General features: G+C 59.4%; 46 protein-coding genes and 1 tRNA gene (1 of these 47 running past the window's edge). 20 read left to right on the forward strand and 27 right to left on the reverse strand.

Features of this window, described 5'->3' with window-relative positions:
* The 8 genes from H0921_RS06095 to H0921_RS06130 all read right to left on the reverse strand — a co-directional run.
* On the reverse strand, nucleotides 1-1521 hold a 1521-nt coding region (locus H0921_RS06095), incomplete at its 3' end, for a S8 family peptidase (RefSeq protein ID WP_228499107.1).
* A 360-nt stretch (nucleotides 1522-1881) separates the two neighbouring features.
* Nucleotides 1882-3525 (reverse strand): prenyltransferase/squalene oxidase repeat-containing protein, encoded by a 1644-nt coding sequence (locus H0921_RS06100; protein WP_194537176.1) that lies wholly within the window; start codon nucleotides 3523-3525, stop codon nucleotides 1882-1884.
* Nucleotides 3526-3826: 301 nt separating this feature from the next.
* The gene (locus H0921_RS06105) at nucleotides 3827-5287 is read right to left on the reverse strand and encodes a hypothetical protein (protein ID WP_194537177.1); all 1461 of its coding nucleotides are present in this window, start codon (nucleotides 5285-5287) and stop codon (nucleotides 3827-3829) included.
* Between the two features lie 214 nt (nucleotides 5288-5501).
* Nucleotides 5502-5990, reverse strand: coding sequence for an ExbD/TolR family protein (locus H0921_RS06110; RefSeq protein ID WP_194537178.1), 489 nt, complete (start codon nucleotides 5988-5990; stop codon nucleotides 5502-5504).
* 53 nt (nucleotides 5991-6043) lie between these two features.
* The gene (locus tag H0921_RS06115) at nucleotides 6044-6517 is read right to left on the reverse strand and encodes an ExbD/TolR family protein (protein ID WP_194537179.1); all 474 of its coding nucleotides are present in this window, start codon (nucleotides 6515-6517) and stop codon (nucleotides 6044-6046) included.
* 50 nt (nucleotides 6518-6567) lie between these two features.
* On the reverse strand, nucleotides 6568-7404 hold the full coding sequence (locus tag H0921_RS06120; protein WP_194537180.1) for a MotA/TolQ/ExbB proton channel family protein: 837 nt from the start codon (nucleotides 7402-7404) through the stop codon (nucleotides 6568-6570).
* A gap of 386 nt (nucleotides 7405-7790) precedes the next feature.
* Entirely contained in the window at nucleotides 7791-8708 is a 918-nt protein-coding gene (locus H0921_RS06125; protein ID WP_228499109.1) for a DUF1559 domain-containing protein, read from the reverse strand.
* A 267-nt stretch (nucleotides 8709-8975) separates the two neighbouring features.
* Nucleotides 8976-9983, reverse strand: coding sequence for a UDP-glucuronic acid decarboxylase family protein (locus tag H0921_RS06130; protein WP_194537182.1), 1008 nt, complete (start codon nucleotides 9981-9983; stop codon nucleotides 8976-8978).
* A gap of 208 nt (nucleotides 9984-10191) precedes the next feature.
* Between H0921_RS06130 and H0921_RS06135 the strand changes: the two genes are divergently transcribed.
* Nucleotides 10192-10404 (forward strand): hypothetical protein, encoded by a 213-nt coding sequence (locus H0921_RS06135; RefSeq protein WP_194537435.1) that lies wholly within the window; start codon nucleotides 10192-10194, stop codon nucleotides 10402-10404.
* Between the two features lie 78 nt (nucleotides 10405-10482).
* On the opposite strand, the gene H0921_RS06140 is transcribed toward H0921_RS06135, so the two are convergent.
* Entirely contained in the window at nucleotides 10483-10908 is a 426-nt protein-coding gene (locus tag H0921_RS06140) for a holo-ACP synthase (protein WP_194537183.1), read from the reverse strand.
* A gap of 747 nt (nucleotides 10909-11655) precedes the next feature.
* Here H0921_RS06140 and H0921_RS06145 point away from each other — a divergent pair.
* Nucleotides 11656-13260 carry an alkaline phosphatase D family protein gene (locus H0921_RS06145; RefSeq protein WP_194537184.1) on the forward strand — a complete coding sequence of 535 codons (1605 nt, stop codon included), beginning with the start codon at nucleotides 11656-11658 and terminating at the stop codon, nucleotides 13258-13260.
* Between the two features lie 111 nt (nucleotides 13261-13371).
* Here H0921_RS06145 and H0921_RS06150 read toward each other — a convergent pair whose 3' ends face one another.
* Together H0921_RS06150 and H0921_RS06155 are read right to left on the reverse strand one after the other, a co-directional pair.
* On the reverse strand, nucleotides 13372-14115 hold the full coding sequence (locus tag H0921_RS06150; protein ID WP_194537185.1) for a YebC/PmpR family DNA-binding transcriptional regulator: 744 nt from the start codon (nucleotides 14113-14115) through the stop codon (nucleotides 13372-13374).
* Between the two features lie 230 nt (nucleotides 14116-14345).
* Nucleotides 14346-15134: an SDR family NAD(P)-dependent oxidoreductase gene (locus tag H0921_RS06155; protein ID WP_194537186.1), complete on the reverse strand. Its 789-nt coding sequence runs from the start codon at nucleotides 15132-15134 to the stop codon at nucleotides 14346-14348.
* Nucleotides 15135-15449: 315 nt separating this feature from the next.
* On the opposite strand from H0921_RS06155, the gene H0921_RS06160 reads away from it, so the two are divergent.
* Nucleotides 15450-16502 carry a C40 family peptidase gene (locus H0921_RS06160; protein ID WP_194537187.1) on the forward strand — a complete coding sequence of 351 codons (1053 nt, stop codon included), beginning with the start codon at nucleotides 15450-15452 and terminating at the stop codon, nucleotides 16500-16502.
* Between the two features lie 785 nt (nucleotides 16503-17287).
* Here H0921_RS06160 and H0921_RS06165 read toward each other — a convergent pair.
* The gene (locus H0921_RS06165) at nucleotides 17288-18172 is read right to left on the reverse strand and encodes a DUF58 domain-containing protein (RefSeq protein WP_194537188.1); all 885 of its coding nucleotides are present in this window, start codon (nucleotides 18170-18172) and stop codon (nucleotides 17288-17290) included.
* 300 nt (nucleotides 18173-18472) lie between these two features.
* Nucleotides 18473-19993 (reverse strand): glycerol kinase GlpK, encoded by a 1521-nt coding sequence (glpK, locus tag H0921_RS06170; RefSeq protein ID WP_194537189.1) that lies wholly within the window; start codon nucleotides 19991-19993, stop codon nucleotides 18473-18475.
* A gap of 210 nt (nucleotides 19994-20203) precedes the next feature.
* Between glpK and H0921_RS06175 the strand changes: the two genes are divergently transcribed.
* Nucleotides 20204-20569: a hypothetical protein gene (locus H0921_RS06175; RefSeq protein WP_194537190.1), complete on the forward strand. Its 366-nt coding sequence runs from the start codon at nucleotides 20204-20206 to the stop codon at nucleotides 20567-20569.
* Nucleotides 20570-20617: 48 nt separating this feature from the next.
* Here H0921_RS06175 and H0921_RS06180 read toward each other — a convergent pair whose 3' ends face one another.
* On the reverse strand, nucleotides 20618-21544 hold the full coding sequence (locus tag H0921_RS06180; protein WP_194537191.1) for a ribonuclease H family protein: 927 nt from the start codon (nucleotides 21542-21544) through the stop codon (nucleotides 20618-20620).
* A gap of 352 nt (nucleotides 21545-21896) precedes the next feature.
* Between H0921_RS06180 and H0921_RS06185 the strand changes: the two genes are divergently transcribed.
* The gene (locus tag H0921_RS06185; RefSeq protein WP_228499111.1) at nucleotides 21897-22241 is read left to right on the forward strand and encodes a histidine triad nucleotide-binding protein; all 345 of its coding nucleotides are present in this window, start codon (nucleotides 21897-21899) and stop codon (nucleotides 22239-22241) included.
* Between the two features lie 55 nt (nucleotides 22242-22296).
* On the forward strand, nucleotides 22297-23007 hold the full coding sequence (locus H0921_RS06190; protein WP_194537192.1) for a YggS family pyridoxal phosphate-dependent enzyme: 711 nt from the start codon (nucleotides 22297-22299) through the stop codon (nucleotides 23005-23007).
* On the opposite strand, the gene rpe is transcribed toward H0921_RS06190, so the two are convergent.
* Nucleotides 22988-23692, reverse strand: coding sequence for a ribulose-phosphate 3-epimerase (gene rpe / locus H0921_RS06195; RefSeq protein ID WP_194537193.1), 705 nt, complete (start codon nucleotides 23690-23692; stop codon nucleotides 22988-22990). The two genes, H0921_RS06190 and rpe, sit on opposite strands and share 20 nt — an antisense overlap.
* 168 nt (nucleotides 23693-23860) lie before the next feature.
* On the opposite strand from rpe, the gene H0921_RS06200 reads away from it, so the two are divergent.
* Nucleotides 23861-24229 (forward strand): Mpo1-like protein, encoded by a 369-nt coding sequence (locus tag H0921_RS06200; RefSeq protein WP_194537194.1) that lies wholly within the window; start codon nucleotides 23861-23863, stop codon nucleotides 24227-24229.
* A 160-nt stretch (nucleotides 24230-24389) separates the two neighbouring features.
* Here H0921_RS06200 and H0921_RS06205 read toward each other — a convergent pair whose 3' ends face one another.
* The 6 genes from H0921_RS06205 to H0921_RS06230 all read right to left on the reverse strand — a co-directional run bounded on the left by H0921_RS06205 (nucleotide 24390) and on the right by H0921_RS06230 (nucleotide 33154).
* The gene (locus H0921_RS06205) at nucleotides 24390-25580 is read right to left on the reverse strand and encodes a C1 family peptidase (RefSeq protein ID WP_194537195.1); all 1191 of its coding nucleotides are present in this window, start codon (nucleotides 25578-25580) and stop codon (nucleotides 24390-24392) included.
* A 415-nt stretch (nucleotides 25581-25995) separates the two neighbouring features.
* On the reverse strand, nucleotides 25996-26985 hold the full coding sequence (locus tag H0921_RS06210; protein WP_194537196.1) for a hypothetical protein: 990 nt from the start codon (nucleotides 26983-26985) through the stop codon (nucleotides 25996-25998).
* Between the two features lie 232 nt (nucleotides 26986-27217).
* Nucleotides 27218-28993, reverse strand: a complete 1776-nt coding sequence (gene ilvB, locus H0921_RS06215; RefSeq protein ID WP_194537197.1) for a biosynthetic-type acetolactate synthase large subunit — start codon at nucleotides 28991-28993, stop codon at nucleotides 27218-27220.
* Nucleotides 28994-29233: 240 nt separating this feature from the next.
* Nucleotides 29234-30274: a DUF4349 domain-containing protein gene (locus tag H0921_RS06220; protein WP_194537198.1), complete on the reverse strand. Its 1041-nt coding sequence runs from the start codon at nucleotides 30272-30274 to the stop codon at nucleotides 29234-29236.
* Between the two features lie 28 nt (nucleotides 30275-30302).
* Nucleotides 30303-31805 carry a 4-alpha-glucanotransferase gene (gene malQ, locus H0921_RS06225; RefSeq protein ID WP_194537199.1) on the reverse strand — a complete coding sequence of 501 codons (1503 nt, stop codon included), beginning with the start codon at nucleotides 31803-31805 and terminating at the stop codon, nucleotides 30303-30305.
* Nucleotides 31806-31984: 179 nt separating this feature from the next.
* On the reverse strand, nucleotides 31985-33154 hold the full coding sequence (locus tag H0921_RS06230; protein WP_194537415.1) for a class I SAM-dependent rRNA methyltransferase: 1170 nt from the start codon (nucleotides 33152-33154) through the stop codon (nucleotides 31985-31987).
* A gap of 430 nt (nucleotides 33155-33584) precedes the next feature.
* Between H0921_RS06230 and H0921_RS06235 the strand changes: the two genes are divergently transcribed.
* The gene (locus tag H0921_RS06235) at nucleotides 33585-34346 is read left to right on the forward strand and encodes a DsrE family protein (protein ID WP_194537200.1); all 762 of its coding nucleotides are present in this window, start codon (nucleotides 33585-33587) and stop codon (nucleotides 34344-34346) included.
* Between the two features lie 99 nt (nucleotides 34347-34445).
* Here the strand turns inward: H0921_RS06235 and H0921_RS06240 are convergent, their stop codons facing one another.
* The 4 genes from H0921_RS06240 to H0921_RS06255 form a co-directional block, all read right to left on the reverse strand.
* The gene (locus H0921_RS06240) at nucleotides 34446-35384 is read right to left on the reverse strand and encodes an FKBP-type peptidyl-prolyl cis-trans isomerase (protein ID WP_228499115.1); all 939 of its coding nucleotides are present in this window, start codon (nucleotides 35382-35384) and stop codon (nucleotides 34446-34448) included.
* Nucleotides 35385-35726: 342 nt separating this feature from the next.
* On the reverse strand, nucleotides 35727-37037 hold the full coding sequence (locus H0921_RS06245) for an MFS transporter (RefSeq protein WP_194537201.1): 1311 nt from the start codon (nucleotides 37035-37037) through the stop codon (nucleotides 35727-35729).
* A gap of 183 nt (nucleotides 37038-37220) precedes the next feature.
* Entirely contained in the window at nucleotides 37221-37979 is a 759-nt protein-coding gene (locus tag H0921_RS06250; RefSeq protein WP_194537202.1) for a creatininase family protein, read from the reverse strand.
* 325 nt (nucleotides 37980-38304) lie between these two features.
* On the reverse strand, nucleotides 38305-38976 hold the full coding sequence (locus H0921_RS06255) for a zinc ribbon domain-containing protein (protein WP_194537203.1): 672 nt from the start codon (nucleotides 38974-38976) through the stop codon (nucleotides 38305-38307).
* Nucleotides 38977-39275: 299 nt separating this feature from the next.
* Here H0921_RS06255 and H0921_RS06260 point away from each other — a divergent pair, with 299 nt between their 5' ends.
* Both H0921_RS06260 and H0921_RS06265 read left to right on the forward strand, forming a co-directional pair.
* Nucleotides 39276-40910, forward strand: a complete 1635-nt coding sequence (locus H0921_RS06260; protein WP_194537204.1) for a M6 family metalloprotease domain-containing protein — start codon at nucleotides 39276-39278, stop codon at nucleotides 40908-40910.
* 4 nt (nucleotides 40911-40914) lie between these two features.
* Nucleotides 40915-41355: a c-type cytochrome gene (locus H0921_RS06265; RefSeq protein ID WP_194537205.1), complete on the forward strand. Its 441-nt coding sequence runs from the start codon at nucleotides 40915-40917 to the stop codon at nucleotides 41353-41355.
* Here H0921_RS06265 and H0921_RS06270 read toward each other — a convergent pair.
* Nucleotides 41352-42335, reverse strand: coding sequence for a DUF3782 domain-containing protein (locus tag H0921_RS06270; RefSeq protein WP_194537206.1), 984 nt, complete (start codon nucleotides 42333-42335; stop codon nucleotides 41352-41354). The genes H0921_RS06265 and H0921_RS06270 overlap by 4 nt on opposite strands.
* A 622-nt stretch (nucleotides 42336-42957) precedes the next feature.
* Here H0921_RS06270 and H0921_RS06275 point away from each other — a divergent pair.
* A complete protein-coding gene (locus H0921_RS06275; protein ID WP_194537417.1) occupies nucleotides 42958-43587 on the forward strand; it encodes a dioxygenase family protein in 630 nt (209 codons plus the stop codon).
* Between the two features lie 171 nt (nucleotides 43588-43758).
* Here H0921_RS06275 and H0921_RS06280 read toward each other — a convergent pair whose 3' ends face one another.
* Nucleotides 43759-45465: an apiosidase-like domain-containing protein gene (locus H0921_RS06280; protein WP_194537207.1), complete on the reverse strand. Its 1707-nt coding sequence runs from the start codon at nucleotides 45463-45465 to the stop codon at nucleotides 43759-43761.
* Between the two features lie 467 nt (nucleotides 45466-45932).
* Between H0921_RS06280 and H0921_RS06285 the strand changes: the two genes are divergently transcribed.
* From H0921_RS06285 to H0921_RS06325, 9 genes are all read left to right on the forward strand, one after another.
* Nucleotides 45933-46601, forward strand: coding sequence for a DUF1326 domain-containing protein (locus H0921_RS06285; RefSeq protein WP_194537208.1), 669 nt, complete (start codon nucleotides 45933-45935; stop codon nucleotides 46599-46601).
* 184 nt (nucleotides 46602-46785) lie between these two features.
* Nucleotides 46786-47472, forward strand: a complete 687-nt coding sequence (locus H0921_RS06290; RefSeq protein ID WP_194537209.1) for a hypothetical protein — start codon at nucleotides 46786-46788, stop codon at nucleotides 47470-47472.
* Nucleotides 47473-47617: 145 nt separating this feature from the next.
* Nucleotides 47618-48814 carry an XdhC family protein gene (locus H0921_RS06295; RefSeq protein ID WP_194537210.1) on the forward strand — a complete coding sequence of 399 codons (1197 nt, stop codon included), beginning with the start codon at nucleotides 47618-47620 and terminating at the stop codon, nucleotides 48812-48814.
* 114 nt (nucleotides 48815-48928) lie between these two features.
* Nucleotides 48929-49633 carry a nucleotidyltransferase family protein gene (locus tag H0921_RS06300; protein WP_194537211.1) on the forward strand — a complete coding sequence of 235 codons (705 nt, stop codon included), beginning with the start codon at nucleotides 48929-48931 and terminating at the stop codon, nucleotides 49631-49633.
* 213 nt (nucleotides 49634-49846) lie between these two features.
* Nucleotides 49847-50932, forward strand: a complete 1086-nt coding sequence (locus H0921_RS06305; protein WP_194537212.1) for a sugar kinase — start codon at nucleotides 49847-49849, stop codon at nucleotides 50930-50932.
* A 331-nt stretch (nucleotides 50933-51263) separates the two neighbouring features.
* Entirely contained in the window at nucleotides 51264-52550 is a 1287-nt protein-coding gene (locus tag H0921_RS06310) for an outer membrane protein assembly factor BamB family protein (protein ID WP_194537213.1), read from the forward strand.
* A gap of 784 nt (nucleotides 52551-53334) precedes the next feature.
* Entirely contained in the window at nucleotides 53335-57072 is a 3738-nt protein-coding gene (locus H0921_RS06315) for a serine/threonine-protein kinase (RefSeq protein ID WP_194537214.1), read from the forward strand.
* Nucleotides 57073-57231: 159 nt separating this feature from the next.
* A tRNA-Gly gene (locus H0921_RS06320) sits at nucleotides 57232-57302 on the forward strand.
* A 350-nt stretch (nucleotides 57303-57652) separates the two neighbouring features.
* Nucleotides 57653-57671, forward strand: partial view of a formylmethanofuran dehydrogenase subunit A gene (locus H0921_RS06325; RefSeq protein WP_194537215.1) — the 5' portion only. 1634 nt of this gene lie beyond the right edge of the window; the window shows 19 of its 1653 coding nt (coding positions 1-19); it begins with the start codon at nucleotides 57653-57655; its stop codon lies beyond the right edge, outside the window.

A 57671-nucleotide genomic window follows, 5' to 3' on the forward strand; every position in this document is an offset into this window, starting at 1 on the left:
GTCCACTACCTTCGGACCGGAAGGAGTCGTGGAATCGAACATTTTCCCTACATTGAGGCGGCCGCCTGTCAAGACTTTGCCCGATAGTCCTGAAATGGGGTCCACAGAGGCCTTGAGTTTATCAATCACTTGCGTGTAGCTAAGTGTGGGATTGCTGGCCCAATAGAGGGCAATGGCACCTGTGACGTGCGGCGCAGCCATCGATGTACCGCTGAAATATGAGTAGCCATTATTGCGTACAGTACTGAGAATGGAGACTCCGGGGGCAGCTAATGTGACGGTATTGGCTCCATAGTTTGATGAGCTAGCTAATTGGTCTGAGCTATTCACAGAGGCCACAGTGATAACGTTGTTATAACTTGTTGAGTAGCTCGCCGGATATTGCGGTGAGGAATCCAGGTTTTGTCCGCTATTCCCCGCGGCGGCGACGATGATATGTCCGGCATCCCGCGCCCGGCTGATAGCCGCGGCTAAAGAGGCGCTATAGTTGGCTCCTCCCCAACTGTGATTGGTCAGCTTGACGCCTTTAGTGGTGGCGTAATCGATGGCCATGACGGCGCGGCTCACCAGGCCATTCCCACTCGAATCGAGGAATTTGAGAGCCATCAGGCTGAGCGACCAGTTGATTCCAGTGACACCTACGCCATTGTTCCCCACGGCGCCGATGGTCCCCGCCACGTGGGTTCCGTGATTGTTATCATCCATCGGGTCATTATCGTTGTTGGCGAAGTCCCAGCCGAAGAGGTCATCCACGTAGCCGTTGCTGTCCTGATCCACACCATCCAACCAGCCGCCTTGCGAAGTGGAGCGGAAAATATCCGCCGGATCGATCACGCCATTGCCGTTGTTGTCCGTCACTTTGCCAGAGTTACTGGAATGATTCAGGTCGCGGAAGGTGATGACGCCATCACCATCGGCATCAGTCAAAGTGTTGCGAATGGAGGTCGGTATCTCAGCATTGTTGATCCAGATGTTCATGAATAAATCTTGATGATTGTAGTCAATACCTGTATCAACGACACCCACTACGAATTTTGGCATGCCTGTGGTGACATCCCAAGCTATAGGGGCGCCGATTTTCGTCATATCCCATTGTGAGGAATATTGGGGATCATTGGGATCGCGTTGAATGGAGACGTAGTTGTCCACCGAGGCTGTCACAGCATAAGGACGCGTGGAATAGTAAGCGACGGCAGTAAGAGGAGAAACTCCGGCTTTGAGATGGACGGAATAGATGCCTAAGCCAAGATACTCTACCGTTTGAGCGTAGGGAGAAGACGCCAGCACCTGAGCGGCGGCCGTGGAACCCACAGGAGATCGCATCACCACATTGATGCGGTCGGAAGCGTAAGCGGGGAGCAAGTCCAGGACCGGCGGTTGGGAAAAGGGAAAGACGCTGCTCGGCGTCAGGCGATCTTCCAGTTGTTCCAGTTTGAGAGCGCTCAACCGAGGTTGGCGCGACAGAAGCCGTGAGGAAGTCCGGACAGCTTTTTTCAAGGCACGACGCAAGTAGTTCCGCATGGCGAGTCCCTCTCTGCGGACGGGAAGGTTCAGTTCGAAGGAATGCGGGCGAGTCGAAGCCAGTCGGACGGGCTGAAGGCGGACGGGAACAACCTCACCACCGCCGCTTCTGTGATACCTTTTAGTGGCCGGGAAATTGGGATGCAAATCTCGAATGGGTCGGTTTGGCCGAATTGGCCAAGAATGCCAGGAAAATTGAGTGTGCGAGAGAAAGTTCCAGGGCTTGCCGAAATCCTGTCACCGTGTTGCCAGCGGAAAAACTTGTCGGGAAAGGAAAGATATCCAAAAAAAATCCCTTCCCGGAACGAGGGGAAGGGATCGGATCAGAAGAACGATTGGATTCGCGGAAGTGGGATGCGGTTATTTGACCGCTTCGAGGAAGCGAGCATCACCGGCGGCAGCACGCTTGTACAGGGGCATGTGGCGATAGTAAACTTCGAGAGTCATAACGCACATGGCGGTGGTGCCCAAACGGCCTGTTCTTCCCATCGCACCGCTATCCGGGTCCCAACTGCCATAATTAGGCCCATCTTTGGTGACTTGCAGATCGATCAGCCAATCCCGCATGCCGCCGGTTCGCTTGCCAGTCTGCGGGTCTTTGGGACCTTCGTTCCAGGTCCGCCAGGCCTCGCCTTCGAAGAAGTGAACCACCTGAGTGGCGTAATAGTAGTAGTACATATTCCCCAGTACTTTGCTGCCGAACCGAGGCGGAGTACGTTGCAGCAACCCCTGGACGCCTTCAGCCATCGCGGCATTGTCCGGTCCCCACCCATCGACGTAGTATCGGCAGAGCAGGCCGACGGCAGTCAAGGCAGTTCCAGGTGCAGCTCCTGCGGCATCTCGGTAGCCATACATGGTTTTGCGCGAACCCGCTCCCACTTTGTCAAGGAACTTGATCGCTTTCTTGATACAATTGGGGTCAACTACAATATCTTTGCTCAAGCGGGCAGCTTGTAGGGCCTGAATCTGCCAACCGACGATGGAGGTATCCCCCGGACTTCCCGCCTGGTAGCCCCAGCTCCCATCGGCAGCTTGTGCACGGATGATGAAGTTGATCGCGGCTTGAGCATGAGGTTTGAGAGCCGGATCCTTGGTCATACCGTAGGCTTCGCAGAGGGCCAAGGCGCCGATGGCTTGGGCATACATGGTGCGTGCCCCGATGAATTTGCCGGCATTCGGGCCGCTGACCGGACAATTCCGCATGAGGTATTGCAGCCCCCGCTCCACGTTCGCCCGGTATTTTTTGGCATGTTTGTGGGTCTCGCCAGCTCCCAGAAAAGCAGCCAATGCCAGTCCGGTGGCGGCAACGATTTCCTCCTTGTGATCGCCGTCAAAGACCCAAGAGCCATCGGTCCGCTGCTGTTTCGCCAGCCAAGCCAAGCCGCGAGCCACGGCTGCTTCGCTCCGCTCATTCCCGCCGCCTTCCCGCAGCATTTGGCTCTTCGTGGCACCACTGCGCCCGGCGAAGGAACTCATCATATTGCCATAGTTTCCGCCACCGCTGATAGCATTGCCTTCCAGACCGGCTAAACCGGGAGTGTTCGCCTCCAGCGAGGGAATACCCACGAGGTCGAAGGCATTACGGTCCAGGTCCGGGTCCGGCACATCCGGCTTGCCCAAGGGATCCGTCGTGACCACTTCATCGACGGTTCGCTCATCAACCCGCTCTTTATCCGGCAGGGCAGACTCCAAATTGGCATCGAGGCCGATGTCTTCATTCGTGAGGTTGTCCTGCGGCTCCGTTTCCTCTTTTTCCACGGAGGTCGCAATCACCTTTTCCGAAGCGTTGGTTTGGGTCGGCTGCCCCGCAAAGAGCAATAGGAGGGCCACCAGGGCGACATGGACCGCCCCACTGATGACCCAAGCGGGCAGATGCTTGCGCAACAGCCGCTCTTGGGCCGTTTCCTGCGCTGCTTCCACCCGGCGGATGACAGCTCCCCCTTTCGCGGCTGGAACTGGCGGAGATGGGAGATTCGCCGGCACCGGCTGGGGAGACTTGCTCATCGCTGTCCTCCTTTCGACATGACAAACTCCACGATGTCAGAAGGTCTCAGGTCCCCTACGGACCACTATAACTCACGACTCACGTTCTATCCATCGCACAACGGTTGGGAAAAGAGTGAGTCGATGCCCTTCTACATCACACTCTTCCCCCACCGTATCTTCCCTGCAATAGCTTTACTCTGCATCGCATCGGCTCGGATTCCCTAACTTGAATTCCCCTAAATCGCCTCTCTGCGGCGGCCGAAGTCATTGATGCCGATAACTCTCTGTCGGGTTTTCTCCGTCGGAGCGTAATCCACCCTCAAAATCGTCCCGGTGTATCGAACGGATTGCGCTGCTGTTGGGCGATTTCGTCCCGGATGCGGCGGTCATCCCGGCGATACCACCAGGTCAGCCCCAAGGCGATGAGGACCATGCCGATGACGGCTGCGGTGGCTGCCGTGGAAAACGCGGTCCAGGACACTGGCGAAGCGGCTTCAGGGTCCGGCCGCAAAATCACGCTGCGCCCCAGAAGGAGGGGAGCACGTTTGACCACAAAGCGGCTCGGATCGTCGGCATCCCGCTCCGCCGATTCGTAACGCATGAGTTTGAAGTAATAACCGGCGAAGGAAACCCAATAGTTGACCCGTCCCCCCGCTTCGACGCCCTCTGGTAAGTCCGTGAAAACGACACAGACGGGGTTCCCACGGGGTTCGTTTTGCGGGATCAGCCAGCCCTCGTAGAGAGTGTCCACACCGGCATCCTGAAGTTTGCGGGTGGCGGCAAAGGAACGTAACATGACGAGGCGGCCTTCCAGGCGCACCAATTCCAGCAGGTAGGAGCGCGGTCCGCGGAAGTCACGGCGGCCATCGCTCAATTCCCGATGGCCATCGAAGTAAAGGTCCGCGAAGCGAAGGTCGCGGCGGGCGAACTCTTCCAGTTCCTGAGCGCTCCAGCGGCGGGCATGGAGGAGCACGCGGTTGTAAGCTGCGGCCTCTTCCCACCGATCGGCTCCCCGCGCCACCCACGTATCGTTTTCGATGCGGCGGAAAATGCGAAGCTGCCGGTCCAGAGCGGGGGGAACTTGAGGGTCTGGGCCAGGCGGCGGAACAGTTCCTACCTGCAAGCCCTTGCCGATCAAAATCGGCAGGGTCGGGTCCGGCTTGACTTTGAAGAAGTAACCCGCTGCACTGGCCCAAAGGTTATCGAACTCTAGCCACGTGTTCACGGGAGCGGAAGTCAATTTCTGCAAGGCTTCCGGACATTCCGTAAAAACCACGGACACCCGATCGGGAGGCGGCTCATCCAGCGGTTCCAGGATCGCTTCATAAACCGCGGCGATGCCCACCTGCTGTAAGGTCGGGGTCGGTTCTACCCGGCGGGCCTGCACCAGGCGTCCATCCATGCGGATCAGCTCCAGGCGCAGAGTCTCACGGCTGTTTTCCACCAGTTCATCCCGCACGATATCTCGGCGTGCATGGGTCAAAAGCTCTTCTGGGGTGAATTGCCGGGCGTGCAGGAGCAATTCGTGCCAGGCGTGATATTCGTCGCTGTTGTCCTTCTCGGAGGCCACGGGAGTAAAATCCACGATACCTCCGGTGCGTTTCAAAGTTTTCGGATCCTGGAATCCCCGGAAAATGGCCCGATCGGGATTGGGCACCCGGTAATCTTTGCCTTGGGACGGAAGCGTTGGTGGCAGGGGGGGGCGGGGATCAGGTGGATCATCCGCCGCACCAAGTTGACCCAACACCCCAGCGGTCAGGGCCAGGCAAAACACAGGCAACCCCGTGCTCAGACGACGGGGAAAAGCCCCTATCCCATGCCTACAGCCCCTTTCTACTCCCATACGTGAAATGACCTCATGGCACTGCAATAGTTAGACGAGGATTTCTTTTCGGAGTTCCGGTTTTTTCCTCGGTCCTTCCCATTCCCCTCTTCCGTAGCTCCGCGAGTGGGAACTGAGCAAGAGTGATCGGGAAACTGGAAAACAAGACAGATCAGGTGCCGCCCGAGGCCAGAATGGGGGAGATGTCCGTAAATCCGGCCCGCAAGGCATGGTCCATCAGAGAGACGACGTATTCATGCAACAGACGCCCATCCAATTCCAGGGTGAGCTTGGCGCCGCGCTCTTGGTGACGTTGCATCGCGTCTTTGAGGGCGTTCATATAACGGCTGAGGTCCGCACCCAGGTCGGTAGGAGGACTTGCCGAACCTTCTTCCTTGAGACTCATACGGGCAATTTGGCCGCTGGCGTTTGCAGTGACCCGCACGATATACTTGGCAGGCTTATCCCCGAAGGGATCGGGCATCGCCGCCCCACCCCCCTGCTCCGGCGGCGGAAGCTGCATCGCCAACTGTCCCTCGGTCGGCGACGGCTTAAACGTCATGATGAAAAACGCCAAAAGCTGGAAAGACATGTCCAGCATCGGCGTGATGGGCAGGTCCGGCTCGATGTGCTCCGTATGACCTTTTCGCCGACGACCCATGGGCGCCCCTCAACAAACGGAACTCGCTGCCGCCCATATCCTTCCACACTCACTCAGTCCAAGGTACCGTGGAGGATTGCCCGCAGTTGGACTCGTTCGTATCCAACCCGGCGGCAAGCGTTCATGATCTCAAATGTCTTGCGGAACTCCGTCTCCCGATCTACCCGCAGGATCAATACTGTCTCCAGTGGCGTGCTCGGGTCTTTTTTGGTCCGGCGTCGTTCCTCATTCGCGCGGCGGCGCAGATAATTCTCCACTTGAATAGCATTGTCCAGGGTATGGATGTCCCCTTCCCACTGATCCGGCGTGAGAATCACCCGGCCTTCCTTGTTGATGTTGAGGAAGAAGATCGACTGGGCGGTCTTTTCCACCGCTTTGGCCGCAATCGACTCCGGCAGGCGGATTTCCACCGCCGTCTGCTCCATGACAAAGTTAGCCGAGAGCATGAAAAACATGATCAACTGTAGAACCAGGTCCAGGAGCGGCGTGAAATTCGGCTCCCCGCGATCAATGTTGCCGTGACTCATGGCTGCTCCCCCTCGCTCTGGTCAATACACCCCTCCGTTTCGGGGAAGCATCAGCGCGGGGGCGCCGGTGGAGGAGCAGCAGTACCCACACCCTGGGCGGAGGGCGGCACGTTGGCGGCTGCCGCGGCGGCCACCGCCGGTTTCTTCGAGTTGTGATACATTTGGGTCAAAAGATCATCAGCGATATGCCCCACATCCATGCATAGCCGCGTGATGCGGTTGCGGAAGTAGGCGTTGAAGAAAATGGCGGGCACCGAGATCGCAATGCCGAAGAGCGTCACCACGAGGGCGTGCGCGATACCATCGGCCAGCTTGGCGGGATTGATCTGCGTCGCCGTTGCTAGAACCGAGAAGGACTTGATCATGCCGTACACCGTACCCACCAGTCCAAACATCGGCCCTAATGTCCCGATCACCGCGGTGTAGTTGTTTTTCTGGTCCTTATCCGCCTTGATGCTTTCCAGGGCGTTCATCGCCGCTTCTCGCGCATCTTCCAGGCCGTACTGCAAGCGACCCATCCCTGCGGTCAGCACTTGGCCCAAAAAGGAAGGATCGCTTCGCGCCAAGTCAAAGGCTTCCTTGAACTTCCGCTGATTGACAATTCCCGTGAACTCCTCCACGAATCCTGGAGGAATCGCTCCGCTCATGCGCAAATCCAGCGCCAGTAGAACGCAAAGGGCCACCAACGCCACCGACACTGCCAGCAGGAGAGGGCCGAATACCGGTCCCACCGCCTTGATCATGAACAGGGCCAAGGACTCTTGCGGCCCTTCGGCTGCTGCACTTTCCTGAGCTTGGGCCACGCCTGCAAACACAGCCAGGACCCAAAGCACTAGACAAAACCGAAACAATCCCCGCGCCCAACTCTGGTAAGCCGATCGGTTCATACGTTGCTTTCCCACACCAGGCGAAACGATGATGCAATGCGAGCCGATACCGAGTTCCAACATCCAGAGTGCACCTCGAGATGAGGTTTTCGTTTGGACGTTGAATCTTCTCCGTTTGTTCCCAAAAATCGGGCGCCGTAGTCGGACGGGTTACAACGACGCTTCCCGGAACATTCGCTTGATTTTTATTACGATAGCTTATGTTCCCCATCGTCAAGAGGAAATGCCGAAAAAATGATCGCTCCTCTTCTCCGCGCTCTGTTCTGTGCGCAAATGCGGCCCACGGATTACCCCTTCCGCCACCAATGCCCCGCCAGGTCTCAGAGGCAATGCCCAGAGAAGGACGATCCATCCCCAGCGCAAGGATGCCGGCAGGAAAGGAAACTTTATTCCGGCACCTGCACCGCTTCACCTCCCGCCCGGCTCGCCAACGCTGGCATAACCTCATTGGCCCCGTAGGAGACGAACTGCACCCGCCCATCGGCGAAAGCAAAGTTGGCACCCCCCGTATGCGGCGACCAGAAGTGAAACATCCCGCAGGGATCGTCGAATCCCCGCGCGGGTCGATAGGGATAGCGGCCCGGACCGCACGGCGAACCAGCCGTAATGATCTGCAAGTTCGGTTCCCGCACCCCTAGAATCATATCCGCCGATCCCGTCAGTTGCTGCCCAGCACCGGCGTACCACCACCCGTATTGGAAATCATGGCTCGGCGGCCGCTCCCCTAGCATCAGGGTGTTACTGCTCCCATCGGTGATGTCCCCCAAACGCACCTTTGACCCCTGATACAACACCCCGGTGCGCTGGCTGATCGAGTCGTACCCCGACACTCCCATGTAGGACAGCAAGGCCGCATTGGTCTGAGTCCGCAAAGAGATTTGCGGTCCCGGCGTCCGGCCATCTGACGGGCACGCAAATATGACCAACGGCGTCGATAAGCCCTGATGAGGAATCGGGCGGAAGGGCAACGGTTGCAACTGATATTCCCACTGGGCCTGAGTGTAGAGCGACTGCTGCTCCAGGTACGGTAGAATCGACAGCGGCCAACCGGAATACGGCAGGCGGTCCGGATGCGTCGCCGAGCGATGCCCCGGCGGCAAGCTATGATTCGTGTCATGGTAATTGTGCAGCGCCAGGGCCAACTGCCGCAGGCGATTTTGGCAATCCAAGCGCGCCGCCGCCCCACGCACCCTCTGAACCGCCGATAACAATAGCCCCATCAGGATGGAGATGATGGCGATAACCACCAACAACTCCAACAAGGTCATCCCCCTACACCGTCGACGACATGCCAGCGCAGACATGACTTGCTCCTTGTGCGAGAGAGAAATGGGTGACCGAGATATAAGATACCCGCAGTTGTATTCACTTGTCAACAAACGAGACAAACTCCCCAGTCCACATACTGGCAATTCCCCATCTCATCTCATCCGACTGGGATGACCGGGTACTCTTCGGACTTCGATTTGACAGGACACGCTATGCTGAACATCATCGCACAATCGCAATTCCGACGGTCTCGAGGGTCCTCCCCGTCAGAAGGGTAGGCAGAGTGAAAGTAAGGATTAGCCCTACGACATCGCAGAGAGAGAGGAGACGTTGGAAGGAGAAGTGGAGGAGAGGGAGGACTGCTGGGATTGGTCCATAAGGGCCAGTTTTCGCTTGAAGTACTCCAGGGTACGTTTGAGGCCTTCCTGTCGGGGAACGCAGGGTTGCCAGCCGAGGAGTTGCCGGGCACGGGTGATGTCCGGTCGGCGAACACGCGGGTCGTCCTGCGGCAGCGGCTGGAACACAATGGGGCTGGAGGAACCAGCGAGCTGACGGATTTCCTCCGCGAACTGGAGGATGGAGATTTCTTCCGGGTTTCCGAGATTGACCGGTTCATGGAAGTCGGTGAAGAGAAGGCGGACAATCCCCTCGACCAGGTCCGAGATATAGCAGAAGGAGCGGGTTTGGGAGCCGTCGCCGTAAACCGTGATCGGCTGATTACGCAGCGCCTGGCACATGAAGTTGGGTAACGCCCGGCCATCGTTGAGGCGCATCCGCTCCCCATAGGTATTGAAAATGCGGACGATGTGAGTGTTGAGATTGTGCACGCGGTGATAGGCCATTGTCATGGATTCGGCGAAGCGTTTGGCTTCGTCATAGACCCCGCGGACGCCAATCGGATTGACATTGCCCCAATAGGTCTCCTTCTGCGGGTGCTCCAGCGGATCGCCATACACTTCACTGGTACTGGCGAGGAGATAGCGAGCGTTGTGGGCTTTAGCGATCCCGAGGGTGTTGTGCGTGCCCAGAGAGCCGACCTTGAGAGTCTGAATGGGCAGCTCCAGATAGTCCGACGGGCTGGCCGGACTGGCAAAATGCAGGACGTTGTCGATCTTGACTGGGATTTTCAGCGGGTAGGAGATGTCGTGACCGATGATTTTGAAGCGGGGATGGCCAAGCAGGTGGGCGATGTTCTCCGGTGTGCCGGTGAGAAAATTGTCCACCGCGATGACTTCGTGGCCCATCTCCAGGAACCGCTCGCAGAGATGGGAACCGATAAAGCCCGCTCCACCCGTGATGAGAGTCCGCACAGCGTCCCTCCTCAGATAGGATAAAGTCACATTATACTCCGCGAGGAATGGTTTAGCAGAGTCAGAGATGGAGGCCGAAGGTGGGCCACTTTGCCCCCTCCGGCTTTACGAGTCCAGAGAGCGGAGTTAGGCTGATTATGGGAGAAACCGTCGTGGAAGGTGCTGCGTCCCCCGAATCCGTCCGAAGCCAATCAAAGGAGGGTGCGCCGTGGAGAATCAACCGACCGCCGACATCCGCCAGACGCGAATTACCGAGTTCATGAAGCTGTTGCCGCTGACTGCCGAACTCGCGGGCTTGCCCAAGGGGGACCCCCAGCGGCCGTTTACGGTAGACCAACTGGAAGGCCGAGCGATGACGCTGCGCGCAGCTTACAAAGTCGCCCGGAACTTGCTGCGTGAGATCGCCGAACAGGGAGCTTAGGCAGTACTCCCTGGCTAATTCGGAATCAAAGGGTGGACCCAGGCGGTTTGCGAGTTGGTGTCGGCGAATCAGCCAGCGCTACAAATCCACGGTGGTATCGTGCAGGGCAGCGGGAGGGGAACTTCCGCGCAGGGCCAACACCGTGGCCGTGGCAAAGGCCCGGCAGTAGGCTGCGGTCACGAGTAAATGGGCGATGCCCTGGTGTTCCATGTATTCGCGCGTCGCTCCTTGGGCCACTAGCCGCAAAGCCGCGATGGTGGACCCTTGAACCGCCAATTCCTTCCAGCGGCAAGTCCGCCGGCTCACCAAACCGATGGCCCGAAAGGCAGCTTCCTTGATAGCCCACAGAGCCGTGAAATACTCCGTGGTATGCTTCTGACCGTTACACCACGCGATCTCCGCATCGGTGAACACTTGCTGGAGAAACAATTCCCCATGTTGATCGATCAACTCCCGGACCCGCACACACTCCAGCACTTGGGTACCGATCCCCGCAATGTCCATGAGAAATTCCCCCCATTGATGCCTCCCCGACAACCGTGCTCATTCTCTGCCCGGTAATTCTCTGTCCTCTTTCAGTCCAATGTCGGATCATGGTCAGTCCCCCCTGTCTCCTTACCCCTCTTAGATTAGCTTCACGCGATCAAGGAAGTAAACAATACCCATAGGGAAGTAACCCGTGGGGTCCGTCGAGGAGAAGCTTCATCTCTGTTGGCCACCGTGCGTAGACGTAAGGCAAGGGTAGCGGAGTGCTGCGGTCAACGCAGGCATGGGTATGGGGCGATTCTCTCTGAGAGGCCCGACTGTTCCTCCGCAGGCGGAGCTACAAACATAGTCATAGCAACAGGTTGTGTACGGATTGTGCAACTAGTCACAAGGGGGCGTGGCTTTGGCACGCCTGCTGCAACTTCCTGGCTTAGGGTGAGGAACCTCCCAAGAGCATCAAACAGAAAGGGGAGAGGCTGTTTGATGTCTTCTCAATCGGGTTTCTCACCACGGATCACCCGGGTTGTCCGACTGGTGGGGAGAGGCAGTTTGGACGCCCGGGTGATATCTTTTCCGCTTGGGGGAATCTGAAACGGTTTCCTCCTGTTGCCTGTCCGGTGACTGCTCGACGTACTCGCCGGGATCGGACGCTCCGTTCTTCGCCGGGATTTGACTCTTTTTTCTTTTGCTCTTCCACAGCGCCGAATAGACTAGGTTTGCCCGTAAAGTTTCAGGCATGGCGCAGTTTCCACGGAGGTTTCCCGTATGCTGAGCAAGGCTGAACTGGCCGCTGCCATCCGGCAAGAGGGTGGAATGAGCCGGCGGTTATTCCTGCGCTGGAGTGCGGCACTGGCTGCACTACCCGTGGTGGCCCGGCAGGTCGAGGGCAGGCAGCAAAGCCGTCCGCGGTTTGTGGATGCCCCCTTCAGCTTGGGCGTGGCCAGTGGCGATCCCGATGAGAGCAGTTTCGTCATTTGGACCCGGCTGGCACCGCGACCTCTGGAACCGCAGGGCGGAATGCCCGCGGAAAAAATCGAGGTCCGTTGGGAAGTTGCCGAAGACGAGGGGATGAAGAAGATCGTCCGACAAGGTACGGCGTTGGCCACACCCCAACTAGCCCATGCGGTGCATGTGGTCGTCCCCGGTTTGTCCCCGGATCGTTGGTATTATTACCGCTTCCACAGCGGGGATGCAACCAGCCCGGTGGGCCGGGCACGCACCACTCCTCCGCGTTCCAGTTTACCCCAACGCCTCCGCTTTGCCTTCGCTTCCTGCCAGCATTACGAACAAGGCCTATACACCGCCTACGAACACATGGCCCAGGATGATCTCGACCTGGTCTTTCACCTCGGCGACTACATCTATGAGGGACCGGCCAGTGTCAAAGGGGTGCGCAAGCACGCGGGACCTGCGAAAACCCGCTTGCAGACCCTGGAAGACTATCGGATTCGGCACGCTCAATACCGCAGCGATCCTTTACTGCATGGGATGCATGCCCGATGTCCGTGGGTGGTCACGTGGGACGATCATGAATTCGACAACAACTACGCAAACGACATTTCCGAAGTCCCCAATACAGACCCTGTGGAGTTCCTCTGGCGCCGGACCAACGCCTACCAGGCTTATTACGAGCACATGCCCCTGCGTCCGACGTCGATCCCTCGCGGCCCAGATATGCAACTGTACCGCACGATCCACTTCGGGCGGTTGGCTGCCTTCCAGGTCCTGGACACCCGGCAATACCGCACAGATCAACCCAACGGCGACCGCCTGTCTCCCCTGGATGTGGATGCTCTCAATCCCCGCAATACCCTCTTGGGGCGCCAGCAGCGTGGGTGGCTGCTGTCCCAATTGTTACAATCCCAGGCGACCTGGAACGTCTTGGCCCAACAAGTCATGATGGCGATGGTCGATGTGGACATTACAGAAGGTAAGGGATATTCGATGGATCAATGGCCAGGATATGCCTACGAACGGATGCAACTCCTGCGTTGGATCGCCGACCGTCGGATTTCTAACCCGATCGTGCTGACGGGGGACATTCATCTTCACTGGTGCAACGAACTGCGCGTCGATGACCGCAAGCCGGAACAGCCGGTGGTGGCTGTCGAATTTGTCGGCTCGTCCATTTCGTCCGGCGGGAACTCCCGGCCGGCTAAGGAGCAGGAGTACACCGAATCCCTCAAGGCTCAGAATCCCTGCGTGAAGTTCTTCAACTCCCAGCGGGGTTACGTGCGCTGCGAGGTCACTCCCCAAACCTGGCAGAGCGATTATGTGGTGATCGAGGATGTCCTCAAGCCCGGCTCTCCGGCGGTTGTGAAAGGGAAATTCGTCGTCGAATCCGGCCAGCCCGGCGTGAAAGCGGGGTAAAGATTCGGCGGCTCACCAGGACCTGTGATGTCCTTGTACACTGCCGCAGTCTTTGGGCGTGACACGTGAGAATCGCCGGTGCCACTCCAGTAGGAGGAATGAGATCGCCTCTCATTCCTCCGTCATTTCCGGAGTGATCGAGGCATCGGTGTAAACATTTTGCACGTCATCGTGATCTTCGAGAGCCTGAAGGAACTTAACGAGGCGTTTGCCGGTCTCCAGGTCTAGCTCTTTTTGCATCTTGGGCAGGTATTTGACTTCTGCCTCCATCGTTTCGACCTGAGCAGCTCGGAGAGCTTCCAGGACGGCGGAAAACCGCGAGGGATCGCAGGTGATCTCGAAGGTGTCTCCTTCGCGATGCAAATCGTCCGCGCCGGCCTCCAAGGCAATGGCCAGGAGCTGGTCTTCATCCGGGTATTTGTGGGCGTCGATAGCAAAGAAGCCTTTACGGTCGAACATATAGGCGACGCAGCCGGGGTTGCCGAGGCTGCCCCCAGCCCGTTCAAAGAGTTTGCGGATTTCGCTGCTCGTGCGATTGCGGTTGTCCGTCGTGGCCTCGATGAGGATCGCCGCACCGCCCGGTCCGTACCCCTCATAGAGGACTTCATCGTAGGTAACGTCTTCCAACTCTCCCGTGCCGCGCTTGATGGCCCGCTCGATGTTTTCCTTGGGCATGGAAACGGCGCGGGCTTTTTCGATGGCATAACGCAGCTTGAGATTGGTTTCCGGATCGCCTCCCCCGGCACGAGCAGCAATGATGATATAGCGGCTGAGCTTGCTGAAGAGCTTGCCACGCTTAGCGTCCACCACGCTCTTCTTGCGAGCAATGTTGGCCCAATGACTATGACCGGCCATATTCCTGTCCTCTCACCTCATCCTCTCGGCTGTTCTCTGCATAGGGCAGTATAGCAGGCGGACGAACGACCGGCGTAGGGGAAGCAGGCTGCCCACCTCGAAAAGGGGCTGTAAAGTAGGACGAAACGACGTCAATAAGCCGAGATGAGTCGGTGTCCTCACACAAGCCGAAGGGGGTGATTATTCCCGGAACGTCAGGGGAAATGTGGATCATCCGCCTGCGATGGGGGTTACCAATGCATCACGAAGCCGCCGTCCACATTGAGAGTCTGTCCGGTGATATTGGCGGCTCGGTCGCTGGCGAGGAAGACGGCCAGAGCGGCGACATCTTCCGGCGTCTGCCACCGATTCAAGGGAATGAGCCGGGCGATTTTCGCCGCCGCCCAGGTTTCGTAATCTTGCCAGGTTTCGGGCGATTGTTGAGCGGCCCAGGCTTGCCAGACCGAGCGGTTCAACGGGGTACGGACCATCCCCGGACAGATGGTATTCACCCGCACGTTGTACGGTGCCAGGTCCTTGGCCGCACATTGGGCAAAGTTGATCAATGCCGCTTTGGAGGCACTGTAAGGCGGATCGGTTTGCGAACCAATCTGTCCCGCGACGGAAGCAAGGAACAACATGGTTCCACGCCGTTGCTGGGACAAAAGCGGGCCGAAGGCATGGGCCACGTGAACCGCACCGAGGAGATTCACGCGCCAGACACGCTCCCAATCCGCCGGTTCCAGATTCCAGTAAGGGAAGCCGTACTTGCCCGACCCCACGGCCGCCGCGTAAATCACGTGATCCACACGTCCCAACCGTGGCGGAAGCTCCCTTGCGGCGGCCTGAATGGCGGCGTAGTCCGTCACGTCCGCTCGGACAGCGACCGGACCCTCAAACCCGGAGAGGGCAGGCACGGGGGCAATGTCGATCACCGCCACACGGGCCTGTTCCTGGGCAAAAGCCTCCACCATTGCCCAACCGATCCCGCTAGCACCCCCTACAATCACCACACCCTGATCTTGCAAGCCGAGTTCCACAGAATCCTGCCTTTCCCCCTCGGATTGTTAACGCGGACACAACCGGTTTGCCATACGGATGCTACCGCATTGTTGGGACAGCGATCTCATCCGCTCCGTCCGCCCCCGCATGTCGCGGCAGAGTGAATCGCTGGAAAGCGCCGGTGCCCGTCTCCACTCAATGGTTTCGTTCGTAGCGATTGCACCAAATAACACGATTGCGCAAGAACTACAAATCGACCCCAATCTTATGGGAGGTCGCACGGGATTGCAATCGCCGCAGCAAGGCCCATACTAAACTCTGGGGAAGTTCTAAAGGCAATACCGAGTGCAAAAATGCTAACGAATGTATGGTGGGCTACCGTGATAACGGTAGGACATGTCATTGCGCCTGCGAATGGCAATTCTCATGGCACGATGGCGGACGCCCCTTACGGCTTCCTGTATGCTCCGGCGTTCAGCCTGCATGCAGAATTACGCTATCCCGCGAGCCGCTACACACCGCAAGCGGGAGATGTTCTCCTGATGAGCGACACGGATTGTTTCTGGACTTTGATGTATCGCTTGGCTTTCACCGGAGCGCCGGGCCACGCGGGGTTGGTCGTACCCTTACCCGATGGCCGTCTGGGTGTACTGGAGGCCGGTTACAATGAGACACTTTGGACGCGCATCACCCCTCTGGCGGAGCGATTGCGGGAATATCCTGGGATGATCTGGGTCCGGCGCCGATGCATTCCGCTCACCCCCCAGCAACAATACCGCTTGATGGAATTCGCCCTCGCCGCTGCCGACAAGCCGTATGCTTCGGTGCGTGTCGCCCTGCAAGTCACTCCGTTGCGCACCCGCGGGCCGTTGCGGACGTTCGTCATGGGCCGTCCCCGCGGTCCTGGGCGGCGATACCAGTGTGCTGAGGCTGTCGTCGAAGCTCTGGTCTACGCCGGCCTGCGCGATCCCCGCACCGCCCGCCCCTCGGCCACTTATCCTCAGGACCTGTTCTACGATCGTTCGTGGAACCGCTATCTGGATCGCCATCCTCCGCTCGGCGAAGACTGGGAACCTCCCGCCCTTTGGACGCCGGTCTTGGGGTGGGCTTTGAAAGGCAGGACCCGTGCTGCCTTGATCGCTTCTGGCATCTTACCAAGCAGCGACACTAAACCCTTGGGAAATGCTACGGAATCAGCGAATGCTTTGGAGTCCAGCGGGGGTTCCAGGACTCTCTCCGGGCGGGTCGACGGCATCCAACCATGCGCGGGCAGCAGCGAACCAGTGCCGGTCCAGGGTTGCGTTCTCCTGGTGGGTCGTAAAACGCAGGCGATCACATACGTCGAGCAACCGCTGAAGCATGTCGGTGTGTTCGATCGGCCACCCCGCTTGGGCCGCCGCCGCTAGCACCTCTGCCGTCGTCCAGCAGCGTGCAGGCCACCCCCAGCGCCGTTCCAGGTATTCCCGCACGATCCCGGCCATCTCATCTGCCAGCATCCGTTGATCGCAATCCGCCGTTAAGCCGCCGTCCCTCAGAGATTGCAGTTTCGCTTCCCATTTTTCCCACTGCTTCAAGGCCCATTGCCGGGGTGTGGGCGTTTCCGGTCGTCGCTGGCACTGCCAGAGTACCACTGCTGCCCCCAGCAGAGCCAGCCATGTCCAAAACACACCCAGCCAGCCCAAGCGAGCACTGCTTTCTTCCACTGCTGGCTCGGCTTCGATTTCCTCCGGTGCTGGCGCGATAGGGCGAATCGGACTTTTTCCCGCCTGGACATGGGTCCGCACGTCCGCCTCGAAAACCGGTCCATCGTACTCCTGCTCATTCACCCGCAATGCCGCAAACGCCACCATCTGGCCAGCCCCGGCCACATACGGCTCCAAACGGAAGCGCTGGAGCCACCGTTCCCGTCCCGCCGCGCTCTCTTCCTGCCGAGATGGACCCAGAGGAGTGATTCCCCAATCGCGCTGACTAGCCGGTGTCAACCACTGCGGCGGTGTTTGCACACGCAAAGGTGCCGGTCCTTCGACCGCTAACTCGACTTCGATGCGATCCGATAGAAACAAGCTGGCCCGCGGCGGATGAAGAGTAATCGCCACACCATCCTGGCCGCAGGTCTTGCCCAAGAAACCAAGCAGCAACCCGACGACGCTGAGTGGTAGCCACCAAGCCGGATGGCGCCTAGCTGTTCCAGTCATTGGGAACGTCCTCGGCGGCGTCGTTGTTCGAGATAGCGAACCAAGCTCTGCACATAGCGATCCGCCGGACTGAGGGTCAGGACATCAACTCCCGCCTGAGCGGCGAGGCGTCGCAGCACTTCCCGATGCTGGGTCACCTGGGCTGCAAAGGACCGGCGAACATCAGCGTCAGCCGTATCCACCAGCAGCTGCTCCCCGCCCTCGCTATCCTCCAATTGCACCAGCCCCCACTGAGGGCACTCCAACTCGTAAGGGTCCGCGAGGCAGATAGCAATCAGATCATGCCGTCGCGCGACCTGGAGGAATGCATGTTCGTAGTCTTCGGTGAGGAAGTCGCTCATCAAGATCACGATGGCGCGGCGCCGTTGGGTCCGGAGCACAAATTGAAGCAAAACGGCAAGGTTCGTGCCTTTCTGGAGCGGTTCGTAAGCCAACACATCCCGCAAGAGTCGTTGCAAGTGCCGCGGGCCTTTCGAGGGAGTCACAAAACGCTCGACCTCCGTCGTCCCCAACACGGCCCCGACCCGATCATTGTTCACCGCCGCACACAAAGCCAGCAGTGCCGCCACTTCCGCCGCAGCCTGCCGCTTGGTCCGTCCCGTACTGCCAAATCCCAGACTCGCGGAGACATCGACGACCAACAGCACGGTCGTCTCCCGCTCTTCCGTGAAGCGCTTGATGTAGGGCCGGCCCATCCGAGCGGTCACATTCCAGTCGATCGCCCGTACATCATCACCCGGTTGATATTCACGGACTTCCTCGAAGATCAAGCCAGCTCCTTTGAAGGCTGTATGATACGCCCCTCCCAACTGGCCCTGAGCCAATCGGCGGGCGTAAAGATGCAGCCGTCGCACCTGTCGCAGCAATTCCGCACTCAGCACCTCACCCCCCCTGCTTATCTCCTCTCTCCAGTGCCTGACCGGACCATCCTCTGGTACCAGGCCGCACGTCCGACCCGACCTCAGCCCTATGGCCCAACCCGTTTGGACCTCAATGCAGGGTCCACATCCTCCCGTGCATCATCCCTTCCCGGAACTTCATCGAAGCGCAGTTAGCGTAATGCCTCATTCTTCCGCCAGCAGCCTTTTCTCTTCCTATGTTGCATTGTACTGCTGGAACCGCTTCGGCTTGACTCCAGAGGAAGCTTGTGCAGGCCCACCTGATGGCCAACTTCATGGGAATCAAGACTCGTCTCCTGCGGAGCGGGCAAAGGTGAGGACGGCATCCACCGCTCGCCGCCAGACGTGCCGCTTGTGTCGCCGCTGCTGCGGGGTCCATTTTGGCTCGAAGCGGGCCGTGACGTGGAGGTGCTGCCGCAATGCGGTTTCATCAGTCAAACCCGCACCGACCGCCGCGAGAAAGGCCGCTCCGTGGGCCGTTGCTTCGATCTGAGCCGCCTGCACGACGGGCCGGCCGAGCAAATCCGCTTGGCGCTGCAAAAACCAGGTGTTCCTTGCCATTCCGCCATCCACACTCAGGGGAGCCAAGGCGGCCTGCGGCGTGCCACTCCAATCCTTCACAGCGGCTTCCACCAGATCGACCACTTGGAGCGCCACCCCTTCCAAGACAGCACGGGCCAGGTCCGCCGCCGTCGTCGCACGAGTCAGGCCCAAGATGGCTCCGCGGGCTGCTGGTTCCCAATGCGGTGCTCCCAAGCCGACGAAGCCCGGCACGCAAATCACCGGTTCCTCTTCCCGCGACGCCGCTGCCAACTGTTCGATCTCCGCGGCCTTGCTGAAGAGGCGCAGGCCATCCCGTAACCATTGGACGGCGGCGCCCGCGATGAATACGGCCCCTTCCAGCGCATACTTCGGTGTGGCGTCACACATCGCCGCCACCGTCGTCAACAGTTTGTGATGGGATGTGACGGCCTTCTGGCCCGTGTGGAGCAGGTAAAAGGCCCCGGTACCATACGTGCATTTGCTCTCCCCGGCTGTGAAACACCCCTGCCCGTACAAAGCCGCCTGCTGGTCCCCGGCAATGCCGCGAATGGGAATCCCATCCGGCAGAAAATCCAGGCCACGGGTAACCCCAAAATCCGACACACTGGGCTGCACCTGCGGCAGCAAGGCCGCCGGTATCCCGAAGAAGCGCAACAAATCGTGATCCCACTGCAAAGCATGGATGTCGAAAAGCAAGGTCCGGGCGGCATTGGTCACATCCGTACCATGAACCTGACCTCCCGTCAGGCGCCATAATAGAAAGGTGTCGATCGTCCCGGCGGCCAATTGGCTCGATTCCGCCGCTGAGCGGACATAGTCCACGTGGTCGAGCAACCAGCGGATCTTCGTCGCGGAAAAGTATGGATCGAGAAACAAACCGGTCTTGGCCGTGATGAAGGGCTGGGCACTGGCATGCTGCTGGCAATAGCCGGTCGTCCGCCGGTCCTGCCAAACGATGGCTCGGTGGACCACCCGACCTGTAGCCCGCTCCCATACCACCACCGTTTCCCGCTGATTGGTGATACCGATGCCAACGAGTTTTTGCGGCTCCACCCCGGCCTGCCGGACCGCCTCCTGCACGGTTTCGGCAACGGTCCGCCATATCTCCTCAGGATCGTGTTCCACCCAACCGTCTTGAGGGAAATACTGCCGGATCTCCTTCTGCGACGCCGCTAGAGGCAGCAGGGTCTCCGCGTCGTACACCACGCTGCGAGTACTTGTCGTTCCTTGATCGATCGCCAGGATGCCTCGGCTGACCATGCAAGACCCTCCGGCAGACGACAGCACTTGCCCTCACACACTCTGACACTCATACCTCATGGCACTTGCCGTCACATACTCTGACACTCATACCTCATGACTGAAGGAAGGAAGGGTATCCCCACCACCCTGCCGCTGTTGAAAGACCCAACATACAACAGACTTTAACTCTTCGGTTGGTGCACCGATTCCAGCGAATCAAACAGGCCTATGGATGAACCGATCCATTTGACGAACACTCGCAAGGGGCAGCAGTCTTCATCGCCGCCTCCCGTGCGCTGGGTCTGCTATGAAATCTGCTACTCCTTTATGTTGGCCACCGTGGTTTGCCGCTCGCGTCCTGTGGCAACTCATTCCTGGAAACAACGCTTGAGTTACGGAATAGGCTACTCATTGCTAGCGCTCCTGCTAGGTCCCTGGGGCATACCCTGGGGCATTTTCCACACCCTCCGAATCCTCTGGCTCAACCTCACCGGCGGAATTGACGTCACTCCCCATGTGTCACAAGCCGACAACACCACCTTCATTGTGAGGGCCAGTGATGGATCATCCCTGCCATCTTCGCGAACTGAGTGAGGGATCGTCCCCGCCGTCTTCGTGAGGGAGGAGAAGACTGTTTCCGAGCTAGCGGCGCCGCCAGACTTCGTCCGGATGCACGCCCACCTCTGACAACAACGGAGCAATCCGCGCATACCACTGCCGGGCATGCGGGAGATAACCCCCGGTTGTATCGAGATTGGGAATGTGCCGCTGCCAGAAGCGCTGGAACTGACCCATCCAGATTTCTCGCACATACTTGGCCAGCATGGAAGCTAGAGCCACAACCAGACTGCTCGCCTCAGCACGGGGCGAAAATTGTACGGAAATTGCTCGCGTTCCACCGTCAATCCGATAGCGGCTTTCGAGGGGCTTTTCGCGCAGTGGAGTCACCCATCGCCCCGTAAAACACTCTTGCAACATCGGCCAGTAGAAATGCCGCCCGCCTAACTTATCGCTATAGATGACAAGATCCTGTCCATCTTCGGGAATCAGCGGCGGAGATGAAGAAGTCTCCAGCTCTCGGATCAATTCGATCCAGCCTTGACCGAGCACTTCCGCTTTGTTTCCCGTTTGATCACACAAGCGATTGAAGGCTGCCGGTGTCAGAAGACGAATCCGTGCACGGGCCGGAAAGGGCCAACATAAGGGCGATTCCCAGGACCTCTTGGGAATTACCTCCGCCCCATCAAACCAGCGTTCCCGCTGCCAATCCTGCCGACTGCTCTCCATAACATATGATTTTATCCATGTATCTAAAGTTTGATGCCCCATATGGAGCGATCTGACGATTCCACTTTCCAGACCATCGAGGCCATAACGACTATAGACCGCCTTGGAATCAGTAATGAGCACCCGCTCATCCGGGCTTTCGCGGGCCTGCCGAATCATGGAACGCAGGGCATTCCAGCCCGTCGTGTCCTCCGGCGGCAGCCATAAAACCACTACCGCCTGTACCAGAGGACCCAAAACTGGACCATACCCGGCTTCATCAATTCCTACAACCCAAGGCATAGGTTTCTCCAGATATACGAATCGTGGCACCAAAAGCGCATTGATTCATCCTCATACCCCACTGGCAACGTTCGGGCGTTGCTGACTCGCAGAGGAATGGCGGCACTGCATCAAGCGATCTGCTCGATCGCTTGCGCTGGCGGGCGTCCCGATCTCGCCTTCATCTCTCGCCAGCGACCCAGCGGTGTGGTACAATTCCACTGAGGTGTTGTGGCGCATTGGGATTACCGCCAGACCAACTAATGATCGCATCCCCTACATGTATTCCGTGTATTGAATGCAAAGAATCGTAGTAAGGCCAAGTATATCCTATTAGGATATCTATTTGAGTATTTCTAAGAGGTCTACATTCATGATGGCAGATAATATCTTCATGAAAATCATTCAGCGTACAATTCCAGCGAAGATCATTCACGAAGATGAGTGGAGTCTGGCATTTCATGACATTAATCCTCAAGCACCGGTACATGTTCTGATCATTCCGAAGAAGGAAATTCGCACGTTGGATGACACGACGGAAGAAGATCAATCCCTGTTGGGCCATCTGCTCCTGGTCGCCCGGAAGCTGGCCCGGCAGCTTCAATTGGATCAGGGATACCGGCTGGTGATCAACTGCCGGGAGCAGGGAGGTCAAACCGTGCCGCATTTGCATGTCCACTTGTTGGGGGGCCGCTCGATGACTTGGCCGCCCGGTTGAAGCTGCGCGGCCATTTTGACATCGGGGGTCATTTCCGGGGGACAGTCGGACGCACATGCCAAGACCTGTGCGGGACCTTTTGCAGCAGCGCCTGACGGAGGTACGCGGGCGCATCGAGGCAGCCGCCCGGCGCAGCGGACGAGCCGGGGGAGAAATCACGATTGTCGCTGTCACTAAGTCGGTAACTGCCGCTACCGCCGCCTGCTTGCCGGAGCTGGGCCTTTTCGATCTCGGCGAGAACCGGCCGCAGGAACTCTGGAAAAAGGCCGCGGCTATTCCCCAGGCTCGTTGGCATCTCATCGGCCATCTCCAGCGGAATAAGATCGAACGGACAGTTCCTCGTGTCGCACTCATTCATTCTGTGGACTCCTTGCGTTTACTCGTCGCCCTCGATGAGTTTGGCCGGCGGACGCAGCCGGTACCTATCTTGTTGCAGTTCAATTGCAGCCGGGAAAGCAGCAAACAAGGCTTTCCGCCGGAGGAAGCGGACATCCTGGCCGAACAATTGCCCCACTATCCCGGCTTGAACATTCTCGGTCTGATGACCATGGCCGCCTGGCAGAGCAATCCCCAGGACACTCGTCCAGTCTTTGCGGAGCTGCGCCAGCTTCGAGAGCGCCTGCGCCAGCGGACGGGTTTGTCTTTGCCCCATCTCTCGATGGGAATGAGTCACGACTTTGAAGTCGCCGTCGAAGAGGGAGCCACGATGGTCCGATTGGGGAGCGTCCTGTTTGCGGGATTGGAGGCTACTTCCGCGGAGTCATAGCTTGGCGAGCATACTCAGCCAGTCGCTGGACGGCAGCGGCGGGGCCTTGGGGATCGGAGAAAATGGCCGTTCCTGCGACGAAGACATTGGCACCAGCCCGTGCAGCTTCCACGATCGTCTGCGCATCGATGCCGCCGTCCACCTCCAATTCACACTCGGCCTCCTCAGCAGCAATCCACCGCCGCAACTCGGCAATCCGGCGGGTACTTTCCGGTATGTAAGACTGTCCTCCGAAGCCGGGGAAGACCGTCATGCATAAGGCCACGTCGATATCCCGCAGGTACGGCCGGAGCCGCTCCACGGGCATATCCGGATTGATGGCCAGACCACAGCGTTTCCCCAACCCCCGGCGGATATGTTCCAGCATCGAGCGCGGATCGGGCAGAACTTCCAAATGCACAATGAGCGTATCAGCTCCCGCCGCGACGAAGCCATCGAGGAAGCGCCCCGGTTCCTCCACCATCAGATGCACTTCCAGAGGAAGTCGAGTCACCGGGCGCAAACTCCGCACCACCACCGCCCCCATGCTCAGGTTTGGCACAAAGTGGCCATCCATCACATCGACATGAATCCGATCAGCACCCGCCGCTTCGACCTCACGCACCTGGTCCCCCAAGCGTGCGAAATCCGCGGACAGGATCGACGGTGCGATCTTCACGCCTAGCTTGGTCTGATCTCCACTCATGCCTCCTCCTGCCCATCGGCCTATCCGTAGTGACACCTGGCCGGCAGTATGGCCATCAGCCGCCTGGCGCACCGCAGGTTCCGCAGACACTGGCCGCGGGGTCTCCATACCTATTACTACGAACTTGCTTGTGCAGCGGTGGACCTGCTGGCCCGAAGGAAAATCCCCATGGCTTACAACTTCCCGATTGCGCGGCGTGTCATCCGCTGGAGCCGCTCGGCGGCGCGCCAGTGGCGGTTGCGGCATCAGCATCCGGTCAACTTCGCCCTGCACCTGGTGGGCATCCCCTTGGCCCTGGCGGGACTGGTGTCGCTGGCGTTCCTCGCGTGGCCTTATGCCCTGTCGGCTTTCTGCGGCGGCTATCTGCTGCAATGGATCGGCCACCGGATCGAGGGGAACGATGTCGGGGAACTGATTCCGCTCAAGCGCTGGCTTGGCCTGCCGGTAGTCGCCATCGCGCCCCAGTATCTGCCAGTGGCAAATGATTCGCACCCCCAACACCAGCAGAACCCCGTCCAGCCAACCGAACACTCCTAACGCGGTCATCTGGCTGCAAGACACCTTGGGTCGACGCCTGGCGTTGAAAACATCGTCAATCATGGATTGATCCCTCCCTCAGCACGATCGATTCCCGTGAATAGGCACCCCTCCTCCTCTCTGCCGATACCAAAGTCACGTAGAAACGACACGGAACTCCCTAGCGAGTCGGATGCGTGACAATCGATCTCGTCCCCTCGTGCCACTGAGGCGGATCTCGCAGTTTCGCGGGGGCGGCGGAGGGATGAGACCCCAGCACCCGATGGCGGAACCTCAGGAGGGAAAAGGCGGAATGGCGAAAGTCATAGGCAACAGAGGCGGCGGGATGATCCGGATCGGTGAAGCCGATGAAGCGGGCGAAGGCCCAGGAGTCCCCTTGGCGGAGCATGCGATCGAGGACAGGAGCATCCACCCAGAAGCCGGCGGGGGGAGCATGGGGCGGCACGCGCGGGCCGGAGTGGGCTTGATCTCCCCAGGAATTGAGGAGGAATCCGCCAGGGCGTGGGTGGCCTCGGTAGCCAATCAGGGCCATGGCGTGATACCAAATGCCCCGCGGAGCACAGAAGCCGTCCCGGTCCCGTTCCATGCGGAACCCTTGATCGCTGCACACCAGGACCGGATAGCCCCGGCGGAGCGCGGCACGCGCTTCGTCCCAACTTTGGACCCGCATCACCTCCAGGACCGGATGGCGGCGTGCCAGCGCAGCTAGTTCTGGGGGAACGCCCCGCCGTCCAAATTCGCGGCACAATTTCTCATCATACTGACGTAAATCATACCGTTGATATACACCACGTGGTACAACTCCATAGTCTTTGACCCATTTGGCTGCCCATGCTCCAATGGAACCATCGCCCCGAATGCGGCCGCCGCCGATCTGAACACGAGAGCCGCCATAGATGACCTCGCTAGCGACATCCCGATAGCGGGCTTTCTCCCCGGCGGCAATCTGAACGCATTGGAGATGTTCCAGAGCTGAAGCCGTGGCGACTGCCACACAACTGCCGACAGCTCCTTGATCGCGTCCGGGCAGAATCTCGCCCGTCACCTGCCGGACGGTTTCCCAGAGATAGACCGGCTCGTCCGCCTCCGCACACGGTTCTTCACCCTCCGCCGGTGCGGCCCGGAACTCGCGAATATCCAGGTCTTTGAGGCATTCGCGCACTGCTTGCGGATCAGGGATCCAACCGCAGTATCGCGGCGGCGGTTCCGGTTCATCCGCCTTTGGAGACGACGGCGGCAGCTCTCCGTCCGGCTGGGGTACCGCCCCCTGCCAAAACAGAATCCACCCTCCGCAAACTAGCACCACCCCCATGATCACCAGCACACGCCGCGAACTCGCTAAGGTCCCCATGGCTCACCCTCCTTTGGACATTCGATGGTCTTGGTCTCGGACCGGCCTTGCAGCGGGAGAGGGTCCAACCGCAAAGCCACTCAATCAAAAGCATCCCCGCGATGCCACGCCACATGCAGGACATCGCCGGCTGTACTAAGGAACATATGCCCACTAAATCGCGCGAAGTCAAATAAAAAGTGGAAAAATTTTCATTACCCTTGTCAAGGGCTAGATTTCGAGCCAGAAGGGGAGCTTTTGATTGAGATTCCTGGTTCGATCGTTTCCAATCGAGGGGCCGGTGGAAGCAGAGGGCAAATGCCAGGGAGTTGATTCGCTAGCCAAGCGAGGAAAAAGAAAGGGACAGCCACTCGGCTGTCCCAAGGGGTGCAAGTTCCAGATAGAGCGCCGGCAGTCTCAGGGGCGGGAGGATGGATTATTTCCGCGGTTCGAGTTTGCGGCGCAGTTCCTCGGCTTCACGGGTCAGTTTTTCTAGGCGTTGTAGCAATTCTGCACGTTCTGCCGCTGGATCCGCCGGCTTCTTCACCCCTTCCTTGACCTTCTCCCCCACACCGGGCTTCTTCACCCCTTCCTTGACCTTCTCCCCCTCACCTGGCTTTTTTGCCCCCTCCTTGGCCTTATCCCCCTCCGCCGGCTTCTTCACCCCTTCCTTGACCTTGTCTCCCTCACTGGGCTTCTTCGGAGTTTCCGGGGCCTGGTCCTTGCCGGTTTCTTTCCGCGGTTCCTTGTCACTTTCCGGGCGGCGTTCGGGCCGGCCTTTCGGGGTCTCCGGGCGTTTGCCTGTTCGTTCCTCCAAGGCTTTCTGGAGGCGTTGGATCAGGTCCTGGATTTGCTCTGGGGACATCCGTTCGATGGGGGGCAAGGCGCGGGGTCCTTCCGGTCCGGGCAGAGCTGGGCGGCCGCCGGCTCCGCCAGGTCCGCCGGGTACTCCGGGAAAACCAGGTCCTGCAAAGCCTGGCCGACCGAAGGGGGGATTCCCAGGGCCGAAGGGTGGGAAAGGTCCTGGTCCGCGCCCCATCTGTTCGTGCAACAGTTCGGCATGGGCTTGGACTAGTTCATGGATCAATTGGTGCATGCGAGCTTGGGTTTGAGCCAGTTCGCGCTCCAGTTGACGGATGCGTTCGGCGGGGGGCAGCCGTTCGCCTTCCGGCCGCTGTCCGCGTTCTCGCCGTTCTCCGTCTTTGCGTTCTCCCTCTTTGCGCTCCGCGTCTTTGCGTTCTCCTTCTTTACGTTCCGCGTCTTTCCGTTCTCCTTCCTTCTCTTTGAAGGCCGGTCCTTTGCCGAAGCCGAACTTGCCCTTGCCGAAGCCGGGAGGCTGGGCGTGGGTTTGGGTGGCCAAGAGTGCGACGCCGGCAGCAACGGTAGCCAGCAGTCCGGCGGCCACGAAGGCTCGTCCGCGAGTCATGGGAATCATCCTCCGATCCGGGAACATGGAGTTGGGGAAGCCGGGACGACACTGTCCCCTTCACTGCTTCCTCCTGTAGGTGGGTTCTCCACTAGTATATCCGCCGCAGCATGAGGGGCGGATGAGTGTTCATCCCTTCGATGAGGGGCGGATCAGTTTGCCCCCCAGGGGATTAACCCCGCCGCCCGTGGAGGGTAGCGGCCCACCAATGTAACAGGAATACGAAGGCAAGTCAAACCTTGATGATGTCCCGGACGGTCATGCCGCTGGGGATCATGGGCAAGACATGTTCCTGATGCGGCACCAGGATATTCAGGAGGAAGGAACCCGGAGATTCGACCAGTTCGCTGAGGGCCTCGTCGAGGTCGCCTTTCTCCTGGATGGTGCGGGCGGGAATGCCGAACCCCTGCGCTATGGTCACGAAGTCGGGATACGGGGGGTGGTGATCACCGGCGCCGAGGTAGGTATGGGCACGGTTGCCGCTGAAAAAGCGGTCTTCCCACTGGACGACCATGCCCAGGTGCTGGTTGTTGAGGAGGAGGATTTTCACCGGGATGTTTTCGGTGTAGGCGGTGGCCAATTCCTGGATGTTCATAAGGAAGCTGCCGTCGCCGTCGATGTCGATGACGAGGTGATCGGGCCGGGCGACTTTGGCCCCGAGGGCCGCCGGGAGGCCGAAGCCCATGGTGCCCAATCCGCCGCTGGTGATCCAGGTGCGGGGCTGGTTGAAATGGAAGAACTGGGCGGCCCACATCTGGTGCTGGCCGACGCCCGTGGTGATGGTGGTGCGGTCGAGGATCTGCCGATCCCGCAAGATTTCCCAGAGGCGGCGGATGGCATACTGCGGAAGGATGGCGTCGTCCCGCTCCGGGATGCGCAAGGGATCGCTGGCGCGCCAAGCGTCGATCTGCCGCCACCAATCGGTGTAACGCCCGCCGGCAATCAGGTCCGCGTTGGCCTCTTCGCGCAGCATGGCGTTGAGATCGGCCAGGGCATGCTTGATGTCCCCATGCACGGGGATGTGAGCATACTTGTTTTTGTGGATTTCGCTTTTGTCAATGTCGATGTGCACGATCTTCCCGTGTTTGGCGAACTCCGAGAGTTTGCCCGTGACGCGGTCGTCGAAACGCACGCCGAAGGCCAGCAGCAGATCGGCATCGTTGATGGCATAGTTGGCATAGACGGTGCCATGCATGCCGAGCATGTGGAGGCAGAGGTAGTGATCCGCCGGGAAGTTGCCCAAGCCGTGGAGGGTGAGTCCGACGGGGATGCCGGTCAGTTCGGCGAATTGCCGCAGTTCTGCAGCGGCGTGGGCATGGGTGATCCCACCACCGGCGTAGATGAACGGTTTTTTACTTTGGCGGAGGGCGTGCAGGATCGGTTCCAATTCTTCGCGGCGTGCCCGGCGGAAGGGCCGATACCCCGGCAGGTCCATCGGCGGGTCCCAATCGGGGCAGTGGCGAGCCGTTTGGACATCTTTGCAAATGTCGATGATGATCGGACCGGGCCGGCCGGTCGTGGCGATGTAAAACGCCTCCTTGACCACCCGGGTGATGTCTTCGACGCGGGTCACCAGGTAATGGTGTTTGGTAATCCCCCGGCAGATTTCCACGATGGGGGTTTCCTGGAAGGCGTCATTTCCGAGAACCGAGGTCGCCACTTGGCCGGTGATGGCAATAACGGGAATGGAATCCATTTTGGCATCGGCCAGGCAGGTGACCAGATTGGTGGCTCCCGGTCCGCTGGTGGTGATGCACACCCCGGCTTTGCCCGTGGCCCGCGCGTAGCCATGCGCCATGAACCCGCCCCCTTGCTCATGACGGGGCAAAATGGTGCGGATGCGGTCCGCGACCCGTGTCAGGGCCTGATGAATGGGCATGCTCGCACCGCCGGGATAAGCGAAAACCACCTCCACCCCCTGCCGCACCAGAGCATGGACCAGGATGTCAGCTCCACTCATCGCCGTGGCTGAAGCAGACAGAGCAGCGGAAGGGGATGTCGCGGTCATTGTCCTGGAGTCTTTCCACAAATTGGCGGGAAAAACAAAAGAGCTAGAGGCAGGCCATCTGCCCCTACTGCCGGAATGTCGCCATTCCATTCCGAAACCTTTGCAATACTTTAGTATAAGGAACCAGGAAAAAAGTTGGCAGAGGAATTTGCCGAAAAACTCCGTTCCTTCACACCGCCATCCTGAGCTGTACTTTAGGGACCAGAACACCCAAATGCCTACCCTGAACACCGGGAAGGCTCACGAGGCTTCCGCTCCCTCCGGGTCCGAAGGCCGCTGCACAGCGTGCTGGTTCCGCGAGCGGGCGTGGGAGAGGCGCCGCCCAAACCAAACGAGCAACAAAGCGGCGGGAATGATCACGGGCAGCCAAGGGGTCAGAGCCACGGCGGTCAGGGTGCATTGCGTCAAAAAGCTCAGGAAGCTGTCCCAAGAGTTGCGGAAGGTGACGCGGATGCGTTCGCCAAGCGTCGGAGCGGCTTTGGAGGCGGGAGGCTGGTAATTCTGCTCTTCCCGGAGCTTGAGGTGAATGGTGGAAAAGGCGGTCAAGCGGCTCAGAAGGTTCAATCGGGCTTGGGCTCGCTCGATTTGGCTGCGGACCTGGAGGATGTGGTCCCGCGTCTGGAGCAAATCCGAGCGGCTCGTGGACTCGAGCAACAGTTTGTTGAGGGTTTCCTCTTCCCGTTTGAGGACTTGCAAGCGGGCCTCGATATCGACGTACTCCTCCGTCACATCCTGCGATTCCAGGGCATTGCGTTCGGCAAAACCAAGCTGAAGCAAGCCTTCCTGGAGGGCCGTGAAGTGGTTCGCCGGCACGCGCAGGACATAGTCCGCTGTTCGGCGCTGGCCGACTTGGCCGCGAACTTCCGATTTGGCGATGTACCCCTTGTGCCCCTGGACGAGCTGTTTCACCTCCGCCATGGCGGTCTCCAGTTCCTTGACCACCAGTTCGATGTGGGCGGTGTAGATGATTTTCCGTTCGACTTCGGCGGTGAGGAGCTTGGGGTCCACGCTGCGGTTAGCGGCTCCGTTCGGTTCAGGGGCGAAGTCCCCGCCGCCTTTTTCCGCTCGGCCCGCCGGTGCCCGACTGCCCACATCAGCGGACGTTGCCATGGTGATTTCTGGCGCTTCCCGCGGAGCTTTGACTCCACATCCCAACCAGGCCAGGCAACTGCTCGCCAGCAGAAGGCAGAAGCCTGTGCGACACCCAGAGGCGATGAAGAGAGATGACCGAGGTGACAGCATGGTTCCACTCACCGGGGAACGGGGTTGAGGTGCTAACATAGCTCCACTCCTGAGAGAAAGGGATGATCTATGAATGGACCACCCGGTTATAGAGGTGGGTCCACTCGGCCAGCCGCTCGATCATGTCCGGTGTAAACTGTTGGAGGCGGAACCGCCAGCGCCAGTTCCCTTGGTTTGTAGAGGGGGTATTCATGCGGGCTTCGTTCCCCAGGCGTAGCAGGTCTTGGAGGGGGGCGATTGCCACCACGGCGACCGAAGACCAGGCCAGGCGGATCATGTCCCAAGCGGGGTCCTCCAGGCGCTTGCCGACGGTTTTTTCCAGGTAGTGGCGTTGCGAGGGGTTGAGGTTGTTGTACCAGCCGACGATGGTTTCGTTGTCGTGTGTGCCGGTGTAGCAGAAGCAGTTGCGCTCATAGTTGTGGGGCCAGTGTAAATCCGCCGGTCCATTGAGGGCAAATTGCAGGACGCGCATTCCGGCCAGTCCCAATTGCTCCCGCAGAGCGTGGACATCCGGGGTGATGTACCCTAAGTCCTCTGCGAAAAAGGGGAGCGTACCCAGGGCGTTCCGCAGGGCGTCGAAGAGTGCCCGGCCGGGGCCATCCACCCATCGTCCGTTGCGGGCTGTGGTTTCTCCGGCGGGAATGTGCCAGGCTTGCACGAAACCGCGGAAATGATCAAGACGCAGCAGGTCCACCTGGGTCAATTGCCGCTGCACGCGCGCGATCCACCAGTCATACCCGCGGGCGGCTAAGCGCTCCCAATTGTAAATGGGCGTGCCCCAATTCTGGCCGTCGGCGCTGAAGTAATCGGGAGGCACACCTGCGACAACTCGCGGCCTCAGCTCTTCATCCAGGAGGAACAATTCCGGGTGTGCCCAGACATCCGCGGAATCCAGAGCGACGAAGATGGGAATGTCGCCGAGAATCTGGACGCCGCGTTCCGCTGCATACCGCCGCAGAGCGGACCATTGGCGATCGAACAGGAATTGGCCGAATTGGTACATGCCGATGGCATCCGCATAGGCATGGCGGGCGTGGGCCAAAGCGGCAGCATCTCGTTTGCGCCATTCGGCCGGCCAGTCCGGCAACGATGCCCCCCCCAGCGCATCCCGCAGAGCATTGAAAAGAGCGTAATCGTCCAGCCACTCCGCTTCCCGAGCGCAGTAGGCTGCAAAGTCTTCTCGCAAGTGAGATGCACGGCCCGCCCGAAAATTCCCCCACGCCTCCCGTAACAACGCCAGCTTGAAAGCATGGACACGGGGATAATCGACCGCCTCCTCCGGCAAATGCACTCCCGCCCAGAATGAACTCGACACCAGCCCCTCCTGCTCCAACAGCTCCGGGCTGAGCAGTTTAATCTCACAGGCGAAGGCGGAGTAAGTCTGATAGGGCGAATCGCCCAAACCGGTCGGAGTCAAGGGCAGGATTTGCCACCAGCGCTGCCGCATGGCTGCCAGTGTTTCCACCCAGCGATACGCCATCGGCCCCAAGTCTCCGATGCCAAACGGCCCCGGCAGACTGCTCGGATGAAGCAACACACCACTGGACCGCGGCCAGACTGGCACACTCATGATCCACCTCCTGCACTTTGTTCTTCGTCCTTCCACCAGGGGAAAGCCCTTCCTGAGACCGTTCTCTAGTCTCCAGGACGGAATTTCTTCCTCCCGTATTCCGAATGAGTGGAAGCCTTTCCCTTCCTTATCTCCAGTGGAAGAACCTTCGCCTCAAGCCGTGGGATGCTGCCCCTGTATCACCAGACCCGTGCGTACACCGCTTTGAGATACCGCCCCTCCGGGACATTGAGCAGGAAGGGGTGATCCGGCCCTGCACCGCCCACATGGAACACTTGCAAGGTCCGCCCCGCTTGCCAGGCCGCCCGGCGCAGCGATTCCAAAAACTCCTCTTCCTTGACCAGACCCGTACACGAACAGCTCAGGAGGATTCCTCCCGGCGCGGTCACTTGCATGGCCAGGCGATTCATATCGCAATACTTGCGCAAAGCTGCTGCTACACCCTCCCGGTCGCGGGTCAACTTGGCCGGGTCCAGGATCACTACGTCGAACCGCTGCCCGCTCGGCGCTATATCCCGCAACCAGCAGAACAGGTCCGCCTGTACCCAGCGGATTTGGACCTGATTGAGTCCCGCGTTGGTCCGCGCCAAGGCCAGAGCGTCCTCGTCGATATCGACGCCGATCACTTCCCGCGCCGCTCCCCTGGCTTTGGCATAAATCGCGAAGCCTCCGCTGTTACAGCACAGGTCCAGCACGCGCTTGCCGGCGCACCAGGAGCTGATCCGCCAGCGATTCTCCCGCTGATCAACGAAAAAACCCGTCTTGTGCTTGCTGCCCGGCAGAACCCGGAAGCGTAATCCATATTCCTGAATGTCCACAGGCCCCGGCGGTGCAGGCGGGCGGCAGTCGAACGACTCCTGCTTGCCCACGTGTTCTTCTGCAAAATAGTAGAAGCGGGCGCCCGGAAACTCTGCCTGCAGGGCCGCCATGATCCAGTCCCGATACCGATACATCCCCGCTGCAAAAAACTCCAGCACGATCACGTCCGCAAAACGGTCCACCACCAGCCCGCTCAGGCCGTCTCCCTCTGCATGGACCAAGCGGTAGGCATCCGTGATCGTGTCCAATTGCAGCACGTGGCGGCGAAAGGCGACGGCCTCCTGAATGCGCCGGGCAAAAAAAGCCGCGTCCACCGCCTCCTGTGGATCACGCGTGAGGAGCCGCACGCCAATCCGCGAATGGCCATTGTAAAAACCCCGTCCCACCCACCGGCCGGTCTTGTCCACCACCTCCACCAACGTCCCCGGACGCAACCGCTCCGCAGGCTTTTCCACCATCTTTTGGAATATCCACGGATGCGACGTCTGTCGCTCCACTTTCAGGCGTACCACCGGCAATCCCGTTCCCACCGTCTCACTCATACCTTCCATCATACGACTCCTGCGGCCGCCTCCACCGCAAGCAAGTGCCGATCTCATCCCTGTCCTGTCTGACCCGGAGTTCGCAAGCGCTTCGCTTCCCCCTGTTCCCCAAATCACTTTCTCCAAACTGTGCAGATGGCTTAAACGCCATTATCGCACGGGAACTTCCTATCTCTCTCAACGGCTGCACTTTTCCCAGATAGGAGGAACACTTCTTCCCAGTGCACGATCAGAATCTGATCACTTCGGCAACTTCCGGTTTCGGATGACGTCTATCAGGCGATGAAAAGGGACAAATATATCCACAGTTATCATTTTTTTCGTGGCGATCGCGTCCATTTTCGTATAAAAATGGAGTCTCCCGCTGCTGTGGAGGCGGCGGATGATCAAGGATTGTACGAACACGGAGGAAGCAGACATGACGGCGACATCTTTGGCTCTGGCGGCTCTGCTCGGCGGTTGCATCACCGCAGGAAATGAGGCCGTGCCGGCAGCACCGGCGGTCTGGACCGACTACGCCCGCGCCTTGGCGGAAGCGGCACGGACCCACAAGCCCGTGGTGGTTTTCATCAGTGAAGCCCCGGCACCCTTGCGCCAGCAATTGCAAGCCGGTACTGTGCCCGCCGAAGCGATCCACCTGCTCCAGGAGCGGTATGTCGTGGTGGAAGTCAGCCGCCAGCAAGCCGAGGGGCGCATCTTGGCCAGCCAATTTGACCTGCAAGAGGGTGTGGTAATCAGCGGTCCGGGCGGCCAGTTCCAGGCGTATCGTCACGGCGGCCCCTGGCAAGTGACCCAGCTTCTCCCGCAACTGCGGCAGTATGCCACAGCGGCAGCACCGACCACGACGGTTTGCAGCGGCACCGCGACGGCTTCCTCCGGCTCCAGTACCACCTGCGCCCAAGGCACCTGCGGCACCTCCACCCTTGCGGGAGCGAGCACCTCGTGCGCCGGGGGAACCTGTGCCAGCAGCGGAGGAACCTGCTCAAGCGGCGGAGCAACTTGCTCCAGCAGTAGCGGTACCTGCACCACTTGCAGCGGCACTTCGGTGAGCACCGGGGTGACTTGCACGACTGGCACCTGCCCCACCACCCCAGCCCGGCGGGGCATCCTGCGGTCGGTCCGCCGCGCCTATGCCGTCCCGGTGTCTTCCTGTCCCAGCGGGACATGCCCCGGTCGATGAAAAACTCGCCGATGGAGCAGCACTGCAAATGGCAGAATAAATGATGAGGAAAGCCAAGAGGAAACGGCCATCAGGGCGGCGATCACCGCAGGGAAGCGGTTAGGACCCTGCCTTGACCAATTCGACCTCGAAGATGAGGGTGGCATTCGGCGGAACTTCCCCTTTGCCTTGGGCACCGTAGCCCATCTCCGGCGGGATAACCAGCTTGCGGATGCCGCCCGGTTTCATGCCGGGGATGCCCTTACGCCAGCCGGCGATCATGTCGTCGAGGGAAAGGGTCATGGGTTGGCCCCGATTGCGGCTTCGGCTATCGTCGAAGACTGTACCATCGGGCAGCCAGCCTTTGTAGTGCACCGTGATGGTGGCCCCAGGTTCCACAGGAGTACCTTCCCCCAGGCGAAGGTCGCGGATGCGAACCCCGTCGCCTATGTGGGTCAGTTGCAAATCTTCCGTGCCCCCATCTGAACCATCCGACATCGGGCGGCCTGGACCTTGCGCCAGATTGGCTGAGGGAAGTATCTCCAGCAACTGCACCTCAAAAATCAGAAAGCTGTTCGGGGGAATCCGGTCGGTCCCTTGATTGCCATATCCTTTATCGGGCGCAATGACGAGTTTGCGGATGCCGCCGGGACGCATCCCTTGAATCCCATACACCCAGCCGGTAATCACCCCATCCATTCCCGGCTTGAGATTGCAGACAAACGGGGCACGGCCTTCCGTGCTGTCGAAGACCGTACCATCCGCCAGCCAACCCTTGTAATGCACGCGAATGCGGGCGCCGATCTGCACCGGCGGTGAGCCTTCCCCCACCTTCAAGTCCCGAATCTTCACACCGGCGACCACCTCTTGCAGATCGGGATCATGCAGTCCGCCGGGAGAACCGTCCGACATCTTCGGCCCGCTGCCGCCGAACATGCCCGCGACCACCGCTGACACAATTATCAACAAGGCAATTCCTCCCGCCGGCAACAGCACGCGTAACATCCGCCGACGCTCCTCGGAGGGAGGCAGTGAGGATGTGGGAATATCCGCTGACATAACCACAACTCCTGCACCAGGTCCATTGCCCGCAGGGCAATCATCGCTGGCCCTGCTTTGCACCGGATTCACTCCCCAAAGCGACATTTTTCCTGATCTTTCAGGGATATTCTATCTAAGGCTACGCTTCCTATGGCCGACCCGGTTCGCCGCGTCTTCTCCAGCTTCAATTCTCCCTAGGGAGAAACAAACCGCCATCAGATTTCGAGGGGGGAAAAGCGAGGAGCCAAGACCGGCTGGCGTTAGACCGAATGCGGAGATTTTCGGCAATCTGCTGGTATTAAACGCACGTGCGGAAAAACCCCGACGTGTCCTAACATTGTCCTAACAATGGAGGGGCGTTTAGCGGGCGGATCGGGGCGGTCTCCAGAGCCAAATCACGGCAGCAGTCGCCAGCAGCGGAGCCAACCCCGCAATGGCCAAGCCCAAGTCATAACTGCCCGTCGTGTCAATATGGCGGCCCAGATGCTGCTGCACTGCTCCCGCTAGGAACCAGGCTATGGCGGCGAGCAATCCTGAACCCAGCCCCAGAAAGCGCTGGGGCAACTCCTGGACCAAGGCGTAGTAATAAGGATGCAAGCCGAGAATACCTGCCCCGGCCAGCCACAGCAGAACCACAGCCGCCCAACCTCCGCCGCTCCAACGGGTGGCTGCCGCTAAGAGGGTCAAGCCAGCAAAGAGGACGAATCCCAAGCGGCGGGCCGCGGTCAACTCCCAGCCGCGAGCCGTCAGCAGGCGCACCACCGCTCCCGAAAGCAAGCACCCAATATCCGCCGCAATGTAATAGCCCGCCACGGCCACATCCGCCGCATCCGCGGAAAAACCCTCCGACTCTTTCAGATACTTGGGCAACCACGCCCGCAGGAACTGCCAGCTCACATTCAGACAACACACAATAATTCCCAGGCACACCAGCGGCAGAATCCAGCGTCCCGCAGAGACCGGCCCATCGGACTCCGGGCGATCGCCGCCACTTCCGAGTTCATCCACCGATGCCGAAGGAGGAACCGATCGCAGGTCCGCCGCCCGCACTAGGGTCAGCCATAAGGGCACCCAGAGCAACCCCGCCGCTCCGATGGTCCAGAATACCACCGGCCAGTCGCCGCCCAGATGGCGAATCCCCAGCACATACAGGGGAATCAACACGGCTCCCAGCGAAGCACCCGATTGCAGAATCCCGTTGCCGAGAGGGCGATCCCGGCCCGACAAGATCAAGCGAACCGTGATCAAGGCACATGGCCAGTGACCTGCTTCAAACAATCCCAAGGCCGTCCGGCAAATCAGCAGCCACCGGAATGCCCCGGAGGATGGATCATCTGGGTCCGCCAGGATCGCGGTCCAGCTTTCCTGGGCCAGGAGCGGCGTGGCCAAACCCGCCAGCGACCAGCCTGCCAAAACGAGCGGATAGAGCAGCCGGGGACCGAAACGATCTGCCAAATACCCGAACAGGATCGAACCGATGGCAAACGCCCAACTGAAGTTCCGCTCGACCAAGCCATAGCGGGTATCGCTCAACCCGTGACGCTGTTTCAATTCCGTCGCCGTTTGCGGCAAAGCCTGGCGATCCATGTAATTCAGCAGTGTAGCCAGCAACAGGACGCCACACACCCACCAACGCCAGGATACGCCACGCTCGAAGCCAACGGTGTGCATAGCGGCTTTTCCCTGGTGTCTACGCTCTGAACGATACCGTAGGGGACTATGAACGATACTCTAGGGGAAACGAGTCAAACGCTCGGATGCCTGAGGAGGGTGATGAGTCCGGCTGGAGGGAAGGCGGCAACTGCTTGGATGCCGTATCCTCACGGCGGCGTCTATCTCACGGCGGTATACCCGTCACTGCCAGCTTCCATCCCAATGCACCACCCGTTCCAGGAAGTCTGCCACCGAGCGGGCGAAGAAGGTGAACAGGGCCTCGCCTTTCTCCGCCGTAGCCGCTGCCGGGGCGCCGATGTGCCCTGGTTCGCTCCGTTCCGGCATCACCCAGGCCCGGTAACCAGGGGCAAAGCCGCTTCCAAAGGGTACCTCCGGCAATTGGGACACGTCTCCTACAACCCACTGCGGGGCCAGGCGCAGCATCATGGATGTTTCCCACTCGCAGGCGTGCCCCATCTGCGACTGCACCAAGCCGCTCACCGCCTCCCGTGGGTTTCCCCCCGCTTCCCAATACGTCAGCGACAGGAGCAACAACTCCCGATAATCCCGGAACTCTTGCTTGAGTTCAAAAAGGGCCTGCTGCACCGGCACGATGTTGCCGCCGTGGCCGTTGAGGAAAACCAGGCGGGAAAAACCATGTTCGATCCAGCAGCGGGCCAATCCCTGAAGCATCTCGATATAGTGCCGGCCCGCCAGGGACAGGGTACCGGGAAAGTCCAGGTGGTGATGGGAGTGGCCCAGCCATTGCACCGGCGCAAACAAGCACTGCTGCGCAATCGGCAACTCCTGGACCCGCCGCACCACTTCTCCCAACAGCAAAGTATCGGTGAATACGGGCAAATGCCGGCCATGTTGCTCCAGGGCCGCTATAGGCAGAACAATCGGCGTCTTCCGGGGCAGCTCCGCGATCACCGGCCAGGACAACTCGCTGAGATTCATCTTTACTTCCTTGCCCAAGTCCAAGCCGATGCTAGGCTTCTCTCCACCCGCTGGGACAAGTAGCACCAGCTCCAGGAACCGGGGCGCTCCGCACCAAACAGCTTGGACTCAGTTTAGTCCTTCACGATGCTATTGGACTGATTTTCTGGAGAAAACTTCAGACACCGTGCCCGCGGAACCTGTCACCGGGTTCCGAAATCCTGCCCCCACTGGCCTCAACTCGTCCTGCCGCTTGTTGCAACCTCACCATTCCATCTCTCAATCACAATGCTCGATCGCTAATCGCAGGACATAAACATATGATATAGCTACAATCCAGTATGATTCAATTTGAATAATACTTTTTACATAACTCTAGCACACCGATTCCAATCGCTCGCACATTTTCCTCAAAATGTATTATCATAAACATTAATTCTCCCACAGTCCATATCAACATGCATACAAAAACTGCGATAGGCGTTGAAATCAACATTACTCTTAGCCATGCCCATACCATAGCACTTTCTAATGGATTATCGGCGATGATATATTTGATAAAACCAAAAAATAATGCCAAAATAAATAAGCCCAAAATTATACAAGCTAAAACCTTAAAGCAATACCCCATGATCACCAGGACTGGGTATTTACGCTTCGTAGGAAGGCGGGGCAAGGAGGGCATGGCCTTGGCGGAATACTCCGCTTGGGGCACGGGCAGCGGCTCCTCGATCCATTCCGGTTCGACGAAGGCGGGTTCGGAAGAGGAAGGATAGGACGGCGCCACTGGTGGCGAGGCGTAATTCCCAACGGCCTTGGAGGGACCGGCAGGGGGAGCCTCCACGGGAGGTGTCGTACCGGCATCCTCGGATAGTTCAGATCTCGAGACCGCAGCCATGTCAGCGGGGAACTGCAAGACCGTCTGACACCGAGGACAAGGTTTGGTTTTTCCGATGAGCCGCTCAGACACTTTAATACGAGCTTGACAGTTAGGACACTGAACCAATAAGCGGGACATATTCTCGTCTCCCAGAGGTCAGAACACGTTACTCTAATATCTATCACTATAACTGTTCAATTGTTTCGATGAATATATCACACTGGTTCCTCCACTGTCAAGCAGTGGTAGCTTGCCGTAACCCCAGCGTCCACTCCGAGGACATTCGAGGATGCGGAATCCCCAGCTCAGGCGGCCAATCTCATTTTTCTTTCATGCAGAACATGGTACAACGGAATAGCAAAAAGTAAGGGGAAGAAACTCTCGGCGAACATGCCTGGCCTGTGCCAACCCGGCATCCATCAGGAGGGAACGCTGCCATGTTCAAGAGCCGTTATGGGATAGGACTAGTCATTTTGTGTGGGGGGATGAGTTGGGCGGTGGTGCGCTCAGCGGAGGAGGTGGCTCCCCATCCCCGCCTCGTCTTGCCGGGATATCGCACGGTGGTCGATGCCGTGCGTGCTGACCCGAAGCAATTCCGCCTGCAAGTGGCCAGTACCCCGACTCCCGCGGGTTTCCTGGGAGTTGTCCTGGCCGAAAAGAATGGGGCGGTGATCGTCGAGGAGGTTGCTTTGGATTCTCCGGCAGAAGCCGCCGGTTTGCAAGCGGGGGATCGCCTGTTGGCCTTGGATGGTCAGCCAGTCCGGCACCTGACAGCAGCACGAGAATACCTGCGTGATCTGCTCGCAGGCCATACGCTCCAGTTAGAAATCGAGCGGAAGGGCCTACGTCAGAAACTTCAGGCCACTCTGACGCCGGTGTCCGCTCCCCTAGCCCCTCCGGAGCGTCCATTCGGCAAAGGACCTGCGGGGAAGTTCGGTGGCTGGGACGATCGTTTGCCTCGCGCCTGGCGCAAATCGGTCTATCGCCTGGCTGTGTTGGGTATTGAATATCCCGATGTCAAGCACAATCCCAAAATCACGGCGGAGGATTGGACGCGAGCCTTCTTCAGTACGGACGAGTACCAAGACAAATCCCCAACGGGAGAGAAAGTTTATGGCAGCATGCGGGATTACTACCACGAGGTAAGCTACGGCAAGCTGAAGCTGGAGGGGCAATTCCTCGGCTGGGTGCAGGTGTCCAAAAAACGCCAGGACTACTCGACGGGAAGCAGCAGCTCTCCAGCGGAACGGCGAGCCTTACTGGTCGAAGCCTTGGATGCCTACACGGCCAAGCATGGGAAGGATTCGCTCAAGGATTTTGACGGCGTTTGCTTCCTGTATGCAGGGGGGCGAGTGCAAACCAGTCGCGGCGGGTTGTACTGGCCGCATCGGGCCAACGTGACCTATCAGGGCCGGTCAATTCCCTACTTCATCGTTCCGGAAGGAGGGAACCGCATGACTGATATCAGCGTCTGCTGCCATGAGTTTGGCCATTTACTCGGCCTGCCGGACCTGTACGCGCGGCCCGAACAACCGGGCAGTGAAGGGGTGTGGCAATGGTGTGTCATGTCGAATCAATTAGGCGGCGGGCGGCCGCAACATCCCTCGGCTTGGTGTAAAGAACAACTGGGGTGGATCGAACCCGTGGTGCTCGACCCGCGCATTCCCCAAAAGTTGATTCTCAGCCCAATCTGGAATGATCCCCGGCAATGTTACAAGGTCATGATCCGGCCCGATGGCACCGAGTATTTCCTCCTGGAATACCGTACCCGCAACGGTTGGGACGCCGGCTTACCAGCGGAGGGTTTGCTCATCTGGCGGGTCTTCGCCGGTGCAAATCGTGGCGGCCAACCTGTGTATCTGGAGGAATCCCACGGCATTCAGGGAGCTAGCGGACCGCGCCTGTTCCCCGACAGCGTCCCCTTTCCGAGCAAGTCCAACAACAGCTTCACCCCTTATACTATCCCCAGCAGCAAAAGTCAGTTGGGTGGAGGACTCCCCGTCTGGATCACCAACATCCGGAAATTGCCTGATGGCCGTATCACTTTCCACATTGGTTACGAGTACCACTGAGAGCGTGGCTTCCCGATGCCAAGGAGGGCCACGAACTAATGACCGCCGCTGGTTCTGGTGTCTCGCCTTGATCGTAACGGGAGTGGGAAGCAGCGGCTGCCACAGCCCGGCTTCCTCCGTACAGGAACCTGCCCAACTGTTCCAACTCCATTGCGCGCGCTGCCATGCTCAGGTCGGCGAAGTCGGGGGACCACAATTGGGAGCCTCCCAAGGTCCCGATTTACGGGAGATTGGCCGACGGCGCTCCCCAGAATGGATCGCTGATTACATCCGGCAACCGACCAATCGCCGGCCGAATACTCGTATGCCCGCCTTTGCCGGCCAGCTCAGCGAGGAGCAAATCCGCGCCCTAGCGGACTACCTCTATCAGCGAAGCGCTACCTCCCCTTCCAGGACGCCGACCGCTCCCTCACTTCGCGGCAGCGATGAACATTCGACAGATTAGGCAGAAGTGCTCAGTGGCGGAATGAAAATCTCTCCCCGCTTGGGGTCGTAAAGCCCGACACCCAAATCCTGAGCCACGGTTTCGATCCTTCCGTACAGCGCCATGGCGAACACCGCGGGCACATATGGCTCTGGGAAGCCCTCCCGCCGCAACCAATTGAGAAAATCCGCGTCAGCCAATCGTTGGAGGATTTGCTCGAAGGGGCGGGAACTGAAAACCCGTCCTTTCACCTCGAGCACCAAGGTGAAACGAAAGCCGTTGGCTTCCTCCACCTCCAGGACCAAGTCCACCTCCCCATCGTACTGAACCTTGGCAATTCGCCGCACGATCCGCTGGCTTCTCTCCAGAATGTACGGCATTTGATCCTCCGCCAAATCCTCGTGAAGCAACCCCCACCGTTCTTGCATGCGTCCGATGCTTTGGCTGATGCTCCGAAGCTCCTCCGTATGCTTCTCCATCTGCTCCTCCACACGCTCCATCCGCACCGTCAACGCCGCTATCTGCTCCTCCACACGCTCCATCCGCACCGTCAACGCCGCTATCTGACGACTGTTCTCCGCTATCTGCTCCTCCACACGCTCCATCCGCACCGTCAACGCCGCTATCTGCTCCTCCACCTTCTCCATCCGCACCGTCAACGCCGCTATCTGCTCCTCCACACGCTCCATCCGCACCGTCAACGCCGCTATCTGCTCCTCCACACGCTCCATCCGCACCGTCAACGCTGCTATCTGACGGTTATTCTGCTCGATAACCTCCCAAACACGCCGAAATTGTTCGTTCATTTCCTGACGCAAGCGAGCGATGGCTTCCTCCATCTCGCGCCGGAATTGTTCCATCCGCTCAGGGAGCGCCAGCAATTCTTCGCTCAAAAGTTTGCGGCGGACCTCCTCGCGAAAGGCGGGGTCCCGATCGAGCAGCTCCAGAAACTTGGCTCGGAATGCGGGATCTTGCAGCAACTCATCAATCGAGGATGCCATAAAATCTCTCCCGATAGCGGTTTTTCCTGGGACTTCCCACGTTCAAAAATACCTCATCCACTGCATCCTTACCCGAACAGACTACACACGTCATTCCTGCAATGCGGTAATCTTACGAGGCGGTACTCCCGCTCCGCGATCCGGAATACGTTTTCTTCCCCCAAAGTATCGATCTCCGGCATGGGTGGTCCAGATCTGTTTGTTTATAACCATCATACGCCAAGCAGGTGTACTCCCCTCGATTAAGAACCGCCCAAGGCCCAGTTGCGGGGAGGAATTTTCCCTCTCTTCTCAACCGCGATTTGCCGCTGAAAGCCGACGGTATCCGGCCGCCCCTGGATATCAGAAGAAAGGGATAAATTATGAACATGCGATGATAGTTATTTGCTGAGATAGGACCTGTCATATAGAGTGGTGTTGATAAGAATGGGCCGCTGAATGACCGGGAAACATCAAGATGGTTCAAGATTACCTTTCCGGCTCATCCCATTTCAGGAGAGAAGCTATGGATATGCGATTGCAGCATGAGTTTTCCAGCCAGCAGGACACAACAGGGCGGCTGTGGGTTCCACAGTCGGGCGAGGCACATTGCAGCCGGCGGACCTTCCTTCGTACAGCCGGGATGATGATACCCGCAGCCCTGCTCCCGTTCTGGACCGTGCGGGGCGCTTTCGCCGAAGAATTAACTCGGACCCCACCCCAAACGGAAGGGCCATTTTACCCGAACCGCCTCCCCTTGGATACAGACAACGATCTGCTCATCATCAACGATTCGATTACACCTGCGGTGGGAGAGATCACCCATTTGACCGGACAAGTTCTGGATCCCAAAGGTCAACCGGTGAATAACGCGGTCGTGGAAATCTGGCAGTGTGATGCGAAGGGGGTGTACTTACACACTTCGGACAGCGCACGCAAGCAGGACCAGCAGGATAAGAACTTCCAGGGGTTCGGCCGCTTCATCACCGGCAGTAAGGGTGAATTCTACTTCCGCACGATCAAGCCCGTGCCCTATCCGGGCCGCACACCCCATATCCATTTCAAAATCAAAAAGGGACGACGCGAGTTGCTAACCACGCAGTTGTACATTCAGGGACACCCCCAAAACGAGCGGGACGGCATTTGGCGCAGCATTCGCGATCCCAAACAGCGGGACAATGTGACTCGTCCCTTCGAGAAAATCCCAGAGTCCAAGATCGGCGAGTGGCGAGTGCATTTCGTCATCGTGCTCGGAGTGACTCCCGAAAGCTAGGAGCAAGGGAACTACATCCTGAACTGGCTAGGAAGCAACGACCTAACATAGGTCGTTCAAACTCGATAACTCGCCCACCTAAAGGGGGGATGGGCGAGGCTGAGAAGTGATGATGTTTACTGGTTTTCGCCAATATGGTTAGACTGTTGATCGTAAGGAAACATTCCCGGTTTAATCTGAGCGAATGTCTAAAATCCAGTCCTGTGAGTCAGGAGTTTTCCCAATCGCATCCTGATCTTGGGGTTCTAGTTGGGCCGGTTGCTTTTTGCCGGTTCGCGGGTCAAACCAGTAGGCCTGGAATGTTTCGGGCAACGCGGCACGGCGCAATCGCAAGGTACCGCCTACGGGCGTGTAGATAACCATCCATTTTTTTGTCGGCGTAGCGGCTGCGGCTATGAAATGAGCAGGGGCTTTGGCACCGGGTTGTTCAGCTAACACATTCGGAGCTGGCCGCAACTGCGTCCAGGGACCGCTGAGAAAGAACGCTTTGAGAATGCCCATAGCTTCAGCACCCGAGGTCTGAAGACTCGTGCTCCAAGGAGAAGCCTCCCCCAACCGTTTATGCCCTTCCACGGGACCACGTTGTTCCAACCAGGGCCAGATGTTGTGGTGCCCATAACTCACCCCGGCCGGGGGCGTGACTAACAACGACCAGTAAGCAGCGCGGCGGACATGATACGGTTGGAAAAGTTGGCGGCTGTGGTAGGAAGGATGATCTTCGTAATTCGGTTCCAGGTTAATAACCGGTTTGATCGGCTTGCGGTTCCACTGCTTAGCGGGCGGACCTTCGATTAGCCAACGCAAGTGGTCAGCGTTATCCCCATGGCCCGATTGGTAGCCAAGGAAGTCAACCCAGGGTTCGGCTCCGAATCGATCCCAAACCCAATTCTGAGTCGAAGGATGCAACGTCACGAGCCGATCGCGGGATGGGTGCGGAAATAGCGCTCGGCCCAACCGCTGCCAGCGCTCGGTGTCGCGGTAGGTACTATCTCCCCCCAAAATCCAAACAACTTGATAAGCTCCCCAACGGGCGATGAGATATTCGCACAGGCGCTGGGCTTCAGCCTCAGGTAACACTATGCCGGGATCATTGGCCGTGAGTGCCCACAGGAGGACCGGTGCTGCGATCAAACCCTCCTCGTTGACCATCGCCACCTTTTGATCGAGCTTTCGCATGGTTTCTAATTCCATCCCCAATCGCCGATTGCGGGTAAAAACATGTTCTGTTAGGGTTTTGTTCGCTCCGCGCCATTGAGTCGAAACGAACTGCACGGCGGTGAATCCCTGCTGCCGCCGAACGCTGAGATAACGCTGCCAATCTTCAGGCCGCGCTCGGAGGACTCCATTCCAAGCAGTATCACTGAGCCAGAAAAACGGTGTGCCATCAACGTGTTCGAGATGAGTTCCGGTCGCGGCGACGCGCAAGGCGCCGTGCCGATACAAAGGGTTCTTCCCTTGGTAAGCAACCGCCTGAAATTGACCCTTTTGTTCGTGCAAACCTTTGTCTTGGGCTGGTCGAGCATGGGTATGCCAAGACCACGCTCCCACCGCTGGCGGGCTGAAGCGAACCCGCCAAGTTCGGCCGCCGTCCCAAAAGGCTTCCCGCACCCACTTCTGCCCTTGGGGACCAGTGAAGGTGACTTCAAGCCGCACGTCCCAGAGGGGCTCCGGATAGTCTTGTTCGCTGATAAAGACGGCCTCAAACACTCCCCATTGATGAACAGTCGGATTGGCAGCGATGACCGCAGGGATCCAAGGAGTGACCCAACAACCCACTAAGACTATGCCTAGTCCCATCCCAAAGCCGCGAAACAACCGTTGGCGGCCGGTATCACGAATGACGGCTGACTGGGACTGAAACACACTTTGCAGAAACATGGCACGTCCTCGGCGAGGTCATCATGTTTCCGGTGAGGTGATTTTGGGTGAAGTGCCTCCCCTCTTCCCCTTCCACGAAGTATACGGTGAGCCAACGTAGCCCACAATCGTTACAACTGCGTTACAGCTTCGGCGGCTGAGCGACCTATATTAATGCTCCCAGCGCATGGCCATTGCGGAGTGACAGGTGGTAGTCGCCAGGACAAGGCCGATAAGCTCCCTTGTTTTAGCTCCTTGAGCCTCTCCTCCCAGCGGAACTCCGAGGATGGCGATAAATTCAGTCGAGTTCACGCTTGACGGAGCGGGAGGCGCGCATCACAATGGAAGCGGAGCTTCCTGTTCCTGGCGATGCGAAGATAGACCGCCGGGATTCCGCTCGGCAGACGATGGATGAGAAGTAAGGAAGCCCTTGACGTAATGGTATCGGGTGAACAGATGAATGTGAGTCTGTGAGAGGAGGGCAAACCATGGCAGCTATGCATGTGTGGTTGGCGGCTTTGCAGGTCTTAGCAATATCTGGAGTGGACAAACCCGCCCCGTCAGTACGTGGGCAGTATCTGGAAGCGCGGACGTGCGACGTTTACACCGGTTCGTGTTTCGCCAACGCGGATACAAGCCTAACCGGGCGCAATGCCGTGCTCGCCTGGAAGATCGAGCAAGGAACCTATCGTGGGGTGAAACTCGATGGTCTGGGTGTCGCTGCCGTTTTGGCCACCAGTGATACACTGGGACTGAAGCAATCCACACCCGCGAAGGCTGTCGTGATTGTAGATCGCACCGCCACACCAAGCCAGCGCGAGGCTTTGGTCGCCTTTGTTCAGGCTCAGACAGGCGGCTTGATTGGGGAAATTGTCGCTGTGCGTGAAGCCTCCGTGGAATTGGAACTCTGCCCCTGCGAAAACGGAGCTTGCGCCCGCCTGGAGGCCGGCGAGGTGAAGGTGGCGACCCGCTGCATCTATCCCGAACACGACAAGGCTTGCGGCAATGAATCTGTGCAGTATCCGCCGCTGGCACGAGGTGTTCAGGCGGTTGCCGCGATGGCTGTGGAGCACACCTACTCCGGCAAAGATTTGAACCAGACTTGGCAGGATGCGGGTCGCCGAGGCGCCTTCGTTGGTCATTTTGCGACTCGCTGAAAGACCGCCGCCCGGATCCGGTAGTTTCCTGGTAGACTTGGCGATCCTCGGAAACCCTCTCCGGCAATTTGCCGCCACGAGAGGGCAAGAGGATTTTGTGCTGACTAAACCAAAGGCAAACTTCTCTAGGAAGTGCGAAGCCTTCTGCGTCTGCTTCACAAAAATTCCATGCGAGGAAACACCGATGTCTGGTCGAGGATGGGCGGGTGCAGGATTCTTGCTGACGATAGCTCTCATCTGCTGGGTCGGGACGGAAGGGGCCATCCGGGCCGATGTGCCAAAGTGGACGGTCAAACCCGTTGAGGCAGCTATCCCCAAGTCTGTCTCGGCATCGATCCAAGCGGTGCTCTCGCCAGCCGCCCTGGAGGTTCAGGACGAGACCGGCAAGCCCGTCGCCACTCTCTGGCGCCGTAAGGAGCTGCCCCTCCAGCAAAAAGGAGCCAACAGTTACGCCGCTTTGGCTGAGGGCATGTTGATCGGCCTGATCCAATGGCATCAGCCCTGGACCGACTACCGCAAGCAGAAGGTAAAGCCCGGTGTCTATACCTTGCGATTCGCCCGGCAGCCGATGGACGGAGACCACATGGGCACTGCCCCTTATAACGAGTTCCTCCTGCTGGTCCCCGCTGCCCTCGACGAAAAGCCCGACACCCTGATGGTTGACGAACTGCATGAGCTGAGCGGCAAAACCGTGGGCCGCAAACATCCGAGCATGATGCTGCTGTTCCCATATCGTAAGGGAAACAGCGATGCAGCGACTCTGACCGCTCGCCCTCAGGACCATTTGACGCTGGATTTTGTCATCCCTGTAGGCGGCGGAGGCACCTTGGGATTTGCCCTGACCGTGGTGGGACACACCATGGCGGAGTGAGAGGACCAAGCTGGTTCAAGCCCGGTGCTGAGGAGTTCGCCTCGATACAAGCTGCTCGACTCGATTACGGGTGTCCAGAATCGATTCCACTGCATGCTGCGGATTCGCTTTGCCATAGAGGATGTTGGGGAGGTCCAGCGGCACTATGCGTTCCGTGCTCGATGAACTGATAGCCGCACGGGAACGAGGGCTGGAGTGTGTTTATTGCCAAGTGGTGGAAACACGAGGGAGCACGCCGCAGAAAGCGGGTGCGGTGATGCTCGTGTATGCGGATGGCCGCCAAGCGGGCACCTTGGGAGGCGGATGCATCGAAGCGGATGTCAAGCGGCGTGCCTTGGCTCGGTTGCATGATCAGGCCCCGCCGTTGCTCTGCACCTTTACGCTCGATGGCGACTATGGCTGGGACGATGGCCTGATCTGCGGCGGGCGCATGACTATTCTCATTCATCCCCTCAGTGCACGTACCGATCCGGACTCTTTGGCTCTCCGGTACTACCGTCATCTCCACAGTCTGGTTCAAGGAGGCAAGGGACATTGGGAAGCGGTGGCGCTCGAATCGACGCCGCACGGGCCGGCCGCCAGCCGCTGGTTGTTCGACCATCAGGCCAATTTGGTCGCCTGGTGGGGGGGCGCCGCGGTGGCTGCGCCGGAGGTCGTGGCGAATTTTTTGGCCCATAAACCGGCCAACGTCACCGTCGGAACCGCGGCTACCCTGCGTCGGGCCACCGTCCGGCAAGGGATTGCCTGGCTTCCTACACCGCGGCGGAAAACCTTGTTGATCGTCGGCGGCGGACACGTGGGACAAGCCACAGCTCAACTGGCAGCGGCGGCTGATTTTGACATTTGGGTGCTGGACGACCGCGAACGCTATGCCAGTGCCGATCGTTTCCCCCAGGCGCAACGCCGTCTGGTCGGTCCCATCGGAGCGACCCTCCAGGAACTGGCCCCGACCCTGACAGAGGATGTGTATGCCGTTATCGTCACACGCGGACACAACCATGACGAAGAGGCACTCTTCCATTTGGCTGGCACAGCCTGCGGTTACGTCGGCATGATCGGCAGCCGGCGCAAAATCCGCTTGATCTTTGAGGACCTCCAGCGGCGCGGTATTCCGGCAGAAGCCTTGCAGCGGGTCCGCGCTCCCCTCGGCTGGCCCATCGGGTCTCAGTCCGTTATGGAAATTGCCATCAGTATCGTCGCGGAACTGATCGCCTGGCGCAACCTGGGGCCGGAATCCACCCGCCGCATGTATGCTCAGCTCTGCTCGGATCCGGAACAGGATTGCGGTTTGTCTGAAGACGTATCCTGTCCGACGGCCCCCATCGCTCGTGAAGGAAAATAGTCCCCCATCGTTCGCCAACGGAAAAGTGTATTTCCCGCTGCCAACAGGGTGTCGTCAACAAGAGAAACGAGACAATCGAACCCCACAGTATCCCTACAGTTCCGAGAAGACATTATGGCGCCAGCATCCATCCTGACTCCCAAAGGCGGAGTCCAAGTGATCGCCGTGGTCCCTGCTGCGGGCCAAAGCGAGCGGATGGGGCAGCCGAAACTGTTGCTGCCCTGGGGCCGCCAAACCGTGATCGAAGCGGTGGTGGCTGCGTTGCAGGCGGGGGGAGTCGATAGGGTCCTGGTAGTCGTCGGGCCGAAGATGGAAGCGATCGCCGAGCGAGCCACAGCAGCGGGGGCCTTGATCCACCATCTTGCCACACCCACTCCCGATATGCGAAGTACTGTGGAGCAGGGATTGGCTTATCTCCAAAGGCAAAAACTGCTCCAGGAACAGGACGGCTGGCTGCTGGCCCCTGCCGACCATCCCACACTGTCTCCCCGAATTGTCCGCCAATTGCTCGGAATGTTTGCTGCCGATTCCGCGATAGAAATGAGCGATCCGCCCGCACCCGTCCCGGAGGAACACTCCTCCACCCGCCGCGTGATTCTGGTTCCCGTTTATCAAGGACGGCGCGGCCATCCTCTGCTATTGTCCGCTCGCTGCATTCCAGCTCTTCAAGCCTTGCCCCCAAATCAGGGCATCAACGCCCTTCTACGCCATCCGGCAGTGCAGGTGCGTGAAGTCCCTTGTGATGATCCGGCCACCCTGGATGACCTGGATACACCTTTGGACTACGTCCGCTTGCGAGAGCGTATATTTCCCGGCTGAACTCCACTTTTTCCCTGCACCCCATGTCACTGTACCCATGCCTCGAAAGAGCAGGCGGTGCAGGAGGGGAAAAACTCCCGCCGCGACGGACCCCGTAGCGCGAAGCGCTCCCCTTCCTTGCGGGAAACCGTACAACGACACAGTTGCGAGCCGATCACCGACTGTTTCCGCCGCATCGAGAACGGCAGGTTCAAAGGAGGAGACTGAAGTATCATGGCGCTGGCGATTCGTACCGATGCATGTGCCCTGGATTTTCTAGCTTTAGGAGCTTTGGTGCATCGTTTGGACCCTGGAGTCATTCCCTTCCGCAAGGCCCGCAGTGTGGAAATTCATGTTTCCGGCGGGGAGTACAATGTGGCGGCCAATCTCTCGGACTGCTTCGGGTTGAAGACCGGCATTTGCACGGCGATGGTGCGTTATCCGATCGGGGATTTGGTTCAAGCACGAGTGCGGGAAATGGGGGTGCAAGCGTTTTACAAGTATTTTGAGCACGATGGGGTGCGTGGTCCGAACATCGCCACGGTGTACAGCGACCGGGGTTATGGCGTGCGCCCGCCGATTGTCTTCTACAATCGTGCCAACGAGGCGGCGGCTTTATTGCGGCCCGGCGATTTCGACTGGTCCCAGATCTTTGGCCAGGGTGTCCGCTGGTTTCACTCCGGCGGGATTTTCGCTTCGCTCTCGGAAACGACGGCGGAACTGATCATTGAAGCCATGCAAGCGGCTCGTAGCGCGGGAGCCATCGTCTCGTTCGACCTGAACTATCGGGCCAAGCTATGGAAGGCTGCCGGGGGAGAAAAACGCGCGGTGGAGGTACTGCGCCGCATTGTCACCCACGTGGATTGCCTGGTGGGCAATGAGGAAGACTTGCAGAAGGGCCTGGGGATTCGCGGGCCGGAGGTGAGCCGGCCGGACGCCTCGCGGCTCGATCCCGCTGTCTTCTTCGAGATGATCCAAGCGACGGTGCAACAGTTTCCGAATATCCAACTGGTAGCCACCACCCTGCGGGAAGTCCATTCGAGCAACCGGCACGACTGGGCGGCGGTTCTGTGGTTGCAGGGGCAACGCTATGTTAGTCCAACCTGTCAGCTCGACGTGCTCGACCGCATCGGCGGAGGGGACGGTTTTGCCGCCGGCCTATTTTACGGTCTGCTCACGGGGCGGCCTCCGCAAGAGGCTCTCAATCTCGGCTGGGCGCATGGAGCGTTATTGACCACCTACCACGGCGACACCACCATGGCAACCCTGGCGGAAGTCGAAGCCTTCGCCCAAGGCGGCAGCGCCCGCGTCCAGCGCTAAAGCTAATTTCCCAAATTAGGGGAACACACCCCCCACACTCGCCCAAGCTAGAGGGGGAAGACTCCCAAGCCGAAACAACCCTTCGGACTGAGGCTGGTTCGACCGGGTATTCTCGGCTTACTTGTGAGCATACGGTCTGCTTATAAACAGATGAAAAGCTACGGCTTCGAGTGGCGAATCGGCCTGCGTTCTGCTACTCTTGTGGGCAAGCCCCTGGGAATGTTGGATTCCCGCCAGAGAAAACCCAGGTGGATACCGGCTGTTGCTGGCCGCAGCAGCTAGCCCCCCGACAGGACCTACCTCGTTCCCCCTTTGGAAGGAGTGAATTCCAATGCGTTCGACTCTGTTACCGCTGCCCGTTGTGGGAGTCGTCCTGGTGATCGCCGCGGGGAGTTGGGCCGCGTCCTGGCCGCAATGGCGCGGACCGAAAAATGACGGCCAATCACCCGAAACCGGCCTGCCTGTGGAGTGGGGACCGGAAAAAAACGTGCTCTGGAAATTCCGCTTGCCCGGACAAGGGGAATCCACTCCTTGTATTTGGGGCGAGCAAATCTTTCTCACAGCCACGGCGGACAACGACGTCGTCCTGCTTTGCATCGGTACCGATGGCCAGGAACGCTGGCGGCGGGTTGTTTCCAATAGCGGTATGGTGCGGTATCGCAACCCTTCGGGGGTGCCGATCACCAATGCCTCCTCGTCGCCTTCCACAGACGGCCAGCATGTCTGGGTCTTCGTCGGCGATGGAACACTCGCCTGTTACAGCGTCAACGGCGATTTGGTCTGGCGCAAGGACCTCCAGAAGGAATACGGCCGGTTCCGCATTCAGTTTGGCACGCACTGGACGCCGGTCCTCTACCAAGGCACGTTGTATTTGCAGATCATGCACCGCGGAGCGCAGTTGCTGGTGGCCCTTGATGCCAAGACCGGTCAAGAAAAGTGGAAGGTGGAGCGTCCCGGTTACGGACGGGGAGAAAGCCCGGACACCTACGCTTCCGCCGCCATTTGGGAAGGCGAAGGAGGGCCTCTTTTGGTCGCGCACGGCAACGACTATTGCACCGGGCATCGTCTGGAAGATGGTGCCGAGGTATGGCGGGTCATGGGATTGAATCCCCGCGAACGCCAGGATTGGCGCTTCGTTTCCAGCCCGCTCCTGTCTCCCGATTTGATCGTCGTGCCTTCCTGCAAGGATGGACCCACCGTCGCTTTCAATCCTGTCGGTGCGCGCGGCAAAATCGATGCAGGGCATCCGGCGGAGTTGTGGCGCCTGCCAGCCTCGACCACCTTCCGCACGCCGGATGTCGTTTCCCCCATCCGGGTTGGCGACATCGTGTATATGGCCGGGGATGGGCCTTTCCACGCCGTCGATGCGAAAACGGGCAAACTCTTGTACCGGGCGGACCTCACGAAGAGCATTCACCGCTCGAATCTGGTCGCCGCGGAAGGCCGCATCTACGTAGTGGCGGCCAATGGTGTCACCGACGTTGTGGCTGCCGGACCCACCTTCAAAAAACTGGCCACCAACAAGCTCCCCGACACCTTCTATGCCACGCCGGCCATCGCCAATGGCCGCCTGTACTTACGGGGCTTCGAGCATCTCTGGGCCATTGGTACCAAGTGAGCCGCTCCTTCTCTGGGCCATCGGTCATCGGCACCATCTTTCCACAGACCATCGGTATCAACGTGCACCTTCATCTGGTAGCAAATGGCCCCGTTTTTCGTCTACTATGTAAACAGCACGATAAATGGCCCACTATGCAAACAGCACGATGATGGGCTGAGGGAAGAAGGGGGAAAAAACCACCCCTCAGCCCGATACCCCCGTGAGGTTTCTGGCCTGTGATGTGGACTTGATGGAACCAAGCCCTTGCCAAATTTGAGCCTTTTCTTTTGTGGTACCATCGGTCCGACCCGGTGTTTGGGGAAAATTGACAAGACCGGACGGCGTAGGTTATAGTGGACACAGAAAAACGAAGGGGACTACGACTGAACTAAGGGACGAGGACTGATACAAAAGAGGAGGAACTCCCCTGCGCGAAACTCCTCAAGGCCCGGAAGCAGTGCCCGGTGCAGAAACGAAACTTCCGCCGTCCGCCTGCCCCCACGCCACGGGGAAGGCTCACCCCTCGTCTATCCCTGAAACACCTCCTTCTGCCCCAGAGACATCTTCGCCTCCCCCTTCGCCGAGCCTTCCCCCTGTCCCCTCCGGCCCACTGCGAGTTGCGACAGCCGCTGGTGCTTCGTGCCATCCCGCAGCTACTGCCGAACAAGCCCCGCACTCCGCGGACGAGAGTGCTCCGCAAGGGGTAGGAGCCGTTCCAGGAACCGACCCATTACCGTCCACACGGTCCCACTATCCGGCGGGCGGGAATGGTGGGCAACAGTATGGGGAACTAGCGGAGGCTTTGCAGGAGGCCGCCGCTACCGCCTCCTCCAGTCAGCGTTCCAGCAGCAATTCTGCGGTGGTCTCCGTACTCGGTGGAGAAAAGAACGGCAGCAGCGGCCATGCCTCAGCCGTGGACGAACCGAACACGGACGACGCCCCGACGGTGATCACTCGCCCACTTCACGGCATCGGAGCGGCAGCCCCCTTGTCCCGCGCGGCTTTGGCGGGCCGGCGGTTGGGACACTTCGAGCTGATCGAAGCCATCGGTTCCGGCGGTATGGCTGCGGTGATCAAGGCCCGCGATCTGGAACTGGGCCGGATAGTGGCCCTCAAGATTCTCCCTCCCGAAGCGGCACAGGATGCGGAAAGCATCGCCCGGTTCAAACAGGAGGCCCGCGCCGCAGCACTGCTCGACCACGAGAACATCGCACGTGTTTATTTCTGCGGTGAAGACCAGGGATTGCATTTTATCGCCTTTGAGTTCGTCGAAGGGGAGAATCTCCGCACGTTGATTGAGCGGCGTGGTCCGTTACCGGCGGCGGAATGCGTCCATTATCTGCTGCAAGTGGCGGCGGGATTACATCATGCCTGGGAGCGCGGCGTCGTCCACCGGGACATCAAGCCTTCCAACATCATCATCACACCGGATGGCCGGGCCAAGATCGTGGACATGGGCTTAGCCCGCCTTTACGATGCGGCCACCGACGGCGGCATGACCCAATCCGGGGTCACCTTGGGTACTTTCGATTACATCTCCCCGGAACAAGCCTTGGACCCTCGGCGCACCGATGTGCGCAGTGACATTTACTCCCTGGGCTGTACGTTTTACCATGCCCTGACAGGCCGGCCCCCCGTCGCAGAGGGAACCGCTGCCAAAAAGCTCTACGCCCATCAGCACCTCGACCCCATCGATCCGCGGCTGCTCAATCCGGCGATTCCCGATGAACTGGCGATCATCCTAGCCCGGATGATGGCCAAGGACCCTGCCCGACGCTACCAAACGCCCCTCGAACTTATCGCCGATTTGAAAGGACTTGCCGAACGGTGGCAACTGTCCGTGGAAATGTCTGATACTGCCGTCCAGGCCGCACCAGCTACCCCGGCGCTGCTCCCTCGCCCTTGGCCGGTTTCACCGATATGGCTTGGCGTCCTGACGATGGCGGTGCTGCTGGCTGTGTTGCTCGGCTGGAATCGGACCATACCGCCGGGAGAAATCCCGCCTCCCGATTGGGCCGTTGTGGAAGGACCGCCCCTTCCGCCCTCTCCACCAGCCGACCGCCCTCCACCTGCCCCGGAACAACCCGTTCTGGCAACAGAAGCGGTTCAAGTCCGTACGGTCGAGGAGTTGGTCCAAGCTTTCCGTAACAATCGCGTGCGTCAGATCATCGTGCACCCCGGCATCTACGACCTGAGCCGCTGGCGTGAACCGCTCATTGCCCGCATGAACCATCTGGAAATCGTGGGAATGGAGACTGGCGAAAGCCGGATCCGTCTGCGTGCCTCTTCCACCATGGCCATCGATGCTCCCCCACGAGCGGGCACCCTCACCATCCAAGCCGAAACCTTCAGCGCCCGCCGGATCAGTTGGGAAATTGTGCCTGGGGAAGCTGAGGAAGCAGCGGAGCTGGAAGAGGGAGAATCTGGCCCCGCCGGTTTGGTCCTCAAGGAAGTTCACAAGGCCCAATTCCAGGATTGTATCTTCCGCACCAGGGTGCCGCCGGAACATCAGGGTGCGACGCTGGTCTGTCTCGCCGGTGACAAGCCGCCGCAATTGCATCTGGAGCGGTGCGTATTGGCCGCCAGCGGCTATCCGCGGGCCGGAATTGGAGTCCTGTTGCCCTTCGGCAGCCAAGTGGAGGTGGAAGACAGCGGTTTCGGACCCCATCTGAGCGCCCTGCGCTTTCTGCCACCCCTTCAACCGGAGGACGAGGAGTCTGTCCCTTCCCTCGTACAACTGTCCCGCAGCTCATTTTTCGTCGATCGGCGCTCCGCAGTGATCGGGGCAGCCGGTCCCTGCCGGGTACGTGCTGGCTACTGCGTTTTCGCGGCACCGGCTCCTCCTCTGCGGCCGGAGTACAACGGCGCCGTCCTGACAGTACCGGCAGTGGCGGGAATCTCTTACGAAGGCACCGCCCGCAACGCCTACTATGCCGTGCAACCCCTGGCCGTGGGAACCGAAGGGGCACAACGCCTGTGGAGTTTCGACGAGTGCCGGGCCCAAGGCTGGCCGGTGAGGGACCCGCAGGCGGAACGTCTCAGCCGGCCTCCGTGGAGCGAGAATCGGCCCTTGCAGCGCCTGGAAAGCGCTGAACCGTGGCCGGCTTTCCGCCTGCGTATCGAGCAGGAAGCGGCCTTGTTCGTGCGGGATCGCGTGAAAGTCATCGGCGCGCAGTTCCGGGATGAATCATTCGGCTTCCGGGCCTACCCCCAGTTGGTGGCTTTCCCCCTGCCGCCGAAAGAGGGTTCCTCCGCCCCAGGCGAGCCGCGGCAACTGGTTTGGCAACCCCATGCCCCAGAAGGCGAACCTCTCCCGCCAGGAACCGCGGCAGATCTCAGCACTCTGCTCCGCCAAGCCCGACCGGACGACACCATCCTGATCCGTCACGATGGGCTTTTGGCTTTCGACCACACCGAATTGCTCGACTTGCGCTCGCGGGCCAGCGGCGGAGGGGAATTCAAAATCACCTTCAAACCCTATCCCAAATCCCGGCCCGTGCTCACGATAGACCCCGCCAACCGCTCCCTGGATCAATTCCTCTTCCAACTGCGGGCTGGGGAAGTGGAGTTTGTCGAGCTGCAATTCTTGCTCAAGCCCTCGCTGCCGCAAAACGGTTTGCAGACGGCAGCGGCTCTATCCCTGCTGCACGGCCGGGGGTGTACCTTTGATCGCTGTGTCTTCACTCTGCTAGAGGAAGGGGACGCCAAAGCCGCCGTTCTGCATGCTGGCGATCCGGACAAAATCATGGCCCTGGAAGGCATGCCCCGGCCCGTCCCCACGGTGCGCTTCCTCAATTGCCTCATCCGTGGCAAAGGCCGATGCCTTTGGGTCACTGGGGGGCGAGGGCTAACCTGCGAGTGGACCAACTCGCTCTTCGCCTTGCAGGGACCCATCTATGGTGCGGAAGGAGCCAGCCGTTCCGCCGGGGGAGAGGGCAGTCTGCGCTGGAGCCACTGCACCGCTCTGCTCGCTGGCCCTCTCGTGGAATTGCATGGCCAGCCAGGGGGAGAGATGCGTGCCGCGGGACTGCCGCGCCTCACCGTGGAAACAGAAGCGTGCCTCTTTGTCGCTGCCGCGGGTAACGTCCGCCCGCTTGTCGAGCTGCACCAAGTGGATATCGAAGCGAGAAACCTGCTCTCCTGGCAGACCCGTCAAACCAACCGCTACGCCAACTTTGACGCCAACGCGGTAACTTTGCTCGTGCGGCCGCCTGCTGATGCTGCCATGCCCCGCGAATGGGATTGGGACCAGTGGCTGGTCTTCGCCGCGGAACCTCCCAGGCCCCAAAAACCCTTGGGCAACGTCGCTTTCGCTGCGTATCCGCACAAAGTCCAGGAGCTGGCCTCCCTCACTCCGGCAGACTTGCGCCTTCGCTCTGTCCAGTTTCCCGACCTGGAATCGCCTGATCCCAACCTGCTCGCGGCCGGCTTGCTCCAACCGGCTGAATTACCGGAACCCGTTCCCCTTAGCGACGCCCCCTCTCCCGCACCATCCGCGGACCCCACCCGCGATCCTCAGCCACCCGTTCCGGCACCTTAAGCTTGAGGAGCTAAGACCAGCCCACGACTTGCCGAGGGACCAACATGACTGGTTTTCGGCCCCGATGATCTGCCCGAACTGCCACGCAAGTGTTCTCCCGCCCGCTTTCCAATCGCTCTTGTCACAAGCGGCCAGGCTGCTAAAATGCTGATGCTCCCTGCGGGATTGGTATAGCGGCCGTGCCCCAGCTTCCCAAGCTGGTGACAGGGGTTCAACTCCCCTATCCCGCTCTTGTTCCAATCCAGCTTTTCGACTTATCCTTCCTGTTGTGACCCACACACGATCCCCCAATTTCTCGTCCTAACCTCCTTCTCTCCGCGTCCGGTCAATCTTCGCGGCAGCAGAAGGCGAAGCTCCAAGTGTTCTCTCCCCCTCTCGTCCTCTTCCCTGACGTCCTTGGTGCGGATGTCCCCAATTTCAACACCAGGCGGGGCTTGTTCGAATGTGGCAGGGGGGAAAGCCGCCGCTCTGGAGAATGGGCGGATGGCCCAGAAGATCGGCCAGAAGAATGAGGACACCCCCAGAAGGAACGTCCTAGAAAAAAGCGAAGAGGCCGGGGAATGCATGAGGATGCCAAGCCATGCTGCGGATCCAAGGCG

Source organism: Thermogemmata fonticola (assembly GCF_013694095.1).
Lineage (GTDB): Bacteria > Planctomycetota > Planctomycetia > Gemmatales > Gemmataceae > Thermogemmata > Thermogemmata fonticola.

Coding starts and splice junctions, on each gene's coding strand:
- H0921_RS06140 (WP_194537183.1), bottom strand. CDS start 10,908: ATGGACATTGCGGGGATCGGTACCCAAGTGCTGGAGTGTGTGCGGGTC.
- H0921_RS06125 (WP_228499109.1), bottom strand. CDS start 8,708: ATGTCTGCGCTGGCATGTCGTCGACGGTGTAGGGGGATGACCTTGTTG.
- H0921_RS06285 (WP_194537208.1), top strand. CDS start 45,933: ATGGCAGCTATGCATGTGTGGTTGGCGGCTTTGCAGGTCTTAGCAATA.
- H0921_RS06120 (WP_194537180.1), bottom strand. CDS start 7,404: ATGAACCGATCGGCTTACCAGAGTTGGGCGCGGGGATTGTTTCGGTTT.
- H0921_RS06205 (WP_194537195.1), bottom strand. CDS start 25,580: ATGGGGACCTTAGCGAGTTCGCGGCGTGTGCTGGTGATCATGGGGGTG.
- rpe (WP_194537193.1), bottom strand. CDS start 23,692: ATGAGTGGAGATCAGACCAAGCTAGGCGTGAAGATCGCACCGTCGATC.
- H0921_RS06290 (WP_194537209.1), top strand. CDS start 46,786: ATGTCTGGTCGAGGATGGGCGGGTGCAGGATTCTTGCTGACGATAGCT.
- H0921_RS06270 (WP_194537206.1), bottom strand. CDS start 42,335: ATGGCATCCTCGATTGATGAGTTGCTGCAAGATCCCGCATTCCGAGCC.
- H0921_RS06275 (WP_194537417.1), top strand. CDS start 42,958: ATGATGATACCCGCAGCCCTGCTCCCGTTCTGGACCGTGCGGGGCGCT.
- H0921_RS06180 (WP_194537191.1), bottom strand. CDS start 21,544: ATGCCTTGGGTTGTAGGAATTGATGAAGCCGGGTATGGTCCAGTTTTG.
- H0921_RS06305 (WP_194537212.1), top strand. CDS start 49,847: ATGGCGCTGGCGATTCGTACCGATGCATGTGCCCTGGATTTTCTAGCT.
- H0921_RS06310 (WP_194537213.1), top strand. CDS start 51,264: ATGCGTTCGACTCTGTTACCGCTGCCCGTTGTGGGAGTCGTCCTGGTG.
- H0921_RS06190 (WP_194537192.1), top strand. CDS start 22,297: ATGCCAAGACCTGTGCGGGACCTTTTGCAGCAGCGCCTGACGGAGGTA.
- H0921_RS06235 (WP_194537200.1), top strand. CDS start 33,585: ATGACGGCGACATCTTTGGCTCTGGCGGCTCTGCTCGGCGGTTGCATC.
- H0921_RS06185 (WP_228499111.1), top strand. CDS start 21,897: ATGATGGCAGATAATATCTTCATGAAAATCATTCAGCGTACAATTCCA.
- H0921_RS06260 (WP_194537204.1), top strand. CDS start 39,276: ATGTTCAAGAGCCGTTATGGGATAGGACTAGTCATTTTGTGTGGGGGG.
- H0921_RS06240 (WP_228499115.1), bottom strand. CDS start 35,384: ATGTCAGCGGATATTCCCACATCCTCACTGCCTCCCTCCGAGGAGCGT.
- glpK (WP_194537189.1), bottom strand. CDS start 19,993: ATGGTCAGCCGAGGCATCCTGGCGATCGATCAAGGAACGACAAGTACT.
- H0921_RS06250 (WP_194537202.1), bottom strand. CDS start 37,979: ATGAATCTCAGCGAGTTGTCCTGGCCGGTGATCGCGGAGCTGCCCCGG.
- H0921_RS06280 (WP_194537207.1), bottom strand. CDS start 45,465: ATGTTTCTGCAAAGTGTGTTTCAGTCCCAGTCAGCCGTCATTCGTGAT.
- H0921_RS06145 (WP_194537184.1), top strand. CDS start 11,656: ATGCTGAGCAAGGCTGAACTGGCCGCTGCCATCCGGCAAGAGGGTGGA.
- H0921_RS06110 (WP_194537178.1), bottom strand. CDS start 5,990: ATGGGTCGTCGGCGAAAAGGTCATACGGAGCACATCGAGCCGGACCTG.
- H0921_RS06220 (WP_194537198.1), bottom strand. CDS start 30,274: ATGTTAGCACCTCAACCCCGTTCCCCGGTGAGTGGAACCATGCTGTCA.
- H0921_RS06245 (WP_194537201.1), bottom strand. CDS start 37,037: ATGCACACCGTTGGCTTCGAGCGTGGCGTATCCTGGCGTTGGTGGGTG.
- ilvB (WP_194537197.1), bottom strand. CDS start 28,993: ATGACCGCGACATCCCCTTCCGCTGCTCTGTCTGCTTCAGCCACGGCG.
- H0921_RS06300 (WP_194537211.1), top strand. CDS start 48,929: ATGGCGCCAGCATCCATCCTGACTCCCAAAGGCGGAGTCCAAGTGATC.
- H0921_RS06100 (WP_194537176.1), bottom strand. CDS start 3,525: ATGAGCAAGTCTCCCCAGCCGGTGCCGGCGAATCTCCCATCTCCGCCA.
- malQ (WP_194537199.1), bottom strand. CDS start 31,805: ATGAGTGTGCCAGTCTGGCCGCGGTCCAGTGGTGTGTTGCTTCATCCG.
- H0921_RS06295 (WP_194537210.1), top strand. CDS start 47,618: ATGCGTTCCGTGCTCGATGAACTGATAGCCGCACGGGAACGAGGGCTG.
- H0921_RS06150 (WP_194537185.1), bottom strand. CDS start 14,115: ATGGCCGGTCATAGTCATTGGGCCAACATTGCTCGCAAGAAGAGCGTG.
- H0921_RS06160 (WP_194537187.1), top strand. CDS start 15,450: ATGCTAACGAATGTATGGTGGGCTACCGTGATAACGGTAGGACATGTC.
- H0921_RS06200 (WP_194537194.1), top strand. CDS start 23,861: ATGGCTTACAACTTCCCGATTGCGCGGCGTGTCATCCGCTGGAGCCGC.
- H0921_RS06175 (WP_194537190.1), top strand. CDS start 20,204: ATGGATGAACCGATCCATTTGACGAACACTCGCAAGGGGCAGCAGTCT.
- H0921_RS06210 (WP_194537196.1), bottom strand. CDS start 26,985: ATGACTCGCGGACGAGCCTTCGTGGCCGCCGGACTGCTGGCTACCGTT.
- H0921_RS06115 (WP_194537179.1), bottom strand. CDS start 6,517: ATGAGTCACGGCAACATTGATCGCGGGGAGCCGAATTTCACGCCGCTC.
- H0921_RS06255 (WP_194537203.1), bottom strand. CDS start 38,976: ATGTCCCGCTTATTGGTTCAGTGTCCTAACTGTCAAGCTCGTATTAAA.